We start from the raw sequence: 57283 nt of genomic DNA, 5'->3' as shown, positions 1-57283 counted from the left end.
TGGGGCTGGGGATCTGGGCCACCCATTTCATCGCCGTGCTCGCCTTCCGGCCCGGCTTCGCGCTGAGCTACGATCCCGGCCTGACCGCGCTGTCGCTGCTGATCGCCATTCTCGTCTGTGGCGGCGGCATCGGGCTGGCGGTGCACAGCAAGGGGCTGGTCGACCGCATGCTGGGCGGGGCCACGGTGGGCGTGGGTATTTCGACCATGCATTATACCGGCATCGCTTCGCTGATGATGCAGGGCGATATCGGCTGGCATTCGGGCGCGGTAACGCTCTCGATCCTGGCCGGCATGGCGCTGGCCGCCCTGTCGTTCGGCACGACGCTGAAGCGTGGCTGGACCTGGAACCTCGTCGCGGCAGGGCTGCTGACGGCGGCGATCTGCGCCATGCACTTCACCGCCATGGTGGCGGCCGATTTCAGCAATTGCATGGCTGTCGTCGGCAGTGCGCAGGTCGATGGCGGGCTGATGTCGCTGATCGTCGCCTTCATCTCGATCCTGGTGCTGGGTTTTGCCATCGGCAGCCTCGTGCTCGACGAGGCCGACCGCCGGCGGACGGCCCGTGAAGTGGCGCGGCGGGCCGAGGATGCGGCGCGGCTGGCCGAGGCCAATGAGCGGCTCAACCTGGCGCTGACCCATATGGGCCAGGGGCTTGCCCTGTTCGGCAGCGACGGGCGGATGCAATTGCACAATGCACGGCTGGCCGAATTGCTGGGCCTGGGCGCGGCGGCGCAGCTGGCCGGGGCAGAGCTCGAGGACGTGCTGCACGATGCGCTGGTGGGGCTGGGCACGGCGCCAGAGGATGCCAAGGGCCGGGTGGCGGAGCTGCTGCCGCAGCATCGGCAGCTGATCGAAGGCGGCGGGGGTGAACTGGTGCAGCCGGTTTCCGACGACCGGGCCTTCCGCATCCGCCACAGCCCGGCGGGCAATGGCGCCTTCATCACCACGGTGGAGGATATTTCGGAAAGCCGGCGCAATGCCGCGGCCATCGCCCACCTCGCGCACCACGATTCGCTGACCGGCCTGCCCAACCGGGCGCGGTTCGGGCAGCTGCTGGGCACGGCGCTCGGCGCGCTCGGGGGCAAGGGCAAGTTGGCGGTGATCGCGCTCGATCTCGACCGGTTCAAGGATATCAATGACGGCTATGGCCACGCGGCGGGCGACGAGGTGCTACGCGAACTGGCGCGCCGGTTCGGTACGCTGCTCAAGGACGGGGAAAGCGTGGCGCGGCTGGGCGGGGACGAATTTGCCGCGATCAAGCCATTCACCACCCTGCCGGCGCTGCGCGATTTCCTCGGGCGCATCGAAGAGGCGCTGGGCCAGCGCGTCACTTATGGCGAGAACCAGCTGGCTCTGGGCGGCAGTATCGGCGTCGCCATCGCCCCGCAGGATGGCATGGACGGCTCGAAACTGCTCAACAATGCCGATCTGGCGCTCTATCGGGCCAAGGCGGAAATCGACCAGCGCATCTGCTATTACGAGCACGACATGGACGAGGCCGCCCGGCAGCGGCGGGCCATGGCCAAGGATCTGTGGACCGCTGTGGAGAAAGACGGGTTTCACCTGGCCTATCAGGTGCAGAAATCGGTCACGACCGGGCGGATCACTGGCTATGAGGTGCTGCTGCGCTGGGACCGGCCGGGCCATGGGCCGGTGCCGCCCTCCGAATTCATCCCGCTGGCCGAGGAATGCGGCGCCATCAGCGCCATCGGCGCGTGGGTTCTGAACAATGCCTGCCAGGAAGCGGCGCGCTGGCCGGAGCCGCACCGCATCGCGGTCAACGTTTCCGGATTGCAGCTGGCGCAGCTGGAGCTGGTGGACCTGGTCAAATCGGTGCTGGAGCAGACCGGGCTCGCCCCTGCCCGGCTGGAGCTGGAAGTCACCGAGACGGCGATCATCTCGGATCGGCAGCGGGCGCTGGCGGTGCTGGGCGCGATCAAGGCGCTGGGGGTGTCCATCGCCATCGACGATTTCGGTACGGGCTATTCCTCGCTCGATACGCTGCGCAGCTTCCCGTTCGACAAGATCAAGCTCGATCGCTCCTTCATGACCGAGGTGGAGCGCGACGAACAGGCCAAGGCCATCGTGCGCGCCATCCTGGCGCTGGGCAAGAGCCTCTCGGTGCCGGTGCTGGCGGAGGGCGTGGAAACGCTCGAGCAGCTTGACGTGCTGCGGATCGAGGGTTGTACGGAAGCACAGGGCTTCTATCTGGGGCGCCCGGGCCGCATCGTCTGGCCCGAGCTCAAGCAGATCGCCTGAAAGACGGGCCGGCCACCAAGCCGGCCCAGCTGCTATTCGCGCATGATGTGCATCTGCGGGGCGCCATTGCCGCGCAAGGCCGGCGAGATGCCGCGAATGTCCACCGTGGCCGTCACCCGCTGGCGGGGTGCGGCAAACATGAAGTTGGGCGTGACATTGACCGGCGTGTCGAAATGCACGGTCAGCGTATAATGCTGCATGTTGTGCGCCAGCTGCACCCCCAGAAGCAGGCCCTTGAAGGGCTGTTCCAGGTAGTAACCCTTGACGCGCATGCCGACCTGGAAAGGCACCGCGACGCGATCGGGCAAGGCAGCGCGCGCCGTGTTCCAGTCGCGGTAGCCATGAGCACGGGCAACCTCTTCGAGCGCGGCGCTGTGGGTCAGCATGCGGCCGGCACGGGCGCGTTCCTCACGCAGATTCTTTGCCTCGGACTTCAGGGTCTGGGCGGAGGGGGTATCGAGGGAAAAAGACATATCGGTCTCTCCGAACGGAGGCGGCTTGAGACATGGGAGCCCGCATTGCCATGATGCGCCCTGGGAGGAAGAACCGAAGGGATCAAGAAGCGATGCTGGACTTCACCATGGATCTTTCGACCCGCGGGCGGCAGGCGCCAGCAACCGGAGTGGAAAATGGTGCCCGCGCGGTCAGAAGTCAAGCATCCGATCAATCGCCGTGATGGACCGATCAGACAATTGTGTTGGGCGAACCGGTCAGGTGCCGCTAGGAGGAGGTATCGAGGGGGACTGACGATGACCGAATTGTTGCTGCTGGTGGCGGGCCTGCTGGGCGGAGCCGTCAATTCTCTGGCCGGAGGCGGGTCGTTCATCGTGTTCCCGGCGCTGCTGTTTTCAGGCGTGCCGCCAGTCCTGGCCAATGCTTCCAATACCTATGCCGCCCTGCCCGGCTATGTGAGCGGCGCGGTGGGCTATTGGAAGGCCATGGCCCCGCATCGCGACAAGCTGATGCTCTATGGCCTGATCGCGGCCGTGTTCGGCTATCTGGGCGCCGAATTGCTGCTGGTGGTGTCGGACGAGCAATTCTCCAAGGTCGTGCCGTGGCTGATGAGCTTTGCGGTGGCGCTGTTCGTCTTCGGCAACCAGATCAACGCCGCGGTCAAGGCGCGCAGCGGCACGGGTGGCGGCATGAAGATGGTCGGCGCGCTGCTGCTGCTGAGCCTGCTCGCAGCGGTGTGCATCTATGGCGGATTCTTCAATGCCGGGCTCGGCATCCTGCTGCTGGCCTTTCTCGCCATGGCGGGAATGAGCGACATCCATGCCATGAACGGGCTCAAGCTCTATGTCTCGTCTATCGTTGCCCTGGTGGCGGTGGTGCGCTTTGCCATCAATGGATCGATCGACTGGTATCACGGCTCGATCGCACTGGTGGGCGTGACCATCGGCGGCTATGTGGCAGCGCGACTGGCCCAGCATATTCCGCGCGACTGGATCCGTAACGGCGTCATCGCCTATGGCATCGCCATGACGGGATATTTCTTCTGGACCGCCTATTTCGCCTGACAGGCCGGAGCGGGTTGAGCCGATCGCGGGCAGACCTTTGCCCCTACCCTAGGCCTTGCGAATCCAGACGGCTGCATCGTGGAAGGCCGCGCCGCCGAAGGGGGGAGCGGGGGTGGCGCTGGTCAGCATGTTGATGCCCTGCCCGCCGCGATGCGCCTTGTTGCGATGGAGGCCTTCGGCAATCAGCACGCCGGTATTGAGACCGGTATGGAGACGCGCGGTGAGGTGAACCTGGCCCCGCACATTCCCGACCGTGACGGCATCGCCCTCGGCAATGCCAAGGCGCACAGCATCTTCGGGATGAATGAAGACGGAGGGCTCACCCTCGCGCCTGAGGCTGCCGGGGGTCTGGTTGAACGACGAATTGAGGAAGCCGCGGGCGGGACTGGTGGCCAGCTTGAAGGGATGGACCGCATCGGTCGCCTCGTTTATGGCCCAGTGGTCGGCGAAGCGCGGCATGTCGGCCGGGTCGCAGGACCAGCGATAGCCTTTCCGGGCGACATCCTGCCAGGCGGGGGCGAAACGGAAGCGGCCATCGGGCCAGCCGAAACCGTTGGCGAAGCGGGCGGCGTCATCGGGTCGCTCGCGATTGATGTAGCCCTGACGCTCGATTTCCTCGAGGGGCGGAAAGTTGGATCGGGCAAAAGTATCGGCGATGACGTCGCGGTCGCTGATATGGAAGCTCGGATCGTCGCTGCCCAGCCGCAAGGCGATGGCGTTGATGACATCGTGATTGGAACGGGTGTCACCGGGCGCATCGACCACGGCCGGCCCGTAGAGCACCCGCGTGTGACCGCCGCGCGTGTAGTAATCGTTGTGTTCGAGGAACATTGTGGCGGGCAGGACGATGTCGGCCAACTCTGCGGTCTCGGTCATGAACTGTTCATGGACGACGAGGAACAGATCCTCTCGCAGCAGTCCCTCGCGGACCTTCTTCTGGTCGGGGGCCACAACAGCGGGATTGGTGTTCTGCACGATCATGGCGTGGACCGGCTTGCCGCCCTGCAGCGCCGTGGCATCACCGGTAAGGATGGGGCCGATCTCGGACATGTCGAGAATGCGGGGCGTGCCCTTTTGCAGATGCCGGCCTTCGAGCCGCGACTTGTCCAGCGACCATGTGCCGGAATTGGAATGGAAGGCGCCGCCGCCGCGATGCTGCCAGGCGCCGGTCATGGCCGGGATGCACAGGGCGGCATGAACGGCAGTAGCGCCATTGCGCTGGCGTGAAAAGCCATAGCCAAGGCGGAAAAAGGTTCTGGGCGTCTTGCCGACCAGATGGGCGAAGGCCTCGATCTCGGCGACAGAAAGGCCGGTGATTTCAGCCGCCCATTGCGGCGTGCGCGCCTCAAGATGCGATTCAAAGTCGGGACCGAAGTCTGTGAATTTGGCCATGTATTGGCGATCGGCAAGGCCGTCGCGCAGCAGCACATGCATCACGGCCACAGCCAATGCGCCATCCGTGCCGGGGCGCAGCACAAGGCCCATATCGGCCTGTTCCATGGTCGCATTGCGGTAAATGTCGATGGCCACGACCTTGGCGCCGCGTTGCTTGCGGGCCCGCATGGCATGGGTCATCACATTGACCTGGGTGTGCACCGCATTGGTGCCCCAGATGACGACGCAATCGGCTTCGGCCATCTGTTCGGGATTGACGCCGCCGAGCAGACCAGTGCCTGCGATATAGCCCGGCCAGGAGAGGCCGGTGCAGATGGTGTCGTATTGATGGGAATAGCCGCGCACGGCGCGCAGGCGCTCGATGCCGTCGCGATGCACATGCCCCATGGTGCCGGCATAAAAATAAGGCCAGACCGATTCAGCACCGTGCTCGGCTTCGACGGCCAGGAACCGGGCAGCAATCTCGTCCAGCGCCTCATCCCAGGAAATGGCCTGCCACTGCCCTGCGCCCTTGGGGCCGACCCGGCGCATGGGATGAAGGAGACGCTCGGGGTGGTGGATGCGCTCGGCATAGCGCGCGACTTTTTCGCAGATCACGCCCGCCGTATAGGGATCGTCCTTGGCGCCGCGCACCCGGCCGATCGTGCCATCGGCAAGGATATCGACATCGAGGGCGCAGACCGACGGGCAATCATGCGGGCAGACGGAGCGGATGGTGCGGGCGGGGACTGGAGCGTTCATGCCGGAAGGCTAAAGGAGCCCGGCCATGGCCGCAAACGGAATGTGGTGATGGCAGGGATGAAGAGGCGTGATGAGACCATTATCACGCGCCGCTCAGACGGGCCGTCGTGCCTTTAGTTCTTGTCGAAGGAACGATCCGGGATGAGAGGCGCCGCCGATTGGCGTCGCCTTCATATGTCAAAGCGCGAAGGCCTTGGATGCGGCTTCGGCGTTGCGCTTGGCGCGCGTCGCGGCATGTGTGGCCAACTGGGCGGCGCCGCCGTGGAATTGCGAGAAGGTGATCCGGCCATTGCCGGCGCTGATGGTGATGCCGCGCCAATTGGGGCGGACGGCGCGCACATCGGACCAGTCGAGCACGGTTTCGCGGCCCATGGCCGAACGATGGCGCACCTGGCGGTTGTCCCAGCGGGTGCTGGTGAAGAGACCGGCAATGCCGATGCCCAGCGCGCCGGACGCCAGCAGGATCACGGCGATATAGGTGGCGATCAATTGCGTGGGGTCGGCAATGCTTCCCATGACGATCACGGCGAAGAGCAGGATTGCCGCGAGAGCCGCCGCGCCGTAGCAGGCAAAATATTCGACCAGCGACGGCCGCAATTCGGCCCAGCCGCCCTCGACCATGATGCCCTCTTCGGGCTGGACCAGGCGCAAAGCCAGAAAGGCCGCATAGCCGAAGGCAACGACCCCAGCGGCCCGCGCCAGAGGCAGGTGCTCGGTCAACGGCACATATTTGAGAAGGATGAGGACGGTGATGGTAACGAGTGGCAAAGCCACTTCCTGCCAACGCAAGGGCACGCTTGTGTTCTCCAGAGGACAGCCGGCGACGCATTCGGCAGAGCTAATGCAGCCAAGGTACGCGAGCGCGCCGATTTGGCCACTCACAATTTCGCCATAAGTCGGCTGGGGCGTGCTCGCTGCAAAGTCGCGGCGGAAGTGTTGCAAAAATGATTCTGCCGGGCGCGCCAAGTGTCTGAAAAGGCAGTGTTCCGCCGCGCATCCGGACCTGCGCGGCGGTGACGATCAGCGGGTGGCGGCGAGCGGCGCGCCGACCATGGCAGCCGTCGCATGTTCCTCGGCGTCGATTTCGGCCTCCGGCTCCTTGCGCAGGGTGGTGGCCAGGGTGCGCTCCTCGAGCAGGAAGCTGAGGCCGAAGGCGAGGATCGCGGCGCCTGCAGCGGTGTAGAAGACCGGGTGCAGCGCACTGGCGAAGGCTTCGAGCACGAGATTGCGCACCGGCTCGGGCAAGGTCGCAACCGCCTGGGGGCTGAAGCTGCCCGTGCCGCCGCCGGCCGGCATGATGTTGCCCAGGCGCGCGGCCAGACCGCTCGAAAAGATGGCGCCGAAGACCGAAACACCGATCGAGCCGCCGATCTGTCGGAAAAGCGTGGTGCCGGCGGTGGCCGTGCCGACGACTTCGCGGGGCACGGCATTCTGCGTGGCGGTGACGCTGACGCTGTTGACCGGGCCGATGCCGGCGCCGACCAGGAACATGTAGAGCGCCACCAGGGTCGCCGGGGTATCGAGCTGCATGTTGGCGAGCAGGACGAGACCGATGACCAAGACGAAGGTGGAGAGGATGGGCAGGAAGCGATAGCGCCCGGTGCGGGTCATGATGAAGCCCGACAGCATGGATGCGCCGATCAGGCCCACCATCATCGGCACCAATTGCAGTGCTGAATCGGTGGGTGAAATGCCCTTGGCCAGCTGCAGGTACATTGGCAGGAAGGTAATCGAGCCGAACATGGCCATGCCGACCAGGAAGCCGACGGCGCTGGTGACCGCGAAGGTATTGTTGCGGAAGAGGCTGAGCGGCAGGACCGGCTCGGGAGCACGGGCCTCGACCCAGAGGAAGGCCGCAAGAGTGGCGAGGGCAAAGAGGATGAGCCCGACGATCTGCACCGAGAACCAGGGCCAGGTATTGCCCCCCAGCGAAGTGGCCAGGACGAAGGCAGTGAGCCCGCTCGACAGCAGCACGAAGCCGGAATAGTCGATGGAGTGCTTCACCCGCTCGGCCCGCGGCTTGAGCGCAACGGCGATGACGGCCAGCGCCAGGATGCCAAGCGGCAGGTTGATGAGAAAGATCCACTGCCAGGACAGGTGCTCGACAATGAAGCCGCCGGCCAAAGGCCCGATGACCGTGGCGACGCCGAAGACGGCGCCGAAGAGGCCTTGGACCTTGCCGCGCTGGCGGGGCGGGATGATGTCGGCCACAACGGTCATGGCGACGACCATGAGCCCGCCACCGCCCAGACCCTGAATGGCGCGGGCGATAATGAGGAAGGTCATGGAGCTGGCCATGGCCGAGAGCACGGCCCCGACGAGGAAGATCACGATGGCGGCCTGCAGGACGATCTTGCGGCCGAAGAGATCGCCCAGCTTGCCATAGATGGGGGCCACGACGGTGGAGCTCAGGAGATAGGCAATGACCACCCAGGTGAGGTGATCGAGCCCGCCGAGCTGACCGACGATGGTGGGCAAGGCGGTAGAAACGATGGTCTGGCCCAGCGAGGCCAGCAGAAGGGTGACGGCGACGGCGCCTATGACCAGGCGAACGGATGTATCCTGCGGCGCATCGGCCGGTTGCATGGGGTCGGACATTGGGGCAATCCTCAAAAAGAGAGGGTCGGCGCCCGGCGTCGGCCCTTGCGAAATCAATTCTGCGGGCATACATGTGCTTTCAGCAATTACATGTCAATAGCATGCATTTGTAGAGAGCATGCAAAATGGCGGGGTCTGCCATGCCTTTGAGTGACAAATCCGAACTGAACGCCCTGCTCCGCAAGGCCGGCATCGGCGCGGCCACGGCCGAGGCGGTGATGGATATCGACGGAATGCTGCAGCAATGGCGACGCCGGGCGATGAAACGCGAACTGGGGCACAAGGCGCTGGTGGACCTGCGGATCGGCATCGACCTGGCCCAGTTCGATGTGCTGGTGGCTATCGAGGGCCCTGCCCCCGAATTCGGCGAGGTCATGGGGGAAACCATGGTGGCCAGCGTGGCCGAGCGGCTGGGGATCGACCCATCGCGGGCGAGCCGGCTGGTCAGCGAAATGGTGGAAGAGGGCTTTGCCCAGCGGGCCGTGAGCCAAGCCGATGCGCGGCGCACAATCATCGCGCTGACAGAACAGGGCCGCGCCGTCGTGGATGCCGTGCGCGCCTATAAATACCTAATCATGGGCGATTTCCTCGGCACCTGGCCGGCCGAGGACGTGGCCGCCTTCGTGCCGCTGCTCAAGCGGTTCTCCACCTGGACGGACGGCATTGAGGCGGCGACGGAAAAATATGCCGCCGAAATCGACGCTCTGTCGCCGAAGGGGGCGAAATCAGGCGTTGCGGCCTAATCGCACCCCTTCGACGGCGAAATATCTCAGTCGACAGCGCGGGTCTTCTTGTGGTCCTTGGGCTTGGCGGCCTTCTTCTTGGGAGGACGGGCATCGCCTTCGGCCGTGGGTTTGGACCATTTCGGCTTGCCCTTGTCCTTGGAGACCGGCTTTGCTGATTTGGCCGATTTTGCCGGGCGAATGGTGACGTGTTCGCCGGGCTGCTCCGCAGGCCGTGTGGACGGACGCTCGCCGGGCTGTTCGAAATCGTCGGGACGCAGGCTTGACGAGCCGTAACGCTGCTTGCGGTCGGCGCGCTCGGGACGCGGAGCCATCGGATCGTACTTTTCCGGGGGGCCGGGCGGACGACGCTTGGATTGAGGGCGCTCCTGGCGCTCGCCGGGGCCATCGATGGACGAAATATGCACGCCGCGCTCGCCGGTGCCGTTCTTGCCAACCGAACGCAGGAAGGAGTCCACCTTGTCGGCAGCGACCTCGAAATGGGTCTCGGTGTCGAAGATGCGGATCGACCCGATGGCCGACTTGGTAACGCCACCGGCCTTGCAGATCATCGGCAGAAGCCAGCGCGGCTCAGCGCGCTGCTTGCGACCGATAGTGACCTTGAACCAGGAGCCGCCGGCAAAGGCATCGCGGGTGCGGGGCGAACGGTCGCCGGAATCGTCTGCGGTGGCGGTGACGTCCTCGGGAACAGGGCGCGCGGCCAGCTGCATGCGCAGATAGGCTGCGGCCAGCGCTTCGGCCGGCCACTTTTCGACAAGGCTCGCAATGCTGGGCTGCTCGTCCTCGGTAACCGGATCGCTGAGCAGGGCATTGGTGAGAATGGTTTCGCGATAGCGGGCGTCGATGGCCTCGGCGCTGGGCGGCGCGATGTTCTCGGCCTCAATCTTGGCTGTTCGCAGGATCGAAAGCGCGACGCGCTTGCGATGGGCGGGCGCGATGACCACGCAGGTGCCCTTGCGCCCTGCCCGGCCAGTGCGGCCAGAGCGGTGCAGCAGGGTTTCGGCATTCATCGGCAGATCGGCGTGAATGACAAGGTCGAGATTGGGCAGATCGATACCGCGCGCCGCCACGTCGGTGGCCACGCAGATGCGGGCCCGGCCATCGCGCATGGATTGCAGGGCATTGGTGCGCTCGGCCTGGGTCAACTCGCCGGAGAGGGTGACGACGTCGAAGCCGCGATTGTGCAGGCGCGCCGAGAGATGCTTGACCGCCTCGCGGGTAGAGGCAAAGACGATGGTGTTGGTGCTGTCATACCAGAGCAGCGTGTTGATGACCGCATTTTCGCGCTCGGCAGCGGGCACCGACATGAGCTTGTATTCGATATCGGCATGCTGCTGGCCGGTGCTGGCGGCCGTGATGCGCAGGGCGTTCTTCTGGAAGGTCTTGGCCAGTTCGGCGATCGGCTTGGGCACAGTGGCCGAGAACAACAGGGTGCGGCGATCCTCAGGCGCAGCGGCGAGGATGAATTCGAGATCTTCGCGGAAGCCGAGGTCGAGCATTTCATCGGCCTCGTCGAGCACGACGGCGCGCAAGGCCGACATGTCCAGAGCGCCGCGGGTAATGTGATCGCGCAGGCGACCGGGCGTACCGACGACGATATGGGCGCCGCGTTCAAGCGCCCGGCGCTCGGTGCGCTGATCCATGCCGCCAACGCCCTGGGCAGTCTGCGCGCCGGTTTCGGCATAGAGCCAGGTCAGCTCGCGCTGCACCTGCATGGCCAGTTCGCGCGTCGGAGCGATCACGAGGGCCAGCGGCGCGCCGGGCGGCGGCAGCATTTCGGCCTCGCCCAAGAGGGTCGGCGCGATGGCCATGCCGAAGGCAACGGTCTTGCCCGAGCCGGTCTGGGCGGAAACGAGCAGGTCGCGACCGGCGGTATTGTCTTCGATGACCGCGGACTGGACTGGAGTGAGTTCGGCGTAACCCTTGGCATCGAGGGCACGGGCAATCGGGGGCAGAATGGTTTCAGGCAGAGACACTATCGTTCTTTCGGAGCGGGGACACCATGGTGCCGTGCCCCGACGCAATGCGGGATGCTCCGACAAGAAAGTGGTGTTCCATCAATGGGTTTTCGCCAGCTCGGTGGACTAACCCGGGAAAAGTTCGCGTCACTATAGCACGAACAAGCAAAAAGGCCGCCCGGCGGGCGGCCTGGTATTGAGTGGTGGAGGAAAGATCGCTCCGGCCCTTCGCATGGCTCAGGGCGTTCGTCCCTCAGATCGCTTCACCGGAGCGATCTGCCGGCTGGCTAGAGCCAGCCGTCGGATCTCACCCGACGAGTTCTTCGTCGCTGAAGAAGTACTTGATTTCCTGGGCAGCGGTTTCCGGGGCGTCGGAACCGTGGACCGAGTTTTCGCCGACGGACAGGGCAAATTCCTTGCGGATGGTGCCTTCAGCTGCGTTTTCCGGGTTGGTGGCGCCCATGATCTCACGGTTCTTGAGGATCGCGCCTTCGCCTTCGAGAACCTGAACGACGACCGGGGACGCGATCATCTGCTCGACGAGTTCGCCGAAGAAGGGGCGTTCCTTGTGGACCGCGTAGAAGCCTTCGGCCTGGGCGCGGGTCATGTGGATCTTCTTGAGGGCGATCGGGCGGAGACCAGCTTCCTCGAACTTGGTGAGGATCTTGCCGATCAGGTTGCGGCGGACGGCATCGGGCTTGATGATGGAGAAGGTGCGTTCGATCGCCATGGCGGTCATATCCTGCATTAGCTTGGGAAAGGTGGGGCCTTTTAGCGGGGACATGTGCCAGACGCAAGACAGCTGGATCGGGCCAGCCACCAACTTTCTGTCGGCGTCACCGCCGGGCTCGTCCCGATGGTCCATTTGATCGCATGCTGAAAAGGCATTGCCCGGACAAGCCGGGCAATAAGGGTTCTGGATGCAGGCAGTCCAGCTTTAGTCGTGGTCGACGTCGGTCGTGCCGGTCGCCAGCACAGACCCGTCCGGACGGGTCAGCGTCACGTCGACCCTGGAGACGATATGCTCGGCCTCGATGGTCTGTTCGACTTCGATCTCGACCACCTGCATGGTGCAGACTTCGGCTGTGGAGATGGTCGGGAAGGTCACGGCAAGAGTGCCGTCCACCAGCTCGCCCACTTCGGCAGGACCGACCTGTTCGCAGGCGCCGCCATCATATTCGAACTCGATGGTGATCTGATTGGGATTGATGCGGGTGGCATCGAGGTCGTCGAGGCGCAGGGTCTGCTCGGCCGGAGCGTTTGTGGCCGGGCTCGCGGCGCCAGACTGATCCTGGGCCAGGGCAGGCGCAGCGATGAGAACGGCCGATACGGCGGCAAGGGCAAAAAGACTGGAGCGCATAACATTTTCCTTGTTGCAGATTTTTGCTTGAAACGTCCGCCCCGCCCAAATGGATGCGCGGCAAATCCGGCAGGAGCGTGTCGGGCGGTTGCCTTATGGGCAGCAAGCCCCTAATTCCTCGGGCAACAAATTCATGCGTCCCCTGCCCCGAAGGCGCGCGCGGGGTCGACGCCAGCAGATCGGTCCGTCGCCATGTTGAGCATCAATAACCTCACCTATCGTATCCAGGGGCGCGTGCTGCTGGACGAGGCGAGCTTTGTCTTGCCGGACGGCGCCAAGGCCGGCTTCGTGGGCAAGAACGGCACAGGCAAGACCACGCTGTTCCACCTGATCCAGGGCCATATCGGGGCCGATAGCGGCTCGATCGAGGTCAACAAGAAGGCGCGGATCGGCGCGGTCGCACAGGAAGCCCCTGCCGGCGACGAAACCGTGCTGGACGTGGTGCTGGCCGCCGACAAGGAGCGCACGGCGCTGATGGCGGAAGCCGAGACTGCGACCGATCCCGACCGGATCGGCGAGATCTATACGCGGCTGGCCGATATCGACGCGCACACGGCCGAGGCGCGCGCCTCGTCCATTCTCAAGGGTCTGGGCTTCGAGCAGGACCGGCAAAACGCCCCGACACGGCAGTTGTCGGGCGGCTGGCGGATGCGGGTGGCGCTGGCCGCCGTGCTGTTCAGCCAGCCCGACCTGCTGCTGCTGGACGAACCGACCAATTATCTCGATCTCGAAGGCACGCTATGGCTGGAGAAATACCTGGCCACCTACCCCTACACCGTCTTTCTCATCAGCCACGACCGTGACCTGCTCAACAAGGCGGTCAACTCGATCGTGCATCTCGAGCACAAGAAGCTGACCTTCTACAAAGGCAATTACGACACGTTCGAAGAAACGCGCCGCATGCAGATGGAGCTCAACAACAAGAGCCGCGAGAAAACGCTCGACCAGATCGCGCATCTGCAGAAGTTCGTGGACCGCTTCAAGGCCAAGGCGACCAAGGCCAAGCAGGCGCAGGCGCGCGTCAAGATGATCGAAAAGCTGAAGCCGCCGGAGGCCATGTTCGACGAACATGCCGCCCCGTTCCAGTTCCAGCAGCCCAAGGTGGACTTGCCGACCCCTATGATCACGCTCGACGGCGTATCGACCGGCTATGGCGACACGGTGATCCTGCGCAATGTCACCCAACGCATCGACCCGGATGCCCGCATCGCCCTGATCGGGGTCAACGGCAACGGCAAGTCAACCTTCGCCAAGCTCCTAGCGGGCGATATCGGGGTGATCGACGGCAGCCTCAAGATCAACAAGAAGCTCAATATCGCCCATTTCGCCCAGCACCAGATGGACAAGCTCAAGCCCGAGCAGACGCCGCTGGAGCACGTCACCGAGCTGATGCCGCTCGACAGCGAGGCCAAGCGACGCAGCCGGCTCGCGCAGATGGGGCTGACCACGAGCCGCATGGATACCAAGGCCAAGAGCCTTTCGGGCGGCGAGCGGGCGCGGCTGCTGATGGGGCTCATCACCTTTTCGGGGCCCTCGATGATGATCCTCGACGAACCGACCAACCATCTGGATATCGATAGCCGTGACGCTCTGGTCTATGCGCTCAACGACTACCAGGGGGCAGTGCTGATCATCAGCCACGACCGGCACCTGATCGAGGCGACCTGCGACACGCTGTGGATCGCCGAGAACGGCACGATCCGCGAGCTCGACGAGGATCTCGACAGCTATCAGCGCAGCATCACTTCGGGCAAGGACAGCAAGGGGAATGGCGCGACAGCGTCCGGAGAGCGCAAGCAATCGCGGCAGGAAGCGGCGGCGCGGCGGGCTGAGCTGGCCCCACTCAAGAAGTCCATCAGCGATGCCGAGACCAAGATGAAACGGCTGCGCACCGAAATCGACAAGATCGAGGCGCAACTCAACGATCCCAAGGTCTATAACGGGCCACCGGACAGAATGATCGCCCTGGGCAAGGACAAGGCCCGGTTCGGCAGCGATCTCGAGGCCATCGAGGAAACCTGGCTGGAACTGAGCGCGGAGCTCGAAGAGGCCGAAAGGGCCTGAGGCAGGCGGGACTGGGGCGCTCTGCCCACAGGCTTTACCAAAAGCCCGAGAGGTCGTTGACAGGCGATGCCCCTCTGGCCTTTGCTGGCGGGACTGACCTGGAGGGCAAAGATGCGGCGTCTGTTCCTGATCGTCACGGCCCTCATGCTGGCCCTGGCCGGGCCGGCCCAGGCTGATCCGCTGGCCGGATTGTCCAAGAGCGAGCGCGCCGACACGCTGCGCTTTGCGGTCAATAACAGCCTCTTCACGCTCTATCACGAGGTGGGGCACCTGCTGATCGACCGGCTAAAGCTGCCGCTGCTCGGCCGGGAGGAGGATGCGGCGGACAACATGGCGACCTGGATGCTGCTGCAAAAGCGTACGCCGGACGCCAATCAGGCGCTGGAAGACGCAGCGTCAGGCTGGATGATCTCGGGCAAGATCTATGGCGACGCCTATGACGACGAAGATTATGCCGCCGGCTATACGCCCGACCGGCATCGCTCGATGCAGATCGTCTGCCTGATGGTGGGCGCGGATGGCCCGGCATTTCGCCCGGTGGCCAACTCCTACTCGATGCAGGCGGATCGCCAGCGCAGCTGCCATTTCGACTATGAGGTGCTCGATCGCTCGATGCGGGCTTTGCTCGACAATCCGGGAACGGGCACACAGGTGGACGTGCGATACCACAATGGCGGGCAGCGGCTGCGCACGGCGGAACGGATCTTCCGCAGCAGCGGCATCTTTGACAGCGTGGCCGAGGAGGTCCGGCGCGGTTATCGCATGGAGGGTCGCGTCAAGTTCACCGCGCGGCGCTGTGGCGAGCCCAATGCATTCTATGACCCCGAAACGGTCGAGGTGATCTTCTGCTACGAACTGGTGCAGGATTTCCTGCAAATGTATGTTGACGAATTGCCCGAGATCAGCCGGAAATAGGGCATGTGCGCAGCGGGGGCGCTGTGTGAGGGAATGAAATCCATGACGCTGAAACTTGCGGCTGCGGCCGCTTTTTTGTGCCTGGGACTTGGCGCTGCGCCAGCCCATGCGCAGGACGACGCGGATGCCGAAATTCTGGGCGAGGCCATGACCTTCGCCATGCATGACGCGGCGTTCACGATGTATCACGAGATCGGGCACATGCTGGTGGGCGAACTGGGCCTGCCGGTGCTGGGCAAGGAAGAAGATGCGGTCGACGCGCTGGCCACGATCTGGCTGCTCGAATTCGACGAGGCTGAGGACAGCTACGATGCTCTGATCAACGCCGCCGATGGCTGGTATTTCAACGCCGTCAATTCGACGGGGTCGGGCGTGGACGAGTTCTCCTATTATTCGGACCATAGCCTCGATATCCAGCGCGCCTATGCCATGGTGTGCATGATGGTGGGCAAGGACCCCGAGGCCTTTGGGGAAACCGCCGATATCTACGAGATCGACGCCGAGCAGCAGGAAGCATGCGGCTATACCTATGAACAGGCCTTCACCTCATGGATGAAGCTGCTCGACCCCTACCTGATCGAGGGCGATGACGTCTCACAGGTGGAAGTGGTCTACGAGGATGCCGGGGAATACGAGGATTTTGCCGAGGCGCTCAAGACCTCGGGGATAATGGACTATGCCGCCGACACCGTGGCCGCGAGCTTCAACCTGCCGGGCAAGGTGACGTTCCGCGCTACCCAATGCGGAGAGGCCAATGCCTTCTACAGTCCCAGCGACAGCGAGGTGATCTATTGTTACGAGCTGGCCGAGCAGATGTTCTACATGTACCTCTACGACATCGTCGGATGGGGCGACACGGCTAACTGAAACCCACATAGCGGTCGCGCCGGTGGTTGAGCGCGATGATCATGTTGAGCACCAAAGCGCCCAGGATCGAATAGAGCACGCGATCAAAGGGCAGGATGAAGAAGGCCGCCACGAGAATGCAGGCATCCACGCCGAGCTGAAAATAGCCGGCGCGGATGCCGAAATTATCCTGAAGAAAGAGCGCCAGGATATTGATGCCGCCGACACTGGCCTTGTGGCGGAAGAGCGACAGTATGCCCAGCCCGATCAGCCCGCCGCCGGCAAGGGCCGCAAAGAGCGGCTCGATGCGTTCGATGCCGATCCAGCCGGGCACCTGACCCGCAAAGAGCGATACCAGCGCCACGCTGGCAATGGTCTTGAGCGCAAAGGGCAGGCCCATGCGCAGGAAGGCCAGCGCGTAGAACGGCAGGTTGATGCCGAAAAAGAGCAAGCCGAAGGGAATACCGGTGGCATATTGCAGAAGCAGCGCAAGCCCGGCCGTGCTGCCGGTGGCCAATTGCGCCTCGGCGTAAAAGGCGATGCCCAGCGACACCAGCGTCGTGCCGATGAAGATGGCGAAGATGTCTTCGTACCAGCGGTGATGGCTGGGCGAGGAAAGGTCGGGCGTCATGCTTTTTTCACCCAGCGTCCGCTGTCTTCCTGTTGCCAATAGGTGACGTCGTTGCCCTCGCGCATGGCCCGCCAGGCAAGGCGTGCCTCGGCCAGGGCATCGGGGTCGTGGCCCGAGAACATGAAGACGAGGCGATCATAGCCCTCGGACGATTGCGGGACGGCGCGATCGACAAAGAAGCGCACATTGGCGCCGTTTGGATTGTCGGAAGCAGTGGTCAGAAGGATGGGCTGATGGGCGTCGGTTTCGTCTCCGGCGAGCCCGTGGGGCAGGAAACTGTCGTCGCGAAAGGTCCAGAGATGGGCGTCCAGCGCCTCTGCCCGTTCGGGGGAACCGACCTCGACCACGGCACGCCAGCCGCGCTCCAGCGTTTTTTCGAGAAGCAGGGGAATGACGGCCTCCAATGGGCGCGATTCGAGGTGATAGAAGAGCACTTCAGCCATGAACGCATCTTAGCCTGCGCCCAAGACTTCCACCAGCGCCGGGATTGTCTGGCGGCGCAAACTGCACCAAGGTGCGCCGCCATGAGAAAGCTCACTGCCTATCTGACCCGCCTGTTCGCCGTGGACGCCATGATCCTGTTCGGAATCGTGTGCGTGCTGCTCTGGCTGGTCAATTGCCTGCGCTCCTTCGAGGTGGTGTCGGTCAAGGGACAGGGCTTCGGCACGCTGGCCCTGCAGGCGCTCTACACCATGCCGCCGCTGGCCTTGTCGTTCTTCTATATCTGTGTGGGCATCGGCATGGTGCGGGCGCTGATGGCCCTGCAGAACAGCCATGAGCTGCACATCATCCATACCTCGCACGGCCTCTCCGGCCTCTGGCGCGCCACCCTGTCGACCATGGCGGCAGGCTCGCTCGTGGCCATGCTGCTGGCGCATGTGGCCGAGCCCTGGGCAAACCGGCAGCTCAACGTGCTGTCATCGAGCATTGCGGCAGACCTCGTCAGCTCGACGCTCAAGCCCAATCGCTTCACCCAGGTGACGCCGGGCGTGGTGCTGCTGATCGGTGGCCGCGAGGATGGCGGGCTGATTTCGGAATTCTTCGCCGATGATCGGCGCGACCCCGAGACGCGCCGCACCTATATCGCCGAATCGGCGCGCGTCATGGCGCTGGACGACGAATACATTCTGCAACTCCAGAATGGCACGCTGCAATACAGCGCCGACGACGGCCGCTATTCGGAAATCCGATTTGCCCGTTACGACATCAATGTCGAAAGCCTCAGCCAGCAGACGGCCTTCGTCAATCCGTTGCTGGAACGGAACAGTTTCGAGCTGCTGGGCAGCGGCCTTTCATCAGGGGAATGGTCGCCCGAAGCGGTGACCCTGCTGCTGAACCGCAGCGCCGAAGCCCTGCGGGTGATCGGTCTCTGCCTGTTCGTGCTGGCCATAGCGGGCTTTCCCAGCGGGCGGCGGGCCCGGTTCCGTCTGCCCCTCGAGGCCGTGGTCCTGCTGGTGGGCTTTGCCGAGCGCGGCATCGGCTCCTACAGCCCGCTGGGCACGGGAACCGGCGCAATCCTTCTGATCCTGATTTCCGCCATGGTGCTGGCCATACGCTTCCGGCCGCGCAGGCCAGTGCAGGAGGCGCTGCAGGCATGATGAACCGCATCGATCGACTGGTTCTGGCACGGATCGGCAGTCGCGTCCTCATGACCGTGTTCATTTTCTACGGGATCATTGCGCTCGTGGAATCGCTCGACACCTGGCGGTTCAACTATGTGGCCGAGCAGCGGGGCCTGCCGACTGCGATCCTGATGGTGGCCATGAGCGCAGTGCGCTGGACCATCAAGACGCTGCCCGTCACCGTGCTCATGGGCGGCATACTGGGCCTTGCGGACCTCAAGGCGCGGCACGAACTGACGGTGATCAAGGCCAGCGGCATTTCCATCTGGCGCGTGCTGCGAGCCCCCGTCGCTGCGCTGGTGCTGGTGAGCTTCGTGATCGCATTGGGCGCCGAAACCATCAGCACGCAGATCAACCGCGAGCTCAGCCCCACTCCGCCCGGTCAGGCGGCGCAATTGACCCCGCCTGGCGAGATCTGGCTGGAGCAGCGCAGCGGTGACGTCCATTATGTGCTGATGGCACGCAGCATGGCGCCCGGAGGCGCCGCCCTGGGCAATGTCACCCTATTCCATATGGGCGAAAGCGAGGTCGCCCAGATCGAGGCGGACGAAGCATTTCTGTCGAATGGCGCCTGGCACATGCCCTCGGCGCTGGTCCGCACCGCCAATGCCGCACCGCGTCGCGTCAACGACATCAGCGTGCCCACGACATCCTCGGCAGCGGAGATCGACCTCAAGACCGCCTCAACAGAAGACCTCACCTTTTTCGAGCTGGCGGAATTGCTGCAGCGCGGCGTGGCAGATCCCTCGATCCGGGCCGCCACCAGCATGCGGCTGATCAAGCTGCTAGCCCTGCCGCTGGTCTTGACCGGATCTCTGCTGATCGCCTTCGCCTTCACGGCGGGCTATAGCCGCAACACCCAGTTCGGCCCCGCCGTGCTTTATGGGGTGGTGCTGGGCTTTGTGGTCTTCATCATCACCGAAATGGCCGACCGAGCAGGTTCGACAGGCGTGCTGAGCCCGACATTTGCGGCCATCGGGCCGGCAATTGTCGCGATCGTGATTGGCCTCACCGTTCTGCTTTATAAAGAAGATGGGTGGACGTAACCGGTCCGGATTTTGGCCGTATTCGTCGCCCAATTGACAGCAAGGACCGGACGCCGCATTGAAGGCGTCACGAAACGAGCGGACCCGACCATGACATTTGCAGATCTTCGGCGCCCAATCGCCGCCCTGTTCCTGGCCCTGACCGTTGCCAGCACTGCTGCCCTGCCCGCCTATGCGGCGACCGTTGTCACCGTCAATGGCGAAGCCATCAGCGACGTCCAGGTGGACCAGCGCATTCGCCTGTTCCGCATGGAAGGCAATAATACGGGACGCAACGGCGCGCTCGAACAGCTGATCACCGAAGCGATCCAGTTGCAGGAAGCCGCACGCCTGGGCATCTCCGTTTCCAACTCGCAGGTGGACGAGGCCTTCCTCCAGATCGCGCGCAACCTGAACATGAGCCGTGACCGGCTGCAGCAGATGCTGCAGCAGGGTGGCGTGAACAGCGATTCCCTGCAGGCGCGCCTGCGCGCTGCCATTGCCTGGAATGCCGTTGCCGAACAGGCCATCATGCCGAGCGTGCAGATTTCGGAGCTTGAACTGGACCAGCAGGCTGCCCAGAAAGTCGCCGACTACCAGAACTTCGATTACATCCTCAAGGAAGTGACCTTTATCGGCAATGGCCGGTCGGGCCAGGCGAACAATTACCGCGCCAACTTTGCCGGCTGCGATGGCGCCGTGCAATTGTCGCTGACCTATAATGACGTTGCGGTGGTCGATATCGGCCGCCGCCACGCCACGCAGATGCCTGATGCGCTCGCCCGGGAACTGGCGGGGCTCAATGTGGGTGGCCTTACCAAGCCGCGCGCTGTCGAATCCGGGCTTTCGATGCTGGCCGTGTGCGAAAAGGTGCAGGCCCAGGACCTGACCTTCGTCAAGGGCGGGCTGCGTGAGGAAGCCGGCAGCCAGGCCTATGAGCAGGAAGCCAAGGCCTATCTCGACCGCCTTCGTGCCAACGCCAAGATCATCCGCAACTAAATCCCGGCGGGGCCCGAAGTCCCGCCCTGAATTTCGAAACAGCCGAGCGCAGCCGCAGATCCTGCGGCTGCTTTTGCATTGGGGGCAAGATGAAGGCGCCATTGGCCGTGACGATGGGCGAGCCGGCCGGGATCGGGCCGGACCTGATCCTGACGCTGTTCGCCGAGCGGCACCGGCGCAACCTGCCCGCCTTCATCGTTTTCGGACATGCCGGATTTCTCGCTGCCCGCGCGCGGCGACTGGGCCTCGACATCGCAATTGTTGAATGCACGCCGGCCGACGCAGGGAGCCTATTCGCGGACAGGTTGCCGGTCTTCCCAATTGCCGGCCATGTGGTCGACCGACCGGGCGACGCCGACGCGGCGGCCGCTCCGGTGGTGATTGCAGCCATAGAGGCGGCGGTTGCGGCGACGCTGGCCGGGGCATGCCGGGCCGTGGTGACAGCGCCGATCAACAAGGCGGCACTCTATCAGGCCGGTTTCCGCCATCCGGGGCATACCGAATTTCTGGCCGACCTGACGGCGCAGGGTGGTGTACCGAAGCTGCCGGTGATGATGCTGGCGCACGGCGATCTGCGCACCGTGCCGCTGACCATCCATGTGCCGATCAAGGACGTACCGGGACTGGTAACCGGGCCATTGATCGTCGAGACGCTTGCAGTGATGGCAGAAGACCTTCGCCGCCGCTTCGGCATCGCCGCACCGAAAATCGCGGTGGCGGGGCTCAATCCGCATGCGGGCGAAGACGGCGCCATCGGGCGGGAAGATGTCGAGATCATAGCTCCGGCCCTGGCACTGGCGCGCGCGGGGGGGATTGACGCGGTGGGCCCCCTGCCCGCCGACACGCTGTTTTATCCGCCGCATTGGCGTCAGTTCGACGCGGTGCTGGCCATGTATCACGATCAGGCGCTGATCCCGATCAAGACCGTGGCCTTCGATGCCGGGGTGAACGTGACGTTGGGCCTGCCCATCGTGCGGACGTCGCCCGACCATGGCACGGCATTCGGACTGGCGGGCAGCGGAAAGGCATCGCCATCGAGCTTTTCAGCGGCTATCGAGATGGCACACACAATGACGATGCAGGAAGCATGAGCCAGATCGACAACCTCCCGCCCCTGCGCGACGTGATCGCCACCCATGGCTTGCGCGCCAAGAAAGAGCTGGGGCAGAATTTCCTGCTCGATCTCAACCTGACCGCCCGCATTGCCCGGGTCGGCGGATCGCTCGAGGGCGTGCGGGTGATCGAGGTGGGCCCGGGCCCCGGCGGGCTGACGCGGGCGCTGCTGGCGGAAGGCGCAAGGGAAGTCATCGCCATCGAGCGGGACGCGCGGGCGCTGCCGGCATTGGCGGAAGTGGCCGACGCCTATCCTGGTCGGCTGACCGTCATCGGCGGCGATGCAATGGACATCGATTATCGCACGCTGGCCAATGGACCGACGCGGCTGATCGCCAACCTGCCCTATAATATCGGCACGCAATTGCTGACCGGCTGGCTGACGCTGGAGCCCTGGCCGCCGTTTTTCGAAAGCCTGACGCTGATGTTCCAGCGTGAAGTGGCCGAGCGGATCGTCGCCCGTCCCGGCGATGACGCCTATGGACGGCTGGGTGTGCTCGCCGGCTGGCGCAGCGAGGCGCGCATTGCATTCAATGTGGGGCGCCAGGCCTTCGTGCCCCCGCCCAATGTCACCTCGGCCGTGGTCCATATCGTTCCCAAGCCGGTCGAGCCGGACCTGCCGGTCAAACTGGTGGAGCAGGTGACCAAGGCCGCCTTCGGCCAGAGGCGCAAGATGGTGCGGCAATCGCTGAAATCACTGGGCGTGCCGGTCGAGGGACTTCTGGCCGCTGCCGGGCTCAAGGGCGATGAGCGGGCCGAAGACCTGCCGATCGAGGCATTTCTGGCCATGGCCCGCGCCCTGCCCGGCTTGCGGGGCTAGACCCCGCCCGGCGGCAGGGGCGACACGGGCGTGTCGGGCACTGGCAGCGGCGCGACAAAGGCCAGCCGAATGGCCACGAGAAGTGCCAGCAGCGCCGCGCCGCCGCTGACCAGCATGACGCCGGGCCAGGCCCAGGCTGTCCAGGCATAGCCGCCCAATGTCCCCAGGATCGACGCGCCCAGATAATAGGCCACGAGATAGATGGCCGATGCCTGTGCCTTGCCGATGCGCGCCCGCCGGGTCACCCAGGCGCTGGCGACACCATGGGCGGCGAAAAAGCCGATGGTCGCGATGGCTAGGCCAATGATGATGACAGGAGTCGAAGGGATGGCCGTGATGGCGACACCCAAGCCCTGGAGCGCCACCAGCCCCCAGAACACCTTGCGTCGGCCCAACCGCTGCGACAGTCCGCCGGCCCAGGTGGAACTGGCACTGCCCAAGATATAGACGAGGAAGATGGCGGCGATGGCCGAATGGCTGAGCAGGAATGGCGGCAGAGCCAGGCGGAAGCCCGCGTAATTATAGAGCGTCACGAAGCCGCCCATGAGCAGGAACGAGGCCGCGAACAACCAGGGCAAGGCGGCATCGTCGAAACTGGCGCGGCAGCGGCGCCAGAGCTCGGGCAGGCGAATAGGATCGCGCAGCGAATGGCGTGGCTGCGGCAGGAGCAGCGCCACGGCAAGGGCCGCGAGAAGGATCAGCGCGGCCAGGATGCCGGTGCCCAGCCGCCAGCCGAGAAGATCGGACAGGATGCCGGAAATGACCCGACCGGCCATGCCGCCCAGGGCCGTGCCCCCGATATAGAGGCCCATGGAAAAGCCCAGAGCCTCGGGGTCCATTTCTTCGGAGAGGTAGACCATGGCGACGGCAGGGATGCCGGCAAGGGTTACGCCCATGAGCGTGCGCAGAGTGATGAGCTGCCACCAGACCTGTGTCAGCGGCAGGAGGCAACCCAGCGCTGCGGTGATCAGCAAGGCGCCGACAATGAGGCGCCGGCGACCGAGCCGGTCGGCGAGCATGCTGGCGGGGATCAGGGCCATGGCCATGGTCGCCGTGGTTGCCGAGAGCGCCAGCGAGGCCGTACCGGCGTCCCGCACCCAATATTGCGCGAACATCGGCAGAAGCGGCTGCACGGAATAGAGCGAGGCAAAGACCGAGAAAGCCGAGAGGAAGAAGGCGATGTTGGCCCGGATGAAGGCCGGCGTGCCGCGACGGATGGCAGGAGCCTGGGCTGTCACGAGGTCATTCCCGCGACGGTGGGGGTCTCCATATTTCCACCCGTCCCGACAAAGGCGCCTGCCGTCATCAGTCGGTGGGCACGGGGCGATATCATCTTCTCAGAGAGAATCGATCTGGCTCTGCAAGTCCTTGACGAAACTTGCCAAATCGACCTGACGTTCACGCTTGAGGCGCGAGGACGCAAGGATGGACCGGACGTTCTGGACCGACTGTTCAAGATCGTTATTGATGATGACATAGTCGTATTCACTGGCGTGATCGAGCTCAATCCGGGCGTTGCGCAGGCGCTTTTCGATCGTGCCGACGCTGTCCTGAGCGCGCCGCTCCAACCGGGCCCGCAATTCCAGGATCGTGGGCGGCAGGATGAAGACCGTCACCATGTCGGCGCGGCACTTTTCGTAGAGCTGCAGGGTGCCTTGGTAATCCACATCGAACAGGATGTCGTTGCCCGCCGCCAGCTGTTCCTCAACACGGGCCCGCGGCGTGCCGTAGAAATTGCCGTGAACCTCTGCGGATTCGAGCAATCCGCCCTCGTCGCGCATGCGCCTGAAGGTCGACTCGTCGACGAAGTAATAGTGGGTGCCCTCGACCTCGTCGCTGCGACGAGCGCGCGTCGTGACGGAGACGGACAGGCGGATATTGGGATCCTGCTGGAACAGCGATCGCGAAATGGAGGATTTTCCGGCACCCGAGGGAGAGGCAATCACCAGCATGACGCCGCGGCGCTGAAATTCCATTGGAGCACTCTATTCGATGTTCTGAACCTGCTCGCGTAGTTGATCGATCGCCGCCTTGAGGTCAAGACCGATGGCGGTCAGCTCCACCGCGTTCGACCTCAACCGAAGTCTGCCGGCTCCGCGATTGCATTCCCGGCAGCCTGCCCGTCAGCGCCGGGAGAGCCGATCAAGCTCGCAAGCGACGCGGTTACTGCGCGTCGGGGGCGTCTTCGGCCTCCTCGGCTTCCAGCGTCTGGCGGGCCGATTCTGCATCCGCCTCGGCCTGTGCCGCCGCTTCCGCCGCTATAGCCCGATAGGCAGCGACATTGCGCTGATGATCGGCATAGGTCTCGGCAAAGACGTGGCCTTCGCTGGGCGTAGCGCCCTTGGCGACGAAGTAGAGGTAATCGTGACTATCGGGATTGGCCACGGCCCGCAGCGCATCGATGCCGGGATTGGCAATCGGCGTGGGGGGCAGACGGTCGATCTGGTAGGTATTATAGGCGGTTCGCTCCTCGATTTCGGAGCGACGAATGCCCCGATCGAGCGTCGTCTGGCCCAGTGTGATGCCGTAGATGATGGTGGGGTCGGACTGCAGCCGCATCCCCACCCGCAGGCGATTGACGAAGACGGCCGCGACCTGCGGACGCTCGGAGGCAACGCCGGTTTCCTTTTCGACGATGGATGCCAGGATCAGCATTTCAGCCGGAGATTCCAGTGGCAGATCGGCTTCGCGGGTTTCCCAGACTTCCGCCAGGGCCTGTGTCATGGCCAGCTGCATCTTGTCGAGCACGGACTGACGCGTATCGCCTGGCGTATAGTCATAGCTGCCCGGAAGGATGGAGCCCTCGGGCGGCAATTGGTCGATCGAACCGGTCAGGCGGTCGTCGGCATTGATACGCTGGATGGCCTGCCAGACAGTCCAGCCCTCGGGAATGGTGACCGCATAGCGCAGCGGATTGCCCTGGGTGAGCTCGGTAAAGATTTCCGCCATGCTGGCGCCGGCGGGAATTCGGAAATCGCCGGCCCTGATGACTGTGTTGTCTTCCACGCGGCTGCCGAACTGGCTGAAAATCAGCGAATTACTGATGAGCCCCTGCTCTTCCAGACGGGTCGCAGTGCTGGACAGGGACGAGCCGGTCTCGACACGGAAGACCCGCTCTTCGGGAGCCGGGCCGTCGCCGTAATATTGCGAAGCCACGAAGATGAAGCCCCCGGCGACGACAACGAGGCCGATCACCAGAAGGGTCAGGAAACCATTGAGGATATCGACAAGGGCGTTGCCTGAACGGCGGCGGCGCCGTTTTTTGCGGTCGTTCATCGTTTCCGTTTCACTCGCAATGGGTCACTTGGGCCAAGCAACCGCTCTTTATTATCTTTTTCGCCAAACTGTGGCGAAGCGCCGACAAAGACAAGGGGCACATGGCGGTTAAGCGCCATGTGCCCCCATCAAATTCGCAGTCGTGATCAGCTGACCTTGCGCATGACCAGCGTGGCATTGGTGCCGCCAAAGCCGAAGCTGTTGGAGAGCGCCACGTTGATTTCCTTCTTCAATGCCGTGTGCGGCACGAGATTGATCTCGGTCTCGACAGAGGGATTGTCGAGGTTGAGCGTGGGCGGCGCGACGTTGTCACGCATGGCCAGAAGGCAGAAGATCGCTTCGACCGAACCGGCAGCACCCAAGAGGTGGCCGATGGCCGACTTGGTGGAGCTCATCACCGTCTGGGGCGCAGCATCGCCCAGGACACGGGTGACCGCGCCCAGTTCGATTTCGTCCCCCAGCGGCGTCGAGGTGCCGTGGGCGTTGATGTAGTCGATATCGGCGGCAGAAATGCCGGCCCGCTTGATCGCCGCGCTCATGGCCCGGTAACCACCATCGCCATCGGGCGAAGGCGCGGTGATGTGATAGGCATCGCCCGACAGGCCATAACCGATCACTTCGCCGTAGATCTTGGCGCCGCGGGCCTTGGCCCGCTCATAATCCTCGAGGACCACAATGCCGGCGCCCTCGCCCATGACGAAACCATCGCGGTCCTTGTCATAGGGCCGCGAGGCGGCTGTGGGATTGTCGTTGAAACCGGTCGACAGAGCGCGGGCAGCGGAGAAGCCAGCCAGCGACAGGCGGTTGACGCAGCTCTCTGTGCCACCGGCGACCATCACGTCCGCATCGCCCATGGCGATGAGGCGCGCGGCGTCGCCAATGGCGTGAGCGCCAGTGGAACAGGCTGTGACCACCGAATGATTGGGGCCCTTGAGGCCAAAGCGGATCGACACATGGCCAGAAGCCAGGTTGATCAGACGGCCCGGAATGAAGAAGGGCGATATCCGGCGGGGACCCTTTTCGTGCAGGGTCACGGAGGCATCATAGATGCCGCCGACGCCGCCGATCCCCGAGCCGATCAGAACGCCGGTGCGCTCCTGCTCCTCGGGGGTCTTGGGCTCGACGCCAGCATCCTGAATGGCCTGAGTGGCCGCAGCCATGGCATAGACGATGAAGGGGTCAACCTTGCGCTGCTCCTTCACTTCCATCCATTCGTCGGGGTTGTACTTGCCATCGGCATAGTCCCCCAGCGGCAGACGGTGAGCGATCTGGCAGGCAATATCGTCGACCTCGAAGTCGTCGATACGCTTGGCACCACTCTTACCGGCAAGAATGTTGGCCCAGGTCGGCTCAACACCACAGCCAAGAGGCGTGACAAGCCCCAGTCCGGTTACGACGACTCGGCGCAATTCCATGGTCAGCGGCCTAGCCCCAGCTCTTAGCTGGTTGCCTTGGTGAGGAATGCGACCGCATCACCGAAAGTCTGGATCGACTCGGCGGCGTCATCGGGGATCTCGACGGAGAATTCTTCCTCGAAAGCCATCACCAGCTCGACCTGATCCAGGGAGTCAGCACCCAGATCGTCGATGAAGCTGGCCTTTTCGGTGACCTTCTCGGCATCCACATTGAGGTGTTCCACAACGATCTTGCGGACCCGATCAGCGACATCGCTCATATTTGACTTCCCTTTTAGAAATCGAAGTTTCGTTTCGCTTCTTATTGGCGATGCGCCAATTCTTCAAGCGGTGTTGGCTTGCCTGAGCCAATGTAAGCGGCCTTGTAAGCGCCTGCAAGGCGATCCGGCAAGGGTAAACGCGGCGCGAAGTAACATGTTTCGCCCCTGCAAGCCAACCGCCTTTGTCCCGGTTTCCAAGGCTTTCGCAGAGATAGAGGGCCAAGAACCCCTTTTGTCCGCTGTCGTTAGCGGGGGAATGACCCCGTGGGAAACGGGGGGCTGGTCGAGAGAGGTTCTTTCGGCCAGCGCCACCGTTCCAGCCGTCAGATCATGGCCATGCCGCCGTTCACGTTCAGAGTATGGCCGGTGATGTAGGCCGCGGCATCGGAGGCAAGGAACACGGCGCAGGCGGCCACTTCCGGGGCCGTGCCAAGCCGGCCGGCCGGCACTGTGGTCAGGATCGACTCGCGCTGCTTGTCGTTCAGTTCGTCCGTCATGGCCGAGGCGATGAAGCCGGGCGCGATGGAATTGACGGTGATGTTGCGGCTGGCCACTTCATAGGCGAGGGCCTTGTTCATGCCGATCAGGCCGGCCTTGGAGGCGGCGTAATTGCCTTGCCCCGGATTGCCCATGACCCCCACAACCGAGGAAATGCCGATGATGCGGCCCCAGCGGGCCTTCATCATGCCGCGCAGGACGGCGCGATTGAGGTGGAAGGCTGCCGTGAGGTTGACGGCGATGACGTCGTCCCATTCCTCATCCTTCATGCGCATGAAGAGGTTGTCGCGCGTCATGCCGGCATTGTTGACCAGGATGTCGACGCCACCCATGGCCGCTTCCGCGGCAGGCACGAGCTTGTCGACCTCATCGAGCCTCGAGAGGTTGGCAGGGAGAATCGGGCAATCCTTGCCAATCTCCTTGGCCGTATCCTCGAGTGCACCGACGCGGGTGCCGGACAGGGCCACGGTGGCGCCGGCAGCAGCCAGCGCCTTGGCGATTTCACGGCCGATTCCGCCGCTGGCGCCTGTCACAAGAGCGCGTTTACCAGTCAAATCAAACATTTAGAGCCTCTTGCGAGAAACGGGAATCAAGCACTTCAGAGAACGATTCAAGCGCCAGCCTGAGCGGCAAAGGCATCGATGTCGGCCGGAGCGCCGATCGCCTGGGCCGTGGCATCGGGTGCGATGCGCTTGGCGAGGCCAGTGAGAACCTTGCCGGTGCCGATCTCGAGCAAAGTGGAGACGCCACCCGCGCCGGTCAGCCAGGCGACGCTCTCGGTCCAGCGGACGACGCCGGTGACCTGCTCGACGAGGCGCCGGCGAATCTCGTCCGGATCGGAGATGGGCGCGGCAAGCACATTGGAGACGACCGGCACGACGGGGGCATTCATCTGTACTTCGGCCAGCGCTGCGGCCATGGCATCGGCGGCTGGCTGCATGAGCGAGCAGTGGAACGGAGCGCTCACCGGCAACAACAGCGCGCGCTTGGCGCCCTTGGACTTGGCGATCTCGACGGCGCGCTCGACGGCGGCCGTGGCGCCGGACACCACGACCTGGCCCGGCGCATTGTCGTTGGCCACGTCGCAGACCTCGCCCTGCCCGGCCTCGTCAGCGACGGCGCGGGCGGTTTCGAGGTCAAGCCCCAGCAGGGCCGCCATGGCGCCGTGACCGACCGGCACGGCCTTCTGCATGGCCTGGCCACGCGTGCGCAGGAGCCGCGCGGCGTCCGTGAGGCTGAAGGTGCCGGCTGCGCAGAGGGCGGAATATTCGCCCAGCGAATGACCGGCGACGAATCTGGCATGGTCCTTGAGGTGGACGCCCTTGGCCTCGAGCACGCGGATGACGGCCATGCTGACGGCCATCAAAGCGGGCTGGGCGTTCTCGGTGAGGCGCAGAATGTCCTCGGGGCCTTCGAACATGGTGGCCGACAGGCGCTCGCCAAGGGCCTCGTCGACTTCCTGAAACACGGCGCGCGCTTCGGGATAGGCTGCTGCAAGTTCCTTGCCCATGCCGACAGCCTGGCTGCCCTGACCCGGGAAAGTGAATGCGGAATTGGACATGACGGCCCCCTCTCACAATGAATGTGACAATCCGACAGCGGACTGTCCAGTTGGCCGGGCTTTGGCTTGTGCGTGTGGCAGAGTCAAGGCGCGGCCCCCCCGCCGGCAGCGACGAAGGCCCATCTGGCGGGGTTTTCAACGATTAGCGCAGTCCCAGCGCGTCGCGGGCGCTGCGTTCGGCGACATCACCGGCCTGCTGGATTTCAACTTCGGTCTGGCCAAGTGCGCGCGCCGCGGACTCGGCTGCGTTGCGCGCATTGACCACGGCGTCCTGCTTGGCCTGTTCGGTCATCGAGCCGGCGCGGGAGCGCAAATCCTCAAGGGCCTGCTGCGGATTGGAAAGGGCATCGAGCGCCGGGGTCATGGATTCGGGCACGTTGATCTGCACGGTCGAGGAGCCATCCGGCTGGGTCTCTACAGAGACGGCCGGCTGGGACGGTTGGGCGGCGGCATTGTCGGGCGCGTCCCCGCAGGCGGCCAAAGCGAACGCGGCGAGCAGGGCGGCGGCGGGCAGAAGCGTCTTGGTCATCTTCGTTCTCGTATCATGCTGCGTCTTGCGACGCGGCCGGCCTTCTAATGGACAATAATCGGCAAAGATGTGGCAAAGACCGACCGCCCGGCGGGATCATGAGGGAGGCAAGAATGGCGGAAGGCCTTGCCTTTGCGGGCCGGCTGCACTAAACGGACGCCAGCAATTCGTTTGGCCGGGGGCTGAACGGAGGGTTTTTGCTTTTGCAAGAACAGGGTCCGACGGACCCGGCCTCCCGTGTTCCCGCTCTTTGCAAGACTGCTTTGACGCCTTTCCGGCTTCGAAGGGGCTCCGCGCCAGGCATTGCGACGTAAAACTAGAAAGGAAGGCGCATCAATGGCCCTTTACGAACACATTTTCCTTGCTCGCCAGGACGTGTCCCAGCAGCAGGTTGAAGAGCTGACCACCCAGCTGACCGACATTCTCGCCCAGGGTGGCGGCAAGGTCACCAAGAACGAATATTGGGGCCTGAAGGGCCTCTCCTACCGCATCCGCAAGAACCGCAAGGCGCACTACACGCTGCTGAACCTTGATGCTCCGGCCGCTGCCATTGCCGAAATGGAACGCCAGATGCGCATCAACGAAGACATCCTGCGCTTCATGACCGTGCGTGTCGACGAGCTGGAAGAAGGCCCGTCCGCGATGATGCAGAAGCGCGATCGCGATGACCGCGAAGGCGGCCGTCCCGGTGGCGACCGTGGTGGCTTTTCCGGCGAACGCCGCCCGCGCCGCTTCTAAGATAAGGAACGAGTAAAAATGGCTATTAAAGACCTTACCACTTCCCAGGCCCGCCGCCCGTTCCAGCGTCGTCGCAAGACCTGTCCGTTCTCGGGCGAGGGCGCGCCCAAGATCGACTTCAAGGACGTGCGCCTGCTGAGCCGTTACGTGTCCGAGCGCGGCAAGATCGTGCCGAGCCGCATCACTGCCGTTTCGGCCAAGAAGCAGCGTGAACTGGCCCGCGCCATCAAGCGCGCCCGCTTCATCGGCCTGATGCCCTACGCCGTCCAGTAAACGCGCTGTGCTGACGATCTGACGTCAGCCCAACGGCTTCCTGCGAAGGAACCTGTGTCTTCGGGCACAAACGCTGGAGTCGCGAATGGTTCGCGGCTCCTAACCGCCCCAGAGGCGGGACAGCCAAAGGATTTAAGAATATGAAGGTCATTCTGCTCGAGCGCGTCGGCCGCACCGGCACCATCGGCGACGAAGTCACCGTCAAGGACGGCTTTGCCCGTAACTTCCTGCTGCCCCAGGGCAAGGCCCTGCGCGCCACGGAAGCCAATCGCAAGCGTTTCGACAACGAACGCGCTCACATCGAGCAGCGCAATGAAGAGCGCCGCAACGCAGCCGCCGGCATTGCCGAAGGCCTGAACGGCACCACCGTGGTGATGATCCGCCAGGCCGGCGAAACCGGCCAGCTTTATGGTTCGGTCGCCGCTCGTGACGTCGTCGAGGCCCTGGCTGACGCCGGCTTCACCGTGCAGCGCAACCAGGTCGAACTGCCCGAACCGATCAAGTCGGTCGGCGTTCACACCGTTTCGCTCGCTCTGCACCCGGAAGTCGAAGTCTCGATCACCGTCAACGTGGCGCGTTCGGCTGACGAAGCCGATCGCCAGGCTGCCGGCGAAGACGTTACCGTGCACACGTTCGAAGCCGACGAAGCCGGCGATTTCGCCGCTGGTCAGGCCGACGCTGCTGCCGAAGACCGTTTCGAAGACTGATCGATCCCAGGATCGAATGGTTCGAAAGGCCGGGCACTCTGCCCGGCCTTTTCCTTTGTCGGGGAGTGCGTCTGCAGAGGCAAAGGAGAATCGGCCAGAGGGCTTACAAGGCCTGCCGATCACAATCCCCGTTGTCCCCGGTGTTCACAGACCGTGTTTTCACTACATTAACCGTGCTGCCGTTAGCCAAGACTCATGCCCGAGTCGCGTGGTTAAGAGAGGTTAACCGCAAGGAACCGTCATGGCCGAGATTGCACGCCTACACCCCGCTGCCGAAGACAAGACCTTCCGCACGGCGCCTCACAATGTTGACGTCGAACAGGCGTTGCTGGGCGCCATCCTGATCAATAACGACGCCTTCTACCGCGTTGCTGATTTCCTGCTGCCCGAACATTTCTACGAGCCGATCCACCGGGAAATCTACGAGCTGGCCGGCAAGATCATCCGCGCCGGCAAGGCCGCGGAACCAGCGACGCTCAAGACCCACCTGCCCGACCAGCTGCTGCCCGACGTCACCATGATGCAATATCTGTCGCGGCTGGCGGCGGAAGCGACGACCGTGCTCAATGCCGGCGATTATGGCCAGGCGATCTATGATCTCGCCATCCGGCGCAACCTGATCCAGGTGGGCGAGGAAATGGTCTCGGTCGCCTATGACAGCGATGTCGAGATGACCCCGGTCAAGCAGATCGAGAAGGTCGAAGGCGAGCTGTTCCAGCTGGCGGAAAAGGGCCGCTATGACGGAGGTTTTCAATCCTTCGGCGCCGCGCTCAGTGCCTCCATCCAGATGGCAGGCGAAGCCTTTCAACGCGATGGCGGACTTTCGGGCGTCGCCACCGACCTGCACGACCTGGACAGGCAGATGGGCGGACTACAGCGTTCCGACCTGATCGTGCTCGCCGGTCGTCCGGCCATGGGCAAGACCTCGCTCGTGACAAATATCGCTTATAACGTCGCCAAGAACTGGCGCGGGGAGATAACCCCCGATGGGCACAGCAAGACGGTGAATGGCGGCCAGGTTGGCTTTTTCAGCCTCGAAATGAGCTCCGAACAGCTCGCCACCCGTATCCTGGCCGAGCAAGCGGAAATCTCCTCCTCCGACATTCGCCGCGGCCGCATACATGACGACCAGTTCGCCAAGCTGGTGGACGTGTCGAACATGATGAGCAAGGTGCCGCTCTATATCGACGATACCGGCGGCATCTCGGTGGCCCAGCTGGCCGCCCGTGCCCGCCGCCTCAAGCGGCAAAAGGGCCTCGACCTTCTGATCGTGGACTATCTGCAGCTGCTGTCCGGCTCGTCCAAGGCATCGAGCCAGAACCGCGTGCAGGAACTGACCGAAATCACCACCACGCTGAAGGCGCTGGCCAAGGAACTGGAAGTGCCGGTGATCGCGCTGTCCCAGCTCTCCCGACAGGTGGAAGCGCGCGACGACAAGCATCCGCAACTGGCAGACTTGCGCGAATCGGGGTCTATCGAGCAGGACGCCGACGTGGTTCTCTTCGTGTACCGCGAGGAATATTATCTCAAGAACAAGGAGCCCAAGGAGGGCACGCCCGAGCATCTGGCCTGGCAGGGAGAGATGGAAAAGGTGCATGGCAAGGCGGAAGTGATCATCGCCAAGCAGCGCCACGGTCCGACCGGCACGGTGCAGCTCAGCTTCGAGGCGCAGTTTACCCGCTTTGGTAACCTTGCTCGGGCAGATTACCTGCCTGAACGCATGGAATAGGCATGACGCTGACATCGGGCCTGGGCGGCCAATTAAGCATCGATCTGGGCGCATTGGCCCGCAACTGGCGCGCCTTGGACAAGGTGAGCGCCGGAGCCCTTACCGCTGCGGTGGTGAAGGCCGATGCCTATGGCACGGGCATCGAGAGCGCGAGCCGCGCCCTGCACGCGGCGGGCGCCCGCTTCTTCTTCGTCGCCACACCCGATGAAGGCATGGCGGTCCGCGCCGCCGTGCCCGATGCGCATATCTTCGTGCTTTATGGGCTCTATCCGGGCGCGGCCAATCTCTATATCCGGCAGAACCTGATGCCGGTCCTGTCTTCGATGGGCATGCTGGAAGAGTGGCTGAACAAGTGCATCGAGCGCAATGAGGCCTATCCGGCCGCGTTTCACTTCGACACAGGCATCAATCGGCTCGGTTTCCGGCTGAGCGAAGCATCGCAGGTGCGCGAACGCATCGGACAGCTCGGGTTTGCGCCGCAGATGATCATGAGCCACCTGGCCTGCGCGGATACGCCAAACCACGAAAAGAACCGGACGCAATTAGCGCTGTTCGGTTCGGTCATGTCGCAATTTCCCGCAATTCCAGCTTCGCTTGCCAATTCGGCCGGGCTCATGACTGGCCGCGACTACCATTTCCAGATGGTGCGGCCGGGCATCGCCCTTTATGGCGGGCGAGCCGTCAATGGCCGGCGCAATCCGATGCAGCCGGTGGTGACGCTGCACGTACCGATCCTGCAGATTACCGAGGGCCGCACCGGGGAAACGGTTGGCTATGGCGCCAATTATACGCTCAACCGCAATTCTCGGCTGGCCGTGCTCGGCTATGGCTATGCCGACGGCATCCTGCGCTCGCTGTCGAGCTCGAACCAGCGGCCGGGCGGCAAGGCCTTCATTCGCGGCAAGCTCTGCCCTATCGTCGGCAGGATCTCGATGGACCTGACCATTGTCGATGTCACCGAGCTGGGCTCGGACCTGCCAATGCCAGGAGAAGGCGCCGAAGTGCTCGGCCCTAATGTGCCGCTCGACGACCAGGCCGATGCCGGCGGCACGATCGGCTACGAATTGCTCACCAGCCTCAAGGGGCGCTATGGCCGCAATTATGTCGGCGACGGACGGTTGCCGGACTAGGCATTGCCAGGCCACCTGAATCCAAGTTCTGTTTTTGTTCTTGTCAGGCGGGAGAGCCGGCTTTAAACCTCGTTCGAATTGAACCGGAATATCGCCTTGGCCAAATCCCGATCCCATTTCGTCTGCCAGTCCTGTGGCGCCGTCTCGAGCCGCTGGCAGGGGCGTTGCGACGCCTGCGGGGAATGGAACACGCTCGTCGAGGAGATCATGGATTCGGGCGTGGGCGCGGGACCCAAGGCCGCCAAGGCCAATGGCCGGCCCGCCAATCTCGTGCCGCTTTCGGGGGAAACCGAGAGCGCGGCACGTGTCGTGACCGGCATGGCCGAACTCGACCGGGTGACCGGCGGCGGCTTCGTCAAGGGCTCGGCCCTGCTGGTGGGCGGAGATCCGGGGATCGGCAAATCGACGCTCCTGCTGCAGTCTGCAGCGGCCCTGGCGAACAAGGGCAAGCGGGTCGTCTATGTTTCGGGCGAAGAGGCTGTGGCGCAGGTGCGCCTACGCGCGCAACGCCTGGGGCTGGGCGAGGCGGGCGTGCTGCTGGCCGCCGAGACCAATGTCGAGATCATCCTGGCGACGCTGGAAAATGGTCCGCCGCCGGACCTGGTGATCATCGATTCCATCCAGACGCTGTGGACCGACCGCGTGGATTCGGCGCCCGGAACGGTGACGCAGGTCCGCACCTCGGCCCAGGCCCTCACCCGGCTGGCCAAAAAGAGCGGCGCGGCCGTGGTTCTTGTGGGCCATGTCACCAAGGACGGACAGATTGCCGGGCCCCGCGTGGTCGAGCACATGGTGGACGCGGTGCTCTATTTCGAGGGCGATTCGAGCCATACGTTCCGCATCCTGCGCGGGGTGAAGAACCGCTATGGCGCCACCGACGAAATCGGCGTGTTCGCCATGACCGAACGCGGGCTCGAGCAGGTAGCCAATCCGTCCGCGCTGTTTCTCGACCAGCGCGACAAGGATGCCGCCGGCTCTGCCGTCTTTGCCGGCATGGAGGGCACGCGCCCGCTGCTCATTGAGATCCAGGCGCTGGTGGCCCCCTCCCCGCTGGGCACGCCGCGCCGGGCGGTGGTGGGCTGGGATTCCTCGCGCCTCTCCATGGTTCTTGCTGTGCTGGAGACGCGTTGCGGCGTGCGGATCGGGGCCAACGACATCTATCTGAACGTCGCGGGAGGCCTCAAGATCAACGAGCCGGCGGCGGATCTGGCCGTGGCCGCGGCGCTGATTTCTTCGCTGACTGGCGCAGCCCTGCCCGCGGATGCCGTCTATTTCGGCGAAATCTCGCTGGCGGGCGGAGTGAGGCCAGTCGTTCATGCCGGGCTGCGCCTGCGCGAGGCACAGAAGCTGGGCTTCGGCTCTGTGGTCACCGGCAAGCTTGGCAATGCGGATCGCAACAATGGGCTAGACGTCACCGAATACGCGCAATTGAGCGACATGGTGAGCCGCATCGCCGCCCAGGGCAAGCGAGCCATTCCGGAGCCAGAGCCCGAATCCTGGTAAACGCATTGTTTCCGGGGAGATCGAGACCGGCATTGGCGGTTGGTCTTGGCAGGGGGCGTTAAAGTGTTTATTGGTCGCCCCAACTCGGCAGGCGGCTTGAAACAGGCGAAGATTATATGCTGACAGCGTTCGACGTTGGTGTGGGTGTACTGGTTCTGATTTCGGCGATCCTGGCGACCGCCAGGGGCCTGACCCGGGAAGTGCTGTCGCTGGCCACCTGGGCTGGTTCCGCCGCCATTGCCGTCTATATGTGGCAATATCACCCCGACATCGCCCGGCAATATATCGCCGAGCCCGTCGTGGCCGACATTGCCACGGTGGTCGTGACCTTCATCGTGGCGCTGATCGTGCTGCATCTTTTGACCATGCGCATCGCCGATTTCGTCGTGGACAGCCGGATCGGGCCAATCGACCGCACGCTGGGCTTCGTGTTCGGTGTGCTGCGCGGCATACTTATCGCCATCGTCATCACCATTTTTGGCCTGTGGCTGCTGCCCAACAACCTGCCCGACTGGGCGGCCAATTCTCAGTCGCTGCCGCATCTGCGCGACATGGGCAATACGCTGATCTCGATGCTGCCCGAGGGACTGGAACAGCAGGTCACCGACATTCTTCAGGGTGGCGGCGCCAACCTGACCGAGGACCCGCCGGCTCCCACGGCCCCCCTCGAAGATGGCGCGGCCAATCCTGAGTTCGACGGCACCGTCGACCCGACCGACACCGTCGTCGACCCGCAAGCCTGAGCCGGCACGGCGGGAAGCGCATCCGCCGCAAGCCTGCCGACCGCACATGTCATTGGTGGCCGACAGGAAAATGCGCTATTGGCGACACACTGAGCCCGCCCCGCGCTCCTGGCGAACGCTGAGCGAACCCGGTGCCCGAGTTTCGTTGCGCTGATCAGGCCCCAGACGGGAGCCTGCAGTGCCCAGAAAGCCAGTTGGCATGGAGAGTCCGGTGACCCATTGGAACGATGACGTTTTCGATCTCAATGGAGACACGCTGCATGAGGAGTGCGGCGTGTTTGGCATTTTGGGGCATGACGACGCCTCCACCCTGACGGCCCTAGGCCTGCATGCCCTGCAGCATCGGGGGCAGGAAGCGGCCGGCATCGTCAGCTTCGACGGCAGGCAATTCTACCAGGAAAAGCGGATGGGCCTGGTGGGCGACCACTATACTGACCCCGCCGTCCTCGCCAAGCTTCCGGGCCACATCTCAATCGGCCACACCCGCTATTCGACCACGGGCGAAGTGGCGCTGCGCAATGTACAGCCGCTGTTCGCCGAGCTCGAGGTCGGTGGCATCGCCATTGCCCATAACGGCAATTTCACCAATGGGCTGACGCTGCGCCGGCAGATCATCGCCACGGGTGCGATCTGCCAGTCGACTTCGGACACCGAAGTGGTGCTGCACCTGATCGCCCGCTCCCGACATTCGTCCAGCACCGATCGGTTCATCGACGCCGTCCGGCAGATGGAAGGCGGCTATGCCATGCTGGCCATGACCCGCACCAAGCTGATCGCCGCGCGCGATCCGGTCGGCATCCGGCCGCTGGTGATGGGCGAGCTCGACGGCAAGCCGATCTTCTGCTCGGAAACCTGCGCGCTCGACATCATCGGAGCCAAATATATCCGCGACGTGGAAAACGGCGAGGTCATCATCTGCGAGATGCAGCCCGATGGCTCGATCAAGATCGATGCGCGCAAACCGGCCCACAAGGCCCCAGAACGGCCGTGCCTGTTCGAATATGTCTATTTCGCCCGCCCCGATTCCGTGGTTTCCGGCCGCAGCGTCTATACCGCGCGCAAGAACATGGGCATCAACCTGGCCAAGGAAGCGCCGGTCGAGGCCGACGTTGTTGTCCCGGTTCCCGATGGCGGCACGCCGGCAGCCATCGGTTTTGCGCAGCAGAGCGGCATTCCGTTCGAGCTGGGGATCATCCGCAATCATTATGTCGGCCGCACTTTCATCGAGCCGACCCAGCAGATCCGGGCCTTCGGCGTGCGGCTCAAGCATTCGGCCAACCGCGCCGAAATCGCCGGCAAGCGTGTGGTGCTGATCGACGATTCCATCGTGCGCGGCACGACGTCGGTCAAAATTGTGCAGATGATCCGCGATGCCGGTGCCACGGAGGTTCACATCCGCGTCGCCAGCCCGATGATCTTCCATTCCGATTATTACGGCATCGACACGCCTGATCCGGACAAGCTGCTGGCCAATCAATATGCGGACCTGGATGCAATGTGCCGCTATATCGGCGCCGATTCGCTGCAATTCCTGTCCATCGACGGCCTTTACGAGGCCGTGGGCGGGGAAAAGCGAAACGCCAAGCAGCCGCAGTTTACCGACCATTATTTCACCGGCGACTATCCCACGCACTTGACCGATCTGCATGGCGGGACCATGAGCGACCCCAAGCAGGTTTCGCTGCTCAAGGAAGCGGGTTGATGACTGAGACTATGGAACTGGCCGGCAAGGTGGTGCTGGTCACGGGTGCCTCGCGGGGCATCGGTTATGCAGCCGGGCTGGAAGCGGCCCGGCGCGGCGCACACGTGATCGCGGTGGCCCGCACAGTTGGCGGTCTTGAAGACCTCGACGACGAAATCCAGAAGATGGGCGGTTCGGCAACCCTGGTGCCGCTCGACCTGCGCGACGGCGACGCCATCGACCGCCTCGGCGCCGCGATTTTCGAGCGCTGGGGGCATCTGGACGGTCTTATCGCCAATGCCGGTCAATTGGGGGTTCTGAGCCCCGTCGCCCATATCAAGCCCGACGATTTCGACAAGGTCCTGTCGGTCAATGTGACGGCCAATTACCGGCTGCTGCGCTCCCTGGACCTGTTGCTGCGCCAGGCCGAGGCGGGCCGCGCGGTTTTCGTATCATCTTCGTCGGCCCGGTCCGCCCGGCCGTTCTGGGGGCTTTACGCCGCGAGCAAGGCGGCACTCGACGCGCTGGTGAAATCCTATTCTGGCGAAGTCGCGCAGACCAATGTGCGCGCCAATGTGTTCTATCCGGGCGCCGTCCGTACCGCCATGCGGGCCAAGGCCATGCCGGGCGAGAATCCCGAGACCCTGCCCACTCCGGCCGATATCGTCCCGAGGCTAGTGGACCTGCTGAGCCCGACGCTCGACGAGCAGGGCCGCCTGTTCAACGTGGATACGGGCCAGTTCGAAGAGATCTGACATGGTGATCCTGCGCCCCTATTCCCCGCTCGACCTCGACGCGCTCTACACGATCTGCGTCAAGACGGGCGATTCGGGACGCGACGCCACCCCGTTGCACAACGATCTCGACCTGATCGGGCATATCTACGCCGCCCCCTATGGTGTGCTGGAGCCGGAGAATGTCTTCGTGGCCGAGGACGAGAACGGCGTTGGGGGCTATGTCGTGGGCACACTCGACACCGATCGCTTTGCGGATCGCCTGGACACGGAATGGTGGCCTGCCCTGCAAGCGCGCTATGCCAGTGCCGATGACATGACCGAGGCCGACCAAGGCCGGATCGGTGCGATCATGCAGCCGCACCGGTCGCCCGAGGATCTGGTGCGCGACTATCCGGCCCATATCCACATGAACCTGTTGCCGCACTTGCGCGGCCAGCGCGTCGGCTCCCGCCTGCTCGGCCTCTGGATCGACCAGGCGCGCGCGAAGGGCGTCACAGGGATTCACCTGGGGGCCAGCGCCCGCAACGAGGGCGGAATGGCTTTCTGGAGCCGCAGTGGCTTCACGCGGCTGCGCGAAGATGGCGCGGTGTGGTTTGGAATGAAGTTATAAGAAAAGGCCCGGTTTCCCGGGCCTTTTGTTTAGCTGGGCACGACCAGCGGCGCGATCAGCACCTTGTCGATCCGGTGTCCATCAAGGTCCACGACTTCGAACCGCCAGCCATCGCGCTCAAAGGTTTCCCCGACCGCGGGCAGATGATTGAGACTGGCGAGCACATAGCCGGCCAGGGTTTCGAAGCGGACTTCCCGCGGGATCGGCACCTTGAAGCGTTCGCGGAAATCGTCCACCGGCATCCAGCCAGCCACCAGCCAGGAGCCATCGGCACGTTCGACGACCGCCGGCTCGTCGCCAGGCTCCTCGATATAGACACCGGTGATGACTTCGAGCACGTCGCCAAAGGTGATGATGCCTTCGAAATGGCCATACTCGTCCACGACGAGGGCCATCTGTGCGGTCGACTGGCGGATCGCATCGATGACGTCGAGCGCATCGGCATGTTCCATGACAACAGGAACCGACCGCACCAGCTTGCGCAGGTCGGGCTGCTGACCGGATGCCAGAGCCGGCAGGAGATCTGCCAGGGACAGCACACCGAGAATGGAATCGGCGTCGCCTTCCTGCACCAGAACCTTGGAATGGCTGCTGCCGACGATGATCTTGAGGTTTTCCTCGAAGCTGTCCTCGACATCGACCACGATGACGTCCAGTCGCGGCGTCATGATGCCCCGCGCGGACCGATCGGCGAGGCGCATGACGCCGGAAATCATCGAGTGTTCGCCGCTTTCCAGCACGCCCGCCGTGGTGGCCTCGGCGATGATGGTGCGAACCTCTTCCTCGGTTACCGATTCCTCGGCCTGGCCACCCTGCCCCAGAAGGCGCAGGACGGTCTTACCGGAGATATCGAGCAGCCAGACGATCGGCGTGCCGATGCGGGCCAGCAGCGTCATCGGCGGCGCAACGCGGGCAGCAACGCCCTCCGGATTGCGCAGCGCGACCTGCTTGGGCACCAGCTCGCCCAGAATCAGGGTCAGGTAGGTGATGGCCACGACAACGAGGCCCGTGCCGCCGATATCGGCAATATTGGCGGGCACGCCGACTTCGCGCAGCCACTCGGACAGGCGCAGGCCCAGCGTGGCGCCGGAAAAAGCACCGGAAAGGATACCGACAAGGGTAATGCCGATCTGCACGGATGAGAGGAACTTGCCCGGATCCTCGGCCAGCTTGATGGCCATGGCAGCGCCCTTGTTGCCTTGTTCGGCCAAGACCTTGAGACGGGCGGGACGGGAAGAAACGACGGCCAGTTCAGACATGGCCAGAGCGCCGTTCACCAGAGTGAGGACGACGACGATGAGGATTTCTGTAAGCAACAAAGTGCAATGTTGACACGCCGCGACCAATGGCGGGGTGCTACGACGGCGTGCACTATACGGCAGACAGGCCGGAATGGAATAGGCCAATGGATAAACATTGGCCGACCGCCCGGTCCGCCAAAACGCCTAATCCTTGTTGGCGTACGGATTTTTTCCGCCGCGCAGCCACATGCGGATCGGGGTTCCGGGCATGTCGAAGGCCTCGCGCATGCCGTTGACCAGGTAGCGCTGATAGGAGGCGGGCACGGCTTCGGGGCGGGACGCGAAGATGATGTAGCTGGGCGGTCGCGTCTTGGCCTGCGTCATGTAGCGCAGCTTGAGCCGGCGCCCGGAAACGGCCGGAGGCGGATGGCCTTCGACCATGCCCGCAAGCCAGCGATTGAGGCGCGCGGTCGAGACGTGGGAGTTCCAGCTGCGCTCGATCGAAAAGATTGCGTCCATCAGCTTGTCGATATTGCGACCCGTAAGGCCCGATAGCGTTACCAGCGGCACGCCGCGCAGCTGCGGCAGCAGGCGCTCGCAGGCCTCGCGCAGTTCGGCCAGAGCCTTGTTCTTGTCCTCGATCAGATCCCACTTGTTGAGTGCAATGACCATGGCCCGGCCCTCGCGCTCGACCAGGTCGGCCAGCGCCAGATCCTGTTTTTCGAACGGAATGGTGGCGTCGAGCAGCAGCACCACAACTTCGGCATATTGAATGGAGCGCAGGCTGTCGCCCACCGCCAGCTTTTCGAGCTTTTCATGCACGCGCGAGCGGCGACGGATACCGGCAGTATCCACGAGATTGATGGTGCGGCCTTCCCATTCCCACGGCACGAGAATGCTGTCGCGGGTAATGCCGGCCTCGGGGCCGACCAGAACGCGATCCTCGCCCACCATGCGGTTGACGAGGGTGGACTTGCCGGCATTGGGACGCCCGACAATGGCCACGTTGAGATAACGGCGGGGATTCCAGCGGAGCGTGGCGTCCTCGCCCTCCCCTTCGAGCATGTCCGGGGTGATGTCCACATCGACTTCGGGCATCATGTCCAGATCGTCGATGGCCGCAGCCTCATCGGCCGCATGCTGCGCGGCGACCTTATCGATGGCGGCCGAGACGATGGAATAGAGTTCGGACAGACCGAGGCCATGCTCGGCCGACAGTGGAATGGGTTCGCCGAAGCCCAGCTTGAAGGCCTCGACGAGGCCGGCCTCAGCAGAAGAGCTTTCGGCCTTGTTGCCCACCAGATGCACGGCCTTGCCGGCCTTGCGCAGCACCTGCGCGAAGCGCTGATCGAGCGGCACGACACCAGCGCGCGCATCGATCATGAAAAGGATGACATCGGCCTCGCGAATGGCGAGCTCCGTCTGCTGGCGCATCCGGTCCTCGAGGCTGCCGTCGCGCACGTCTTCATAACCGGCGGTGTCGAGAACCTTGAACGTCAGGTCGGCAATACGGCCCTCGGCCTCGCGCCGATCTCGCGTGACGCCCGGCGTGTCGTCGACAAGCGCGATCTTGCGGCCCACCAGCCGGTTGAACAGGGTAGATTTGCCCACATTGGGACGACCGACAATGGCTACGGTAACCGTCATGGCGGTATTCCCTTCGGCAAGAGCCGGATTATTCGGCGACGGGTTCGTCGACGGCAGGTTCGGTGGCTGCAGGCTCGGCGGCATCTGCAGCGGGAGCGACATCCGCATCGGATGCAGGTTCTGCAGTGACGGTGCCGGCGGAGAGCATCTGCGCCATGTAGAAGGCCATGCGGTTACGCAAGCTCGAGGTGGCGAGCGGATCATCGAGAACAGCCTGGAAGCTGGCCTCGGCAGCGGCAAAGTCACCGGCCTTGTATTGGGCAAGACCCAGCAATTCGCGCGCAACGCGACGCATGGCGCTATCATCGGTCGCCAGGGTGCCGACGCGCGCCTCAACATCGGCCAGGGTGCCGTCGTCGACCAGGATATGGGCGGCAAGGATCATGGCCAGCTCGCGCAGGCGGGCGTTGGATTGGTTATTCGCCAAGCCATCATAAGCCGCGACCGCACCGGCATTGTCGCCCTGCTCGGCCAGGAGCGCCGCCTTGCGGAACTCCGCCAGGACCGGATAGCCGCCCGAGCCATTGGCTGCCAGCTGGTCAAGCTGCGCCTGAGCGCCTGCCAAGTCTCCGCGGCCTGCCGTGTCGAGAGCGGCATAGAGCTCCTGAGACGACTGCGAGGACTGGCTGCGCGTATACCAGGACCAGCCTTCATTGACGGCGACGAGGACAACGATAGCCACGGCCCCGCCAATGACAAACGGCGCAAAGCGGCGCCAGAGCGCGCGCATCCGGTCGGAGCGCAGCTCTTCATCGATTTCGCGGAAGATATTCTCGTTGGACATGTGCGGCCGTCTAAGCGTTCAAAATCGCCGGCAGCTTTAGCATGTGCCCCCCGGAATGCAAACCGCCTGCACCGCCGCATTCCAGACGTTAACCGTGGATTCAGCATGACAATGCCGACAGGCCGGCGCGGGTGTAGCTTATGCGTCAAACAGGCGGATCATCATGACCGGCACGCGCGACCAGACCATCGACATTTTCCGGGGCATCGCCATCCTGATGGTGGTGCTTTTCCATTTCACGGCGCGCCTGCCCGAAACGGCGCTCAACATCACAGATGGAGCGCCCTGGCCGGTGTTTTTCGGCTGGGTGGGCGTCTATTTCTTCTTCATCATCTCCGGCTATTGCATCTTCATGACGCTGGAGCGCTCCTCCAGTGTGGGACAGTTCCTGGCGCGCCGGTTTTCGCGCATCTATCCCACCTTCGTCGCCGCGGTCGTCTTGCTGTTCCTGTTCGGACTGGTCTTTGATGTTCCATCCGTGCCGGAAGCCAATTTCCACGAAGTGCCGCCCGGCCCGATCGATGTCGTGCTCAACCTGCTCTTTCTGGGCGAGTTGGGCGAGTGGATCGATGGCGCATTCTGGTCGATTGCCGTCGAGGTCAAGTTCTACGTGCTCGTCGCCCTTCTCGCCGGCATGATTCCCGACCGGGCCCGGTTCGGCCGGGTGTTTGGGGGCATGGCGCTGGTCATGGGGCTGGTGTGGCTGGGCTCGACACTGTTGACCGGGATCGGCAGCGGCTCGGTGACCCCGCAATCCCTGCTCAAGTTCCTGACCATCGCGCCCTACCTGTCGTTCTTCGCCATTGGCATTTTGGGCTGGCAGTTCGAACAGGGCCAAAGTGGAACGGGCTGGCTGCTGGGGGCTAATCTGGCGCTGTCGACGTTTATCGTAGCGGTCGAAGCCTATGCGTTCGAAGTGCATGGCGGCTGGATCATCGCCAGCGCCTGTGCCGGCGTCTATCTGGCGCTGGCCTTGCTTTTCGTGCAGTTCGTGCGCGGCCGGCAGCTGCCCTATGTGCCGGCGCTGAGCTGGAGCCTGGCGCAGATCGGGCTTCTCAGCTTCGCCTGGTACCTCATCCACGAAAATATCGGCATGAGCATGCTGGCCACTTTCGACCTTTACTTGCCTGCGCAAGTGGCGCTGTGGCTGGTCATCGCCAGCACGTTCATCATGGCCATCGTCTTCAGTGCAGCCTTCGAATGGCGCTTCCGCAAGCCGGTGGAGCGGGTTGCCGTGGCGGTGCTGGATCGGCTTGCCGCACTCGCTGCCCGTCTATCCGGGCCGCGAAGCAAGCCAGCTGCCTGAGCCTCGACATACTCAAAAGGCGGGCCCGCAGAGCCCGTCTTCTCGTCTCGAGCCCTAACGGCTCACTCCCACTCAATGGTGCCGGGCGGCTTGGATGTCACGTCATAGACCACGCGATTGATGCCGCGCACCTCGTTGATGATGCGGGTGGCGGTCTTGCCCAGGAAGTTCATGTCGAACTGGTAGAAGTCGGCGGTCATGCCGTCGACCGAGGTAACGGCGCGCAGGGCGCAGACGAATTCGTAGGTACGACCATCGCCCATGACGCCCACGGTCTGGACCGGAAGCAATACTGCAAAGGCCTGCCAGATCTTGTCGTACTGGCCGGACTTTCGGATTTCATCGAGATAGATGGCATCGGCCTGACGCAGAATGTCGAGCTTTTCGGGCGTGATGCCGCCGGGGCAGCGGATGGCGAGGCCGGGACCAGGGAAAGGATGGCGGCCGATAAAGCTGTCCGGAATGCCAAGCTCGCGGCCCAGAGCGCGCACTTCGTCCTTGAACAATTCGCGCAGCGGCTCGACGAGCTGCATGTTCATGCGCTCGGGCAAGCCGCCGACATTGTGGTGGCTCTTGATGGTAACGGAGGGGCCGCCGGTGAACGACACCGATTCGATGACGTCCGGGTAGAGCGTGCCCTGGGCGAGGAATTCGGCGCCGCCGAGCTTTTTGGCTTCTTCCTCGAAGACTTCGATGAAGAGGCGGCCGATGATCTTGCGCTTGGTCTCGGGGTCGGACTGGCCGTCCAGCTCACCGAGGAATTTCCTGGACGCATCGACATGGACCAGCGGGATATTGAACTGGTCGCGGAACATGGTCACGACCTGTTCGCTCTCGTTGAGCCGCATCAGGCCATGGTCGACATAGATGCAGGTGAGCTGGTCGCCGATCGCTTCATGGATCAAGACTGCAGCCACAGAGGAATCCACCCCACCGGAGAGACCGCAGATGACCCGACCCGAGCCGACCTGATCGCGGATCTTGTCGATCATCTTCTGGCGATAAGCCGACATGGTCCAGTTCGACTGGATGCCGCAAATGCCGTGCACGAAATTGGCATAGAGCTTGGCCCCGTCGGGGGTATGCACCACCTCGGGGTGGAATTGCACGGCCCAGATGCGGCGCGCTTCATTGGCGATCATGGCAAAGGGCGCATTTGGCGAGGTGCCGACCACCTCGAAGCCGTCCGGCAGCGCGACCACCCGGTCACCATGGCTCATCCAGACCTGATGGTCGGTGCCCACTTCCCAGACGCTATCCGACAACGAGCTGGGCTTCTGAACCGTCAGCTCGGCACGGCCAAACTCGCGGTGATGGCCCGCCTCGACCTTGCCGCCCAGCGCCACGCACAAGGCCTGCTGCCCATAGCAGATGCCCAGGATCGGCACATTGGCTGCCAGAATGGCCGGATCGATTGTGGGAGCGTTCTCATCCAGCGTCGACGCCGGGCTACCGGAGAGCACGACGCCTTTAGGCCGCAGCGCCGCCATGGCGGCCCCGGCGGACTGGAAAGGATGGATTTCGCAATAGACCCCAGTCTCGCGAATGCGGCGGGCGATCAGCTGGGTGACCTGCGAGCCGAAATCGACAATGAGAATGGTATCGTTGAGGGGGGCGGTGTCTGGGTGCAGCATGGCGAGGCTTTAGCCCCGCCATCGCATTTTCGCAAGCGCGGCGTTCGCGCTGGCCTGCCTATGCCTGGGGATTGAGCAGGGCAATCGACAGGTTGAGATAAGTGGCAAAGCTCACCCAGGCCAGATAGGGCACGAAGAGCCAGGCGGCTAAGGTGTCGCGACGGCGGGCCGCGCCGATGAAGCCGACGATAGCCAGCCACATGGCGACGATGATGGCAAAGGCCAGCCAAGGCATGTTCGCGTTGAACCATACCGGCGACCAGGCCCAATTGAGAAGCATCTGGGCGCCCCAGAATTTCATGGCGGCAGATTTGGGATCGATCATCCAGATGCGCCAGCCTGCGACCGCGATCATCACGTAAAGCGTGAACCAGACCGGGCCGAAAACCCAGTTGGGCGGATTGAGCGGAGGCTTCTGCAGCTGATCGTACCAGGCGCCTGGGGCCGTCTGGGTGCCGACAAGGGCCCCGATGCCTACGACGATGGCAAGGAAGATAGCGAGGACGACCCATGACTGGGGCTTGCGGTAATCGGTGCTGGTGCTGGTCGCGTGCATGGAAACGCTCCTGTTCGAACGGGTCTTGCCCATTGAACGTTGGCCGGCACCCACTGGTTCACACGCGTTTCGTGCGGTCAGGCCTTGCGCAGGAGATGAATGTAGAAGCCGTCCGTGCCGGTGCGAAGTGGCGTGAGGCATAGCCCACCCCCGGCCGTGGCGAGCCCTTCGGGCAGATCGGTGATCAGCGCCTGCCGCCAGGCAGCAGCGATGTCGAGAGACGCGAAGCCGGGCGTCTCAGCGAGGAAGGCGGCGATCTGGTCGTCGTTCTCCTCCGGCAGGACGGAGCAGGTGATATAGGCCAGTGTGCCGCCCGGCTTGAGATAGCGCGCGGCCTCGACCAGCAGCGCCGCCTGTTCGGCCTGACGCTGGGCCAGAAGCTCGGGCGTCAGCTTCCACTTGGTGTCTGGCCGGCGGCGCCAGGTTCCGGTGCCGGTACAGGGCGCATCGACGACCACCCGATCCATCTTGCCGACGAGATCATCGAGCGCATTGTCATTGGGAGCGCGAACCTGCGCATTGCGCACACCATTGCGCTTGAGGCGATCGTAGATCGGCGCAAGGCGCGACCGGTCGCTGTCATAGGCGAAGATCTGGCCCGAATTGCCCATATTGGCCGCGAGGGCCAGCGTCTTGCCCCCGGCTCCGGCGCAGAGGTCGAGCACCTGCTCGCCTTCGCGGGCATTGGCGAGGGCAGCGACGATCTGACTGCCCTGATCCTGCACCTCGAACCAGCCCTTGAGGTAGCCCTCGTCCGTGGTCACATTCGGCGTGCGTGCATCGCGTGGCCCTGCGGGCATGGTGAGGCCAAACGGAGCGATGGCTGCGGATTGCGGCGAGAACCGGGCCAGCGACTTCATGACCTTTTCGGGTGTCGCCTTGAGCGCATTGACGCGCAGGTCGAGTGAAGGCCGCCCGGCCATGGCCTGGCCTTCGGCAACCCAGTCCGGGCCCAGGGCACGTTCGAGCGACGCGGCGAGCCAATCAGGCATATCGGCCTGCGTCGCGAGTGGCGCGGCAGCAAGAACGGCAACGGCGCCGGCCGCTTCCTGGGGGCTTAGCGGTTCGGGCGCGTGTGTGTCGGAGGCAAAGGCTTGGTTGAGGCTTTCCGGTGTCTCACCCCAATCGCGCATGGCAACCGCCAGTACCAAGGCGCGTGGCGTGTCAGACCCCATGGCCGCGGCATGCGAGGCGCGACGGCGCAATGCGTCATAGACGAGATTGCCGATGGCTGCCCGGTCCCCTGCCCCGGCAAAACGATTGTTGAGCCCCCAGGCCTTGAGCGCCTCCGAGACCGGTCGCTTGCGCTGCTCCACATCGGCGAGGACGGCAATGGCAGCGGAGAGACGGCCGGGAAAACGCATAGGTCAGATACTCGGAGCCAGGATGAGAAGACGCAGGATCAGCCATAGCCAGAACAGCGCCAGAACCGCAAGGCCGGCCGCATAGGCCATGAAGCGCTTGCCGACCCGATTGTGGGTGACGTGGATATAGGCATGGACATAGCGCGTGGCAACGAAGAGCCAGGCCAGAACCACTTCGGGCCAGCCGGGCTGAAACAGGATAGCCAGCAGCGCCCCCACGTAGAACAGCACCGGCAGCTGGAACTGATTATCGAAATTGTTGGACAGGAGCCGCGCCTTGAGGGGATAGGCGTCCCGCTCGACGGCAATGCTCGCCATGGGAATTTCCCCCCGCATGACGCGGGGTACCCGCTCGCGGGCCATAAGCAGAAGAATGCCCATGGAGAGAAAGACCTGCGCCGAAATCGCGGCGATGAGCAGCTTGGCTGTGAGGGGCATGTGAGGTTCCGCTGGAGAATCCGTATACAATCATAACGGCTTCAAACGGAATCGGTTTTCCTGGCGGCCACTTCAGCGGAGGCGCTTGCGAGACAAGCCGCCTCCTCTTGCGAGGAGACGGCCTTCTCAGCAGGGCGTTTCAGGCCGCGGGGCGCATCATGCGCAGCAGCGTTCCGTCCTTGCGCACGAACTGATTGAAGAAGGCTCCAGCAACATGGAGCAAGACCAGGACGAACAGCGCCGGGCGGACCAGCCCATGGACGTCGCCCACGTCGGCAAGGCCATAAAAGGCGACAAGGCCCGAAATCGGTGCGGCCAGCAGCACGAGGTAGAGCGCACCGTGCACCACAGTCGCCGCCACGTTCTGGATCGGCGATGACCCTGGTGCATGCGGCGGAGCCCCCAGAACCAGCCGCATGACCAGCCGACCCGCCATGAGCACGAGAATGGCGATGCCGACCCAATAATGGATCGAGCCGCCCGTCGCGACCTGGCTGGCGATCGGCTCTCCTTCTTCCATGGCATCGAACATCGTCGTCATGCTCTCGGCGACGACGAGCTGGACAATGACGAGCACTACAATCAGCCAGTGCATTGCAATCTGCGCGCTGGCATATCCCTGACGTCTGGCCATTTCCACCTCCGGGGAACTTCGTTGGGCCGAGGACAGGATATACCGTTCAGACTGCCGGCAATTATTAAATCTTGGACAGGCCAGATATTGACCGTGAACGAAAAAGGCCGCGAACGTCGACAGACGCGGCCCTGGTGTGGAGTGGCGGTCAGCGGCCGCTGCGATAATTCGGCGCCTCGCGGGTGATGGTCACGTCGTGGACGTGGCTCTCGCCCAAGGCTGCGCTGGAGATCTTGACGAAGGTCGCGTTCTCGCGGAAGTCCTTGAGCGTGTGCGCACCGGTATAGCCCATCGAGGCGCGCAGGCCACCGGCCAGCTGGTGCAGCACGGCGCCGACGGAGCCCTTGTACGGCACCTGGCCCTCGATCCCCTCGGGCACGAGCTTCATCTGGTCGCGCACATCCTGCTGGAAATAGCGGTCGGCCGAACCTGCGCCCATGGCGCCGACCGAGCCCATGCCGCGGTAGGATTTGTAGGACCGGCCCTGATAGAGATAGACCTCGCCAGGGCTTTCGTCCGTGCCGGCCAGAAGCGAACCGACCATGACGCAGGACGCGCCACCGGCCAGGGCCTTGGCCATGTCGCCCGAGAACTTGATTCCGCCATCGGCGATGACCGGCACACCGGATTTGGCAGCCTCTTCGGCGCAGCCCATGACTGCAGCCAACTGAGGCACGCCGACACCGGCCACGATACGCGTGGTGCAGATCGAGCCCGGGCCGATACCGACCTTGACCGCATCCGCACCGGCATCGATCAGCGCTTTGGTGGCCTCGGCAGTGGCGACGTTGCCGGCGACGATGCGCGTGGAATTGCTCTCGCGCTTGACGCGCTCCACTGCCTCGGCGACGCGCACCGAATGGCCATGTGCCGTGTCGATGACCAGAAGGTCGACGCCGGCATCGATCAGCGCCAGCGAGCGCTCGAAGCCGCCATCGCCCACGGTCGAGGCAGCGGCGACGCGCAGCCGGCCCTGTTCGTCCTTGACGGCATTGGGATGCAGCTGGGCCTTTTCGATGTCCTTGACGGTGATCAGGCCGATGCAGCGATAGTCCTCGTCGACAACCAGGAGCTTTTCGATACGGTGACGGTGCAGCAGCACCTTGGCCTCTTCCTTGGACACGCCCTCTCTCACCGTGATGAGGTTCTGGTGTGTCATCAGCTCCGAAATGGGCTGGTTGGGATTACTGGCGAAGCGCACGTCGCGATTGGTCAGGATGCCAACCAGCTTGCCGATCGCCCGGCCGCCGGTTCCGCCGTTCTCAACCACCGGAATGCCGGAAATGCGGCTCTTCTGCATCAGGGCATGGGCATCGGCCAGCGTCGCATCCGGGCCGATGGTGATGGGGTTCACCACCATGCCCGATTCGAAGCTCTTGACCATGCGCACCTGCTCGGCCTGCTCGGCGGCGGTGAGGTTCTTGTGGATGACGCCCATGCCGCCGGCCTGAGCCATGGCAATGGCCATATTGGCTTCGGTCACCGTGTCCATGGCTGAAGACAGAATGGGAAGATTAAGCGCTATGTCCTTGGTGACGTAGGTGGAAATGTCGGTTTCCGTGGGCAGGATATCGGAGCGCGCGGGCTGCAGCAGCACGTCATCGAAGGTGAGCGCTGAATCGCCGGTGATAGTGGTAATAATCTTCGCCAAGGCCAGACCCTTCCTGCCTTCTGATCATAATCAGAGATGTTGGAATATGAACCGGCGACAGTACTGCGCGGGTTCAGGTTGGCGAGGGTCATTAGCACCGGGGACGGCGCTTGCATAGGGGTGGGAGCCATCGGCAATGCAGGCGCTCCCTGCGATTTCTCCGGGAAGACATTTGCGCCAGGGCATGCGATAAATATGAGGTTTGACTGGCCAAGGATGGCAAAGCCATCCATAGTATCGACGCGGCGCCCTTCCTGCCGTCCATTTCAGTCATCATGCCCCCTATCCGCGTTACCCCGCTCATTCTGGCGGTGGCCCTGTTCATGGAACAGATGGATTCCACCGTCATAGCCACGTCACTGCCCGCAATCGCTGCCGATATCGGCACCGAGCCGATTGCGCTGAAGCTGGCGCTGACTGCCTATTTCGTCGCCTTGGCCATTTTCATTCCGGTGAGCGGCTGGATGGCGGACCGGTTTGGGGCAAAGAACATCTTCCGGCTGGCCATCTTCGTCTTCATGCTGGGCTCGCTGGCCTGTGCCTTTTCGTTTTCGCTCGAAACATTCGTCTTCTCGCGTTTCTTCCAGGGCATCGGCTCCTCGATGATGACGCCGGTCGGACGGTTGCTGCTGGTGCGTTCGACGCCGCGCAACGAGCTCGTCTCGGCCATGGCCTGGCTTACCATTCCCGCGCTCGTCGCCCCGGTCACCGGCCCGCTGATCGGCGGCTTCCTCACGACCTACCTGTCCTGGCACTGGATCTTCTGGATCAATATCCCGATCGGCATTGCCGGCATCATTCTGGCAGGCATTTTCCTGCAGGTGCCGGACGAACGCACGCCTCGCCCTGTCGATCTCGTTGGCTTCTTCATTGCCGCGGTGGCCTTTGCCGGCATGGTGTTCGGCCTCTCGGTGGTCAGCCTGCCTGCATTGCCGATCATCTATGGCTACCTGACCCTGGCCATCGGATTGACGGCGGCATGCCTTTATCTGCTGCATGCCCGCAAAACCAAGTATCCGCTGCTCGACCCCCGGCTCTTCCGCCACAAGCTCTTCCGGGCGTCGATCACTGGCGGCTCCTTGTTCCGCATCGGGGTTGGCGCTGTGCCGTTCCTGTTGCCATTGATGCTGCAGCTCGGCTTCGGGCTCAATCCCTTCCAGTCCGGGGCCATCACCTTCGTGTCGGCGATTGGCGCAATCATGAGCAAGTTCATCGCCGAGCGCATCTTCGCGCGCTTTGGCTTTCCCCGCGTCCTCGGTTTCGCGGCCCTGTTCGGGGGCCTGCTGATCGCGGCACAGGGCCTGTTCACCGCCGAGACCTCGGTGCCGGTCATGATGACCGTGCTGATCGTGGGGGGGGTGCTGCGGTCGATCTTCTTCACCGGCACCAATGCCATCGGCTATGCCGACATTTCGGACGAAGAAGCAAGCCAGGCCACTGCCATCGTGGCCGTCGGCCAGCAATTGTCGGTCGCCTTCGGTGTGGCCGTCGCCGGCGCCATCATTGAAATTTCCAGTACGCTCAATGGCGGACAGCTGACCCTGTTCGATTTCCAGATTGCATTTTTTGCCGTCGGCGGCCTCAGCGCCCTTGCCGGCCTCATCTATTTCCGCCTGCCGCGCGATGCGGGCAACAATGTTTCGGGCCACAGGACCGGCCACAGAGAATAAAGCCGGTCCACCGGCCTGGAGGAAAATTGTCCCGGACGATCCCGCTGATCCTGGCAACGGCCGTGTTCATGGAGAACATGGATTCCACCGTGATCGCCACCTCGCTGGCGGCCATTGCCGGCGATATCGGCACCGACCCGATTTCCCTCAAGCTCGCCCTCACGGCCTATCTGGTCGCCCTGGCCATCTTCATTCCCATTTCGAGCTGGATGGCGGACCGGTTCGGCGCCCGCCGCGTTTTCCGCATCGCCATGCTGGTTTTCATGGTCGGCTCGATCGGCTGCGCGTTTTCCGGCTCGCTGGGGGAATTCGTGGTGGCGCGCTTCGTACAGGGCATGGGCGGAGCAATGATGGGTCCGGTGGCGCGCCTCGTGCTGGTGCGCATGACACCGCGCCATCAGCTAGTGGACGCCATGGCCTGGCTTACCATTCCCGGCCTGATCGGGCCCATTGTCGGCCCGCCATTCGGGGGCTTCCTCACCACCTATTTCTCCTGGCACTGGATCTTCATCATCAATATCCCGATCGGCATCCTGGGGATCGTGCTGGTCGGCTTCGCCCTGCCCAACGAGACGCGCAACCAACCACGCCGCATCGATGGCAAGGGTTTTGTGCTGGCCGGCCTCGCCTTTGCGCTCTTTGCCTTCGGCTGCTCGGTGGTGAGCCTGCCCGCCCTGCCCCCGATCTATGGCGTAATCGCCGCCACGCTGGGCATCGGGCTGGGATATATCTACACCCGCTATGCGCTGGCCACAGACTATCCGCTGCTGGACCTGCGACTGCTCAAGGTGCGCAATTTCCGTATCGCCATCGTTGCCGGCACGTTCTTCCGGCTTGGACAGGGCGCGACGCCCTTCCTGTTTCCGCTGATGCTGCAACTTGCCTTCGGGCTGTCGCCGTTTGAAAGCGGCATGGTCACCTTTGCCGGCGCCGTCGGGGCGCTGGCTGCGAAATTCGTCGCAAACTGGATCTTCGCGCATTGGGGGTTCAAGTATCCCTTGGTGATCTCGACCGCAATTTCGTCGCTGGGCATCCTGGCTATGGGCCTTTACATGCCCGGCACACCCATTCCACTGATGCTGGCGATCCTGGTGTTTACCGGCTTCTGGCAGTCGACGTTCTGGACGGGCTCGAACGCCTTTACCTTTGCCGATATCGAAGACAAGGATGCAGGCCAGGCCAATGTGATGAGCCAGGTCTGGGGACAATTGATGTTCGCCATGGGCGTGGCGCTGGGCGGCGGTGTTCTGGAACTGGCGCATCGCCTGCGGGGCGGCGACGAACTGGCCCTCAGCGATTTCCACATGGCCTTTTACGTGGTTGCCGCCGTGGGCGCTGTCGCCACCCTGCTCTTCCTGCGGCTGCCCAAAAATGCGGGCCACCAATTGCTTGGCGGCCCGCACGTTCACTGACGGCTATTCCCGGGCTTCGCCGCGACGGCTGAATTCCTTGTTGACCCGGGCAATGGCAGACTGGATCAGGCCCGCCTTTTCGCGGTTGCCCCGTTCGGCGTCACCGGCCTTGTCACTGCCCTTGGCGGCACGGTTGCCCTTGCGCACGGCGCGGCTTGCCTTGTCGCGGCGCTCACGCAGGGTGCGGGCCAGCTTGCGCAGGTCGTCCGCTTTCATGTCGGCAAGTTCGGGATGGCGTGTGCCAGCAACGAGCTTCTTCTCATCGGCATCCAGAAGACGATCTTCACTACGACGATTGGCGGCCATTCGGGTTCTCCTTGCTTGATGACACCAGAGGTAACGGGCAAGGTCCGGCCGGGTTTCGCCTAAAGCTCGGTTTCCGGCTCCTGTCGTCCCTTGAAGCCCTTGGCCACCAGATAGGCCTCCGCCGAATCCTTGCGGCTCGAGGGCGGCTTGACATGAAACGTGGTCGAGAAATGCCGCTTCAGCATGTGCAGCAACTCATGCTCGGTGCCGCCCTGGAACACCTTGGCGACGAAGGAGCCGCCGGGCTTGAGAACCTGGATGGCAAAATCGGCAGCGATCTCGATGAGGTGGACGATGCGCAGGTGATCGGTGGCGCGGTGCCCCGTCGTGGGCCAGGCCATGTCGCTCATCACCACGTCGGCGCCATGGCCGCCCATGGCGTCGATCAGCATGGCAGGGGCATCGTCCTCGGTAAAATCCTTCTTGAGCAGGATGACGCCGGGAATAGTGTCCATGTCGAGGTAATCGATCCCCACGACCAGGGGCTTTTCAACCGTCGAGCCCACGGCGGCAGCAGCCACCTGCGACCAGCCTCCGGGCGCCGCTCCCAGATCGACGACATGCATGCCCTTTTTGAAGAGCTTGTGCTTTTCGTCCATCTCCTTGATCTTGAAGGCAGCACGCGACCGATAGCCCTCGGATCGGGCCCGAGCCACATAGGGATCGTTGAGCTGGCGTTCCAGCCACTTGGTCGAGGCGACCTTGCGGCCCTTGGCCGTTTTCACGCGGATCTTGAGATCCTTGTCGGACTTGCGGCCGCCCGTGCCCAAAGCCTTGTTATTGGCCATTGCCCTGCCTCCTGGGATAGCGGTTCGGCCGCTTCTGGCCGCGATCCGCATCCATGAGTGAAATCAAAATGCCCTCGCGCAGCCCGCGATCGGCAACACGCACGCGCTCGGTCGGCCATTCGCGCCGGATGGCCTCGAAAATGGCGCAGCCAGGCAGGACGAGGTCGGCCCTGTCCTTGCCGATGCAGGGATGAGACACCCGTCGGTCGAACGGCATGCCGAGCAGAGCACGCATGGTTTCGTCGACCTCCTCGCGGCGCATCCACAGGCCGTCGACCTTCTGGCGCTCGTAACGCTCAAGCCCCAGATGGAGCCCCGCCAGGGTGGTCACCGTGCCGGACGTGCCGATCAGGTGCACCTTATGGGTCGCGATCATCTGCCGAAGCTTTTCCCGGCCGCGGAACTGCCGCAACTGCTCGGCGACATAGCCGACCATGGCCTCGAACACGTCGCGGGTGACATCGACACCGCCGAATTTCTCTGCGATCGAGACGACGCCGACCGGCAGCGATTGCCAGGACCGGATCGATGCCGACATGCGTCCCTGCGCCCGGGGACGACCGCCCCTGAAATCGAGCCAGGCCAGCTCGGACGAGCCACCGCCGATATCGAACATCAAGGCGCCCTGTGCCTCGCCGTCGATGAGGTCGGCGCAGCCGGTCACCGCCAATTCGGCTTCGGTGCGGCGATCCACGATTTCGAGGTCAAGGCCGATCTCCTGCTTGACCCGCGCGAGGAAGTAAGCGCCATTCTCGGCGGCCCGGCAGGCTTCGGTGGCGATAAGGCGCATGCGCGTCGGCTGGTGGTCGCGCAGCTTGTTCCGACATTGCCGCAGCGCCTCCATGGTGCGGTCCATGGCAGCCTCCGAAAGGCGCCCGGTGACGGACACGCCTTCCCCCAGCCGCACGATGCGGGTGAACCCGTCAAGCACGCGAAAGCCGCGCTCATGCGGGCGGGCGATCAGCAATCGACAATTATTGGTGCCGAGATCGAGAGCCGCATAGAGCGGCCCGCGCGTGCGGCGCGGCGTGCTGGCGGATGGCGTCCGCTGGTCCGGCCGAGGCGCGGAAATGTTCCCGCGATCCTTCCGGCCCGTACCGGAAGGTGCACCAGACCCCGCCTCGGCATGAGGTGCCGAAGCGGCGGCGGACCGATTCGAATCGGTCACGTCTGTCTCCTTCATGCGCGGTCGCCTGGTCCGGGATCACCGGCCGCGCCCGAGCGCACATATGTTGCGTTGTCACAAACCAAGGTAGAGCAAGGGCCGCACGAGCGCAATGCAAACCATGTTGCACACTGAATGCGCCGAAGCGCTTGCAATCTCATTCCGCTTTGTCTAATGAGACCCCGCGCCGAACGGAAGCACCCACCCTTCCTCACGCCGCCCTGCCAGCAGGCACCTGCTGGGGAATAGTTCAATGGTAGAACAGCGGACTCTGACTCCGTCGATCTTGGTTCGAATCCAGGTTCCCCAGCCAATTCTCCCCGTCTCACATCACACAGCGAACGTGCCGGAGCGGCTGCGTTATGGGTGTTGCGCATTCCGGCTTCGCTGATTTTGGTGTGCTGCGTTGCTGACGCGCACGCCGACCTTTCCGCGATTGATTTAGTGAGGCGGTTTGGCCGTCACGTTCGGCTCCATGCGCGCTGGGGCGATCGTGCGGGAACGCTCTCGACAGAACCAACACAGGATAGAGAGCGGAACGAGGGTCGGGGGCGTTCGTTGGGCTTTCTCTCACCATTTCGTGAGCGAACCAACAAGGAGCGCCCCGATGGCCGCCGAGAAGACGCTGAACGATCTCTTCGAAGATACGCTCAAGGATATCTACTATGCGGAGCGCAAGATCCTAAAGG

At 63.7% G+C, this 57283-nt stretch carries 54 protein-coding genes, 1 tRNA gene and 1 pseudogene (2 of these 56 running past the window's edge); 26 read left to right on the top strand and 30 right to left on the bottom strand.

The window, feature by feature from the left end; translation table 11 throughout:
• On the top strand, window positions 1-2261 hold the 3' portion of the coding sequence (locus tag VE26_RS04145; protein ID WP_152658701.1) for a bifunctional diguanylate cyclase/phosphodiesterase. The gene continues 160 nt to the left of window position 1, outside the view; only the last 2261 of its 2421 coding nucleotides appear in the window; its start codon lies beyond the left edge, outside the window; the stop codon is at window positions 2259-2261.
• 32 nt (window positions 2262-2293) lie between these two features.
• On the opposite strand, the gene VE26_RS04140 is transcribed toward VE26_RS04145, so the two are convergent.
• Window positions 2294-2734, bottom strand: a complete 441-nt coding sequence (locus tag VE26_RS04140) for a glyoxalase superfamily protein (protein ID WP_046103880.1) — start codon at window positions 2732-2734, stop codon at window positions 2294-2296.
• A 276-nt stretch (window positions 2735-3010) separates the two neighbouring features.
• On the opposite strand from VE26_RS04140, the gene VE26_RS04135 reads away from it, so the two are divergent.
• Window positions 3011-3778, top strand: a complete 768-nt coding sequence (locus VE26_RS04135; RefSeq protein WP_046103879.1) for a sulfite exporter TauE/SafE family protein — start codon at window positions 3011-3013, stop codon at window positions 3776-3778.
• 48 nt (window positions 3779-3826) lie between these two features.
• Here VE26_RS04135 and VE26_RS04130 read toward each other — a convergent pair whose 3' ends face one another.
• The 3 genes from VE26_RS04130 to VE26_RS04120 all read right to left on the bottom strand — a co-directional run bounded on the left by VE26_RS04130 (window position 3827) and on the right by VE26_RS04120 (window position 8512).
• The gene (locus VE26_RS04130; RefSeq protein WP_046103878.1) at window positions 3827-5914 is read right to left on the bottom strand and encodes a molybdopterin-containing oxidoreductase family protein; all 2088 of its coding nucleotides are present in this window, start codon (window positions 5912-5914) and stop codon (window positions 3827-3829) included.
• A gap of 177 nt (window positions 5915-6091) precedes the next feature.
• The gene (locus tag VE26_RS04125; protein WP_152658700.1) at window positions 6092-6709 is read right to left on the bottom strand and encodes a hypothetical protein; all 618 of its coding nucleotides are present in this window, start codon (window positions 6707-6709) and stop codon (window positions 6092-6094) included.
• Between the two features lie 225 nt (window positions 6710-6934).
• On the bottom strand, window positions 6935-8512 hold the full coding sequence (locus tag VE26_RS04120) for an MDR family MFS transporter (protein WP_046103876.1): 1578 nt from the start codon (window positions 8510-8512) through the stop codon (window positions 6935-6937).
• Window positions 8513-8652: 140 nt separating this feature from the next.
• On the opposite strand from VE26_RS04120, the gene VE26_RS04115 reads away from it, so the two are divergent.
• Window positions 8653-9255 (top strand): MarR family winged helix-turn-helix transcriptional regulator, encoded by a 603-nt coding sequence (locus tag VE26_RS04115; RefSeq protein ID WP_046104997.1) that lies wholly within the window; start codon window positions 8653-8655, stop codon window positions 9253-9255.
• A 26-nt stretch (window positions 9256-9281) separates the two neighbouring features.
• On the opposite strand, the gene VE26_RS04110 is transcribed toward VE26_RS04115, so the two are convergent.
• The 3 genes from VE26_RS04110 to VE26_RS04100 all read right to left on the bottom strand — a co-directional run bounded on the left by VE26_RS04110 (window position 9282) and on the right by VE26_RS04100 (window position 12573).
• Window positions 9282-11231: a DEAD/DEAH box helicase gene (locus VE26_RS04110; protein WP_046103875.1), complete on the bottom strand. Its 1950-nt coding sequence runs from the start codon at window positions 11229-11231 to the stop codon at window positions 9282-9284.
• A gap of 289 nt (window positions 11232-11520) precedes the next feature.
• On the bottom strand, window positions 11521-11943 hold the full coding sequence (gene ndk / locus VE26_RS04105; RefSeq protein ID WP_046104996.1) for a nucleoside-diphosphate kinase: 423 nt from the start codon (window positions 11941-11943) through the stop codon (window positions 11521-11523).
• Window positions 11944-12150: 207 nt separating this feature from the next.
• The gene (locus VE26_RS04100; RefSeq protein WP_046103874.1) at window positions 12151-12573 is read right to left on the bottom strand and encodes a DUF2059 domain-containing protein; all 423 of its coding nucleotides are present in this window, start codon (window positions 12571-12573) and stop codon (window positions 12151-12153) included.
• 192 nt (window positions 12574-12765) lie between these two features.
• Here VE26_RS04100 and VE26_RS04095 point away from each other — a divergent pair, with 192 nt between their 5' ends.
• From VE26_RS04095 to VE26_RS04085, 3 genes are all read left to right on the top strand, one after another.
• Complete coding sequence (locus VE26_RS04095; RefSeq protein WP_046103873.1) at window positions 12766-14637, top strand: ABC-F family ATP-binding cassette domain-containing protein; 1872 nt, start codon at window positions 12766-12768, stop codon at window positions 14635-14637.
• A gap of 111 nt (window positions 14638-14748) precedes the next feature.
• On the top strand, window positions 14749-15552 hold the full coding sequence (locus VE26_RS04090) for a DUF4344 domain-containing metallopeptidase (RefSeq protein ID WP_046103872.1): 804 nt from the start codon (window positions 14749-14751) through the stop codon (window positions 15550-15552).
• Between the two features lie 42 nt (window positions 15553-15594).
• Window positions 15595-16419, top strand: coding sequence for a DUF4344 domain-containing metallopeptidase (locus tag VE26_RS04085; protein WP_160297793.1), 825 nt, complete (start codon window positions 15595-15597; stop codon window positions 16417-16419).
• On the opposite strand, the gene VE26_RS04080 is transcribed toward VE26_RS04085, so the two are convergent.
• Both VE26_RS04080 and VE26_RS04075 read right to left on the bottom strand, forming a co-directional pair.
• Window positions 16412-17029: a YitT family protein gene (locus VE26_RS04080; RefSeq protein WP_046103871.1), complete on the bottom strand. Its 618-nt coding sequence runs from the start codon at window positions 17027-17029 to the stop codon at window positions 16412-16414. The genes VE26_RS04085 and VE26_RS04080 overlap by 8 nt on opposite strands.
• Window positions 17026-17472 carry a DNA polymerase III subunit chi gene (locus VE26_RS04075; protein WP_046103870.1) on the bottom strand — a complete coding sequence of 149 codons (447 nt, stop codon included), beginning with the start codon at window positions 17470-17472 and terminating at the stop codon, window positions 17026-17028. The genes VE26_RS04080 and VE26_RS04075 overlap by 4 nt, the downstream gene beginning before the upstream one ends.
• Window positions 17473-17553: 81 nt before the next feature.
• Between VE26_RS04075 and VE26_RS04070 the strand changes: the two genes are divergently transcribed.
• From VE26_RS04070 to rsmA, 5 genes are all read left to right on the top strand, one after another.
• Entirely contained in the window at window positions 17554-18627 is a 1074-nt protein-coding gene (locus VE26_RS04070; protein ID WP_046103869.1) for an LptF/LptG family permease, read from the top strand.
• Window positions 18624-19697: an LptF/LptG family permease gene (locus VE26_RS04065; RefSeq protein ID WP_160297792.1), complete on the top strand. Its 1074-nt coding sequence runs from the start codon at window positions 18624-18626 to the stop codon at window positions 19695-19697. Before VE26_RS04070 ends, VE26_RS04065 begins: the two co-directional genes overlap by 4 nt.
• Before the next feature lie 90 nt (window positions 19698-19787).
• The gene (locus VE26_RS04060; protein ID WP_046103867.1) at window positions 19788-20675 is read left to right on the top strand and encodes a peptidylprolyl isomerase; all 888 of its coding nucleotides are present in this window, start codon (window positions 19788-19790) and stop codon (window positions 20673-20675) included.
• Between the two features lie 89 nt (window positions 20676-20764).
• The gene (gene pdxA, locus VE26_RS04055) at window positions 20765-21766 is read left to right on the top strand and encodes a 4-hydroxythreonine-4-phosphate dehydrogenase PdxA (RefSeq protein WP_152658699.1); all 1002 of its coding nucleotides are present in this window, start codon (window positions 20765-20767) and stop codon (window positions 21764-21766) included.
• Entirely contained in the window at window positions 21763-22608 is an 846-nt protein-coding gene (gene rsmA, locus VE26_RS04050; protein ID WP_046103865.1) for a 16S rRNA (adenine(1518)-N(6)/adenine(1519)-N(6))-dimethyltransferase RsmA, read from the top strand. The genes pdxA and rsmA overlap by 4 nt, the downstream gene beginning before the upstream one ends.
• Here rsmA and VE26_RS04045 read toward each other — a convergent pair.
• The 9 genes and pseudogenes from VE26_RS04045 to VE26_RS04010 all read right to left on the bottom strand — a co-directional run bounded on the left by VE26_RS04045 (window position 22605) and on the right by VE26_RS04010 (window position 30147).
• The gene (locus VE26_RS04045) at window positions 22605-23846 is read right to left on the bottom strand and encodes an MFS transporter (protein ID WP_046103864.1); all 1242 of its coding nucleotides are present in this window, start codon (window positions 23844-23846) and stop codon (window positions 22605-22607) included. The two genes, rsmA and VE26_RS04045, sit on opposite strands and share 4 nt — an antisense overlap.
• 99 nt (window positions 23847-23945) lie before the next feature.
• On the bottom strand, window positions 23946-24584 hold the full coding sequence (gmk, locus tag VE26_RS04040) for a guanylate kinase (protein ID WP_046103863.1): 639 nt from the start codon (window positions 24582-24584) through the stop codon (window positions 23946-23948).
• 9 nt (window positions 24585-24593) lie between these two features.
• Window positions 24594-24710: pseudogene (locus VE26_RS17340) on the bottom strand (endoribonuclease YicC domain-containing protein); the annotation flags it as partial.
• Between the two features lie 61 nt (window positions 24711-24771).
• Complete coding sequence (mltG, locus tag VE26_RS04035) at window positions 24772-25884, bottom strand: endolytic transglycosylase MltG (protein WP_046103862.1); 1113 nt, start codon at window positions 25882-25884, stop codon at window positions 24772-24774.
• Window positions 25885-26030: 146 nt separating this feature from the next.
• Window positions 26031-27293, bottom strand: coding sequence for a beta-ketoacyl-ACP synthase II (gene fabF / locus VE26_RS04030; RefSeq protein ID WP_046104994.1), 1263 nt, complete (start codon window positions 27291-27293; stop codon window positions 26031-26033).
• Window positions 27294-27322: 29 nt separating this feature from the next.
• A complete protein-coding gene (locus VE26_RS04025; RefSeq protein WP_046103861.1) occupies window positions 27323-27559 on the bottom strand; it encodes an acyl carrier protein in 237 nt (78 codons plus the stop codon).
• A 323-nt stretch (window positions 27560-27882) separates the two neighbouring features.
• Complete coding sequence (gene fabG / locus VE26_RS04020; RefSeq protein WP_046103860.1) at window positions 27883-28620, bottom strand: 3-oxoacyl-[acyl-carrier-protein] reductase; 738 nt, start codon at window positions 28618-28620, stop codon at window positions 27883-27885.
• Window positions 28621-28667: 47 nt separating this feature from the next.
• Window positions 28668-29618, bottom strand: coding sequence for an ACP S-malonyltransferase (gene fabD / locus VE26_RS04015; protein ID WP_046103859.1), 951 nt, complete (start codon window positions 29616-29618; stop codon window positions 28668-28670).
• Window positions 29619-29760: 142 nt separating this feature from the next.
• A complete protein-coding gene (locus tag VE26_RS04010) occupies window positions 29761-30147 on the bottom strand; it encodes a hypothetical protein (protein WP_046103858.1) in 387 nt (128 codons plus the stop codon).
• A gap of 336 nt (window positions 30148-30483) precedes the next feature.
• Here VE26_RS04010 and rpsF point away from each other — a divergent pair, with 336 nt between their 5' ends.
• From rpsF to VE26_RS03960, 10 genes are all read left to right on the top strand, one after another.
• On the top strand, window positions 30484-30885 hold the full coding sequence (gene rpsF, locus VE26_RS04005) for a 30S ribosomal protein S6 (RefSeq protein WP_046103857.1): 402 nt from the start codon (window positions 30484-30486) through the stop codon (window positions 30883-30885).
• Between the two features lie 18 nt (window positions 30886-30903).
• The gene (gene rpsR, locus VE26_RS04000; RefSeq protein ID WP_046103856.1) at window positions 30904-31158 is read left to right on the top strand and encodes a 30S ribosomal protein S18; all 255 of its coding nucleotides are present in this window, start codon (window positions 30904-30906) and stop codon (window positions 31156-31158) included.
• Window positions 31159-31298: 140 nt separating this feature from the next.
• Window positions 31299-31865, top strand: a complete 567-nt coding sequence (gene rplI, locus VE26_RS03995; protein ID WP_046103855.1) for a 50S ribosomal protein L9 — start codon at window positions 31299-31301, stop codon at window positions 31863-31865.
• Between the two features lie 241 nt (window positions 31866-32106).
• Window positions 32107-33594, top strand: coding sequence for a replicative DNA helicase (locus tag VE26_RS03990; RefSeq protein ID WP_046103854.1), 1488 nt, complete (start codon window positions 32107-32109; stop codon window positions 33592-33594).
• A 2-nt stretch (window positions 33595-33596) separates the two neighbouring features.
• Complete coding sequence (gene alr / locus VE26_RS03985) at window positions 33597-34724, top strand: alanine racemase (RefSeq protein WP_046103853.1); 1128 nt, start codon at window positions 33597-33599, stop codon at window positions 34722-34724.
• 96 nt (window positions 34725-34820) lie between these two features.
• Window positions 34821-36227, top strand: a complete 1407-nt coding sequence (gene radA, locus VE26_RS03980) for a DNA repair protein RadA (RefSeq protein WP_046104993.1) — start codon at window positions 34821-34823, stop codon at window positions 36225-36227.
• Window positions 36228-36343: 116 nt separating this feature from the next.
• A complete protein-coding gene (locus VE26_RS03975; protein WP_052715650.1) occupies window positions 36344-36970 on the top strand; it encodes a CvpA family protein in 627 nt (208 codons plus the stop codon).
• A gap of 211 nt (window positions 36971-37181) precedes the next feature.
• Entirely contained in the window at window positions 37182-38672 is a 1491-nt protein-coding gene (gene purF, locus VE26_RS03970; protein WP_425283818.1) for an amidophosphoribosyltransferase, read from the top strand.
• Window positions 38672-39406 (top strand): SDR family NAD(P)-dependent oxidoreductase, encoded by a 735-nt coding sequence (locus VE26_RS03965; protein ID WP_046103851.1) that lies wholly within the window; start codon window positions 38672-38674, stop codon window positions 39404-39406. Before purF ends, VE26_RS03965 begins: the two co-directional genes overlap by 1 nt.
• Before the next feature lies 1 nt (window position 39407).
• Entirely contained in the window at window positions 39408-39998 is a 591-nt protein-coding gene (locus tag VE26_RS03960) for a GNAT family N-acetyltransferase (RefSeq protein WP_046103850.1), read from the top strand.
• A gap of 29 nt (window positions 39999-40027) precedes the next feature.
• Here VE26_RS03960 and VE26_RS03955 read toward each other — a convergent pair whose 3' ends face one another.
• From VE26_RS03955 to VE26_RS03945, 3 genes are all read right to left on the bottom strand, one after another.
• Entirely contained in the window at window positions 40028-41314 is a 1287-nt protein-coding gene (locus VE26_RS03955) for a hemolysin family protein (protein ID WP_084619927.1), read from the bottom strand.
• 129 nt (window positions 41315-41443) lie between these two features.
• Window positions 41444-42886: a ribosome biogenesis GTPase Der gene (gene der, locus VE26_RS03950; RefSeq protein WP_046103849.1), complete on the bottom strand. Its 1443-nt coding sequence runs from the start codon at window positions 42884-42886 to the stop codon at window positions 41444-41446.
• 28 nt (window positions 42887-42914) lie between these two features.
• Complete coding sequence (locus tag VE26_RS03945; protein ID WP_046103848.1) at window positions 42915-43670, bottom strand: tetratricopeptide repeat protein; 756 nt, start codon at window positions 43668-43670, stop codon at window positions 42915-42917.
• Between the two features lie 163 nt (window positions 43671-43833).
• Here VE26_RS03945 and VE26_RS16990 point away from each other — a divergent pair, with 163 nt between their 5' ends.
• Complete coding sequence (locus VE26_RS16990; RefSeq protein ID WP_052715649.1) at window positions 43834-44976, top strand: acyltransferase family protein; 1143 nt, start codon at window positions 43834-43836, stop codon at window positions 44974-44976.
• 62 nt (window positions 44977-45038) lie between these two features.
• On the opposite strand, the gene guaA is transcribed toward VE26_RS16990, so the two are convergent.
• The 6 genes from guaA to guaB all read right to left on the bottom strand — a co-directional run bounded on the left by guaA (window position 45039) and on the right by guaB (window position 51253).
• Complete coding sequence (gene guaA, locus VE26_RS03935) at window positions 45039-46610, bottom strand: glutamine-hydrolyzing GMP synthase (protein WP_046103847.1); 1572 nt, start codon at window positions 46608-46610, stop codon at window positions 45039-45041.
• Window positions 46611-46668: 58 nt separating this feature from the next.
• The gene (locus tag VE26_RS03930) at window positions 46669-47166 is read right to left on the bottom strand and encodes a TspO/MBR family protein (protein ID WP_046103846.1); all 498 of its coding nucleotides are present in this window, start codon (window positions 47164-47166) and stop codon (window positions 46669-46671) included.
• Window positions 47167-47243: 77 nt separating this feature from the next.
• Complete coding sequence (locus VE26_RS03925; protein WP_046103845.1) at window positions 47244-48530, bottom strand: RsmB/NOP family class I SAM-dependent RNA methyltransferase; 1287 nt, start codon at window positions 48528-48530, stop codon at window positions 47244-47246.
• Window positions 48531-48533: 3 nt separating this feature from the next.
• Window positions 48534-48968 (bottom strand): MAPEG family protein, encoded by a 435-nt coding sequence (locus VE26_RS03920; protein ID WP_052715648.1) that lies wholly within the window; start codon window positions 48966-48968, stop codon window positions 48534-48536.
• A gap of 139 nt (window positions 48969-49107) precedes the next feature.
• Window positions 49108-49602, bottom strand: a complete 495-nt coding sequence (locus VE26_RS03915) for a cytochrome b (RefSeq protein WP_046103844.1) — start codon at window positions 49600-49602, stop codon at window positions 49108-49110.
• Window positions 49603-49750: 148 nt separating this feature from the next.
• On the bottom strand, window positions 49751-51253 hold the full coding sequence (gene guaB, locus VE26_RS03910) for an IMP dehydrogenase (protein WP_046103843.1): 1503 nt from the start codon (window positions 51251-51253) through the stop codon (window positions 49751-49753).
• Window positions 51254-51528: 275 nt separating this feature from the next.
• On the opposite strand from guaB, the gene VE26_RS03905 reads away from it, so the two are divergent.
• Window positions 51529-52923, top strand: coding sequence for an MFS transporter (locus VE26_RS03905; protein ID WP_046103842.1), 1395 nt, complete (start codon window positions 51529-51531; stop codon window positions 52921-52923).
• Between the two features lie 26 nt (window positions 52924-52949).
• Window positions 52950-54335: an MFS transporter gene (locus VE26_RS03900; protein ID WP_046103841.1), complete on the top strand. Its 1386-nt coding sequence runs from the start codon at window positions 52950-52952 to the stop codon at window positions 54333-54335.
• Between the two features lie 3 nt (window positions 54336-54338).
• Here VE26_RS03900 and VE26_RS03895 read toward each other — a convergent pair whose 3' ends face one another.
• From VE26_RS03895 to VE26_RS03885, 3 genes are read right to left on the bottom strand one after another with little or no spacing between them, the layout of a single operon-like run.
• The gene (locus VE26_RS03895; protein ID WP_052715647.1) at window positions 54339-54641 is read right to left on the bottom strand and encodes a hypothetical protein; all 303 of its coding nucleotides are present in this window, start codon (window positions 54639-54641) and stop codon (window positions 54339-54341) included.
• 59 nt (window positions 54642-54700) lie between these two features.
• Window positions 54701-55429, bottom strand: coding sequence for an RlmE family RNA methyltransferase (locus VE26_RS03890; protein WP_046103840.1), 729 nt, complete (start codon window positions 55427-55429; stop codon window positions 54701-54703).
• Window positions 55419-56597 carry a Ppx/GppA phosphatase family protein gene (locus VE26_RS03885; protein WP_244465620.1) on the bottom strand — a complete coding sequence of 393 codons (1179 nt, stop codon included), beginning with the start codon at window positions 56595-56597 and terminating at the stop codon, window positions 55419-55421. Before VE26_RS03885 ends, VE26_RS03890 begins: the two co-directional genes overlap by 11 nt.
• Before the next feature lie 236 nt (window positions 56598-56833).
• Between VE26_RS03885 and VE26_RS03880 the strand changes: the two genes are divergently transcribed.
• Window positions 56834-56907 (top strand) — tRNA-Gln (locus tag VE26_RS03880).
• Between the two features lie 294 nt (window positions 56908-57201).
• A protein-coding gene (locus VE26_RS03875) for a YciE/YciF ferroxidase family protein (protein WP_046103839.1) crosses the window boundary here: on the top strand, window positions 57202-57283 show its start. The gene runs 413 nt beyond the window's last position; the window shows 82 of its 495 coding nt (coding positions 1-82); the start codon lies at window positions 57202-57204; its stop codon lies beyond the right edge, outside the window.

This window comes from Devosia chinhatensis, assembly GCF_000969445.1.
In the GTDB taxonomy this organism is placed as follows: Bacteria; Pseudomonadota; Alphaproteobacteria; order Rhizobiales; family Devosiaceae; genus Devosia; species Devosia chinhatensis.
The sequence above is the reverse complement of the archived record's forward strand: the minus strand, read 5'-3'. Positions and strand labels throughout refer to the sequence as shown.

Excerpts from the sequence above, each read along its gene's own strand:
- VE26_RS04140 (WP_046103880.1), bottom strand. The coding sequence starts at position 2,734 with ATGTCTTTTTCCCTCGATACCCCCTCCGCCCAGACCCTGAAGTCCGAG.
- VE26_RS04135 (WP_046103879.1), top strand. The coding sequence starts at position 3,011 with ATGACCGAATTGTTGCTGCTGGTGGCGGGCCTGCTGGGCGGAGCCGTC.
- VE26_RS04130 (WP_046103878.1), bottom strand. The coding sequence starts at position 5,914 with ATGAACGCTCCAGTCCCCGCCCGCACCATCCGCTCCGTCTGCCCGCAT.
- VE26_RS04120 (WP_046103876.1), bottom strand. The coding sequence starts at position 8,512 with ATGTCCGACCCCATGCAACCGGCCGATGCGCCGCAGGATACATCCGTT.
- VE26_RS04115 (WP_046104997.1), top strand. The coding sequence starts at position 8,653 with ATGCCTTTGAGTGACAAATCCGAACTGAACGCCCTGCTCCGCAAGGCC.
- ndk (WP_046104996.1), bottom strand. The coding sequence starts at position 11,943 with ATGGCGATCGAACGCACCTTCTCCATCATCAAGCCCGATGCCGTCCGC.
- VE26_RS04100 (WP_046103874.1), bottom strand. The coding sequence starts at position 12,573 with ATGCGCTCCAGTCTTTTTGCCCTTGCCGCCGTATCGGCCGTTCTCATC.
- VE26_RS04095 (WP_046103873.1), top strand. The coding sequence starts at position 12,766 with ATGTTGAGCATCAATAACCTCACCTATCGTATCCAGGGGCGCGTGCTG.
- VE26_RS04090 (WP_046103872.1), top strand. The coding sequence starts at position 14,749 with ATGCGGCGTCTGTTCCTGATCGTCACGGCCCTCATGCTGGCCCTGGCC.
- VE26_RS04085 (WP_160297793.1), top strand. The coding sequence starts at position 15,595 with ATGACGCTGAAACTTGCGGCTGCGGCCGCTTTTTTGTGCCTGGGACTT.
- VE26_RS04080 (WP_046103871.1), bottom strand. The coding sequence starts at position 17,029 with ATGACGCCCGACCTTTCCTCGCCCAGCCATCACCGCTGGTACGAAGAC.
- VE26_RS04075 (WP_046103870.1), bottom strand. The coding sequence starts at position 17,472 with ATGGCTGAAGTGCTCTTCTATCACCTCGAATCGCGCCCATTGGAGGCC.
- VE26_RS04070 (WP_046103869.1), top strand. The coding sequence starts at position 17,554 with ATGAGAAAGCTCACTGCCTATCTGACCCGCCTGTTCGCCGTGGACGCC.
- VE26_RS04065 (WP_160297792.1), top strand. The coding sequence starts at position 18,624 with ATGATGAACCGCATCGATCGACTGGTTCTGGCACGGATCGGCAGTCGC.
- VE26_RS04060 (WP_046103867.1), top strand. The coding sequence starts at position 19,788 with ATGACATTTGCAGATCTTCGGCGCCCAATCGCCGCCCTGTTCCTGGCC.
- pdxA (WP_152658699.1), top strand. The coding sequence starts at position 20,765 with ATGAAGGCGCCATTGGCCGTGACGATGGGCGAGCCGGCCGGGATCGGG.
- rsmA (WP_046103865.1), top strand. The coding sequence starts at position 21,763 with ATGAGCCAGATCGACAACCTCCCGCCCCTGCGCGACGTGATCGCCACC.
- gmk (WP_046103863.1), bottom strand. The coding sequence starts at position 24,584 with ATGGAATTTCAGCGCCGCGGCGTCATGCTGGTGATTGCCTCTCCCTCG.
- mltG (WP_046103862.1), bottom strand. The coding sequence starts at position 25,884 with ATGAACGACCGCAAAAAACGGCGCCGCCGCCGTTCAGGCAACGCCCTT.
- VE26_RS04025 (WP_046103861.1), bottom strand. The coding sequence starts at position 27,559 with ATGAGCGATGTCGCTGATCGGGTCCGCAAGATCGTTGTGGAACACCTC.
- fabG (WP_046103860.1), bottom strand. The coding sequence starts at position 28,620 with ATGTTTGATTTGACTGGTAAACGCGCTCTTGTGACAGGCGCCAGCGGC.
- fabD (WP_046103859.1), bottom strand. The coding sequence starts at position 29,618 with ATGTCCAATTCCGCATTCACTTTCCCGGGTCAGGGCAGCCAGGCTGTC.
- VE26_RS04010 (WP_046103858.1), bottom strand. The coding sequence starts at position 30,147 with ATGACCAAGACGCTTCTGCCCGCCGCCGCCCTGCTCGCCGCGTTCGCT.
- rpsF (WP_046103857.1), top strand. The coding sequence starts at position 30,484 with ATGGCCCTTTACGAACACATTTTCCTTGCTCGCCAGGACGTGTCCCAG.
- rpsR (WP_046103856.1), top strand. The coding sequence starts at position 30,904 with ATGGCTATTAAAGACCTTACCACTTCCCAGGCCCGCCGCCCGTTCCAG.
- rplI (WP_046103855.1), top strand. The coding sequence starts at position 31,299 with ATGAAGGTCATTCTGCTCGAGCGCGTCGGCCGCACCGGCACCATCGGC.
- VE26_RS03990 (WP_046103854.1), top strand. The coding sequence starts at position 32,107 with ATGGCCGAGATTGCACGCCTACACCCCGCTGCCGAAGACAAGACCTTC.
- alr (WP_046103853.1), top strand. The coding sequence starts at position 33,597 with ATGACGCTGACATCGGGCCTGGGCGGCCAATTAAGCATCGATCTGGGC.
- VE26_RS03975 (WP_052715650.1), top strand. The coding sequence starts at position 36,344 with ATGCTGACAGCGTTCGACGTTGGTGTGGGTGTACTGGTTCTGATTTCG.
- VE26_RS03965 (WP_046103851.1), top strand. The coding sequence starts at position 38,672 with ATGACTGAGACTATGGAACTGGCCGGCAAGGTGGTGCTGGTCACGGGT.
- VE26_RS03960 (WP_046103850.1), top strand. The coding sequence starts at position 39,408 with ATGGTGATCCTGCGCCCCTATTCCCCGCTCGACCTCGACGCGCTCTAC.
- der (WP_046103849.1), bottom strand. The coding sequence starts at position 42,886 with ATGACGGTTACCGTAGCCATTGTCGGTCGTCCCAATGTGGGCAAATCT.
- VE26_RS03945 (WP_046103848.1), bottom strand. The coding sequence starts at position 43,670 with ATGTCCAACGAGAATATCTTCCGCGAAATCGATGAAGAGCTGCGCTCC.
- VE26_RS16990 (WP_052715649.1), top strand. The coding sequence starts at position 43,834 with ATGACCGGCACGCGCGACCAGACCATCGACATTTTCCGGGGCATCGCC.
- guaA (WP_046103847.1), bottom strand. The coding sequence starts at position 46,610 with ATGCTGCACCCAGACACCGCCCCCCTCAACGATACCATTCTCATTGTC.
- VE26_RS03930 (WP_046103846.1), bottom strand. The coding sequence starts at position 47,166 with ATGCACGCGACCAGCACCAGCACCGATTACCGCAAGCCCCAGTCATGG.
- VE26_RS03925 (WP_046103845.1), bottom strand. The coding sequence starts at position 48,530 with ATGCGTTTTCCCGGCCGTCTCTCCGCTGCCATTGCCGTCCTCGCCGAT.
- VE26_RS03920 (WP_052715648.1), bottom strand. The coding sequence starts at position 48,968 with ATGCCCCTCACAGCCAAGCTGCTCATCGCCGCGATTTCGGCGCAGGTC.
- VE26_RS03915 (WP_046103844.1), bottom strand. The coding sequence starts at position 49,602 with ATGGCCAGACGTCAGGGATATGCCAGCGCGCAGATTGCAATGCACTGG.
- VE26_RS03905 (WP_046103842.1), top strand. The coding sequence starts at position 51,529 with ATGCCCCCTATCCGCGTTACCCCGCTCATTCTGGCGGTGGCCCTGTTC.
- VE26_RS03895 (WP_052715647.1), bottom strand. The coding sequence starts at position 54,641 with ATGGCCGCCAATCGTCGTAGTGAAGATCGTCTTCTGGATGCCGATGAG.
- VE26_RS03890 (WP_046103840.1), bottom strand. The coding sequence starts at position 55,429 with ATGGCCAATAACAAGGCTTTGGGCACGGGCGGCCGCAAGTCCGACAAG.